The organism is Bradyrhizobium sp. ERR14, assembly GCF_014198235.1.
GTDB lineage: Bacteria > Pseudomonadota > Alphaproteobacteria > Rhizobiales > Xanthobacteraceae > Bradyrhizobium.
In genome coordinates this window covers 228988-274562 of the sequence record NZ_JACIHD010000010.1, presented here as the reverse complement: position 1 = coordinate 274562, position 45575 = coordinate 228988, and the positions used below count along the sequence as shown (strand labels likewise).

Annotated in this window: 37 protein-coding genes, 1 tRNA gene and 3 pseudogenes (1 of these 41 running past the window's edge); 22 read left to right on the top strand and 19 right to left on the bottom strand. The window is 60.8% G+C overall.

Translation table 11 applies throughout. The annotated features are described in order from the left end of the window. Both GGD62_RS26480 and GGD62_RS26475 read left to right on the top strand, forming a co-directional pair. A partial coding sequence (locus GGD62_RS26480; RefSeq protein WP_246800297.1) for a thioesterase domain-containing protein occupies nucleotides 1–1206 on the top strand: 1206 nt, incomplete at its 5' end. 462 nt (nucleotides 1207–1668) lie between these two features. Then, a pseudogene (locus GGD62_RS26475) lies at nucleotides 1669–1935 on the top strand (DUF2493 domain-containing protein); the annotation flags it as partial. A 266-nt stretch (nucleotides 1936–2201) separates the two neighbouring features. Here the strand turns inward: GGD62_RS26475 and GGD62_RS26470 are convergent. Together GGD62_RS26470 and GGD62_RS26465 are read right to left on the bottom strand one after the other, a co-directional pair. Then, nucleotides 2202–3902 carry an outer membrane beta-barrel protein gene (locus tag GGD62_RS26470; RefSeq protein WP_183711055.1) on the bottom strand — a complete coding sequence of 567 codons (1701 nt, stop codon included), beginning with the start codon at nucleotides 3900–3902 and terminating at the stop codon, nucleotides 2202–2204. A gap of 746 nt (nucleotides 3903–4648) precedes the next feature. After that, nucleotides 4649–5974 (bottom strand): DUF3422 family protein, encoded by a 1326-nt coding sequence (locus GGD62_RS26465; protein ID WP_183711053.1) that lies wholly within the window; start codon nucleotides 5972–5974, stop codon nucleotides 4649–4651. A 1739-nt stretch (nucleotides 5975–7713) separates the two neighbouring features. On the opposite strand from GGD62_RS26465, the gene GGD62_RS26460 reads away from it, so the two are divergent. From GGD62_RS26460 to GGD62_RS41890, 3 genes are all read left to right on the top strand, one after another. Further along, nucleotides 7714–8772: a TlpA disulfide reductase family protein gene (locus tag GGD62_RS26460; protein ID WP_183711051.1), complete on the top strand. Its 1059-nt coding sequence runs from the start codon at nucleotides 7714–7716 to the stop codon at nucleotides 8770–8772. A 273-nt stretch (nucleotides 8773–9045) separates the two neighbouring features. Then, nucleotides 9046–10878 (top strand): ABC transporter ATP-binding protein, encoded by a 1833-nt coding sequence (locus tag GGD62_RS26455; RefSeq protein ID WP_183711049.1) that lies wholly within the window; start codon nucleotides 9046–9048, stop codon nucleotides 10876–10878. Further along, nucleotides 10790–11377 carry a LysR substrate-binding domain-containing protein gene (locus GGD62_RS41890; protein WP_183711067.1) on the top strand — a complete coding sequence of 196 codons (588 nt, stop codon included), beginning with the start codon at nucleotides 10790–10792 and terminating at the stop codon, nucleotides 11375–11377. Before GGD62_RS26455 ends, GGD62_RS41890 begins: the two co-directional genes overlap by 89 nt. Before the next feature lie 175 nt (nucleotides 11378–11552). Here GGD62_RS41890 and GGD62_RS26445 read toward each other — a convergent pair whose 3' ends face one another. Next, entirely contained in the window at nucleotides 11553–12743 is a 1191-nt protein-coding gene (locus GGD62_RS26445; RefSeq protein ID WP_409333967.1) for an aminotransferase class V-fold PLP-dependent enzyme, read from the bottom strand. Between the two features lie 64 nt (nucleotides 12744–12807). Here GGD62_RS26445 and GGD62_RS26440 point away from each other — a divergent pair, with 64 nt between their 5' ends. Then, entirely contained in the window at nucleotides 12808–14223 is a 1416-nt protein-coding gene (locus GGD62_RS26440; RefSeq protein WP_183711047.1) for a diaminopropionate ammonia-lyase, read from the top strand. A gap of 21 nt (nucleotides 14224–14244) precedes the next feature. Here GGD62_RS26440 and GGD62_RS26435 read toward each other — a convergent pair whose 3' ends face one another. Beyond that, nucleotides 14245–14727, bottom strand: a complete 483-nt coding sequence (locus GGD62_RS26435; protein ID WP_183259636.1) for an Lrp/AsnC family transcriptional regulator — start codon at nucleotides 14725–14727, stop codon at nucleotides 14245–14247. Between the two features lie 127 nt (nucleotides 14728–14854). Here GGD62_RS26435 and GGD62_RS26430 point away from each other — a divergent pair, with 127 nt between their 5' ends. From GGD62_RS26430 to GGD62_RS40945, 6 genes are all read left to right on the top strand, one after another. Further along, nucleotides 14855–15970 (top strand): ABC transporter substrate-binding protein, encoded by a 1116-nt coding sequence (locus GGD62_RS26430; RefSeq protein ID WP_183711045.1) that lies wholly within the window; start codon nucleotides 14855–14857, stop codon nucleotides 15968–15970. A 27-nt stretch (nucleotides 15971–15997) separates the two neighbouring features. Continuing rightward, the gene (locus tag GGD62_RS26425) at nucleotides 15998–17773 is read left to right on the top strand and encodes an ABC transporter permease subunit (protein ID WP_246800304.1); all 1776 of its coding nucleotides are present in this window, start codon (nucleotides 15998–16000) and stop codon (nucleotides 17771–17773) included. 131 nt (nucleotides 17774–17904) lie between these two features. Then, nucleotides 17905–19047, top strand: coding sequence for a Xaa-Pro peptidase family protein (locus GGD62_RS26420; RefSeq protein WP_183711041.1), 1143 nt, complete (start codon nucleotides 17905–17907; stop codon nucleotides 19045–19047). Then, nucleotides 19044–20171: an ABC transporter ATP-binding protein gene (locus GGD62_RS26415; RefSeq protein ID WP_183711039.1), complete on the top strand. Its 1128-nt coding sequence runs from the start codon at nucleotides 19044–19046 to the stop codon at nucleotides 20169–20171. The genes GGD62_RS26420 and GGD62_RS26415 overlap by 4 nt, the downstream gene beginning before the upstream one ends. Before the next feature lie 29 nt (nucleotides 20172–20200). Next, nucleotides 20201–21595 carry a M20 family metallopeptidase gene (locus tag GGD62_RS26410; protein ID WP_183711037.1) on the top strand — a complete coding sequence of 465 codons (1395 nt, stop codon included), beginning with the start codon at nucleotides 20201–20203 and terminating at the stop codon, nucleotides 21593–21595. A gap of 873 nt (nucleotides 21596–22468) precedes the next feature. Then, nucleotides 22469–22726, top strand: a complete 258-nt coding sequence (locus GGD62_RS40945; protein WP_246800296.1) for a hypothetical protein — start codon at nucleotides 22469–22471, stop codon at nucleotides 22724–22726. Nucleotides 22727–22877: 151 nt separating this feature from the next. On the opposite strand, the gene GGD62_RS26400 is transcribed toward GGD62_RS40945, so the two are convergent. From GGD62_RS26400 to mdcA, 9 genes are all read right to left on the bottom strand, one after another. After that, nucleotides 22878–23210 carry a hypothetical protein gene (locus GGD62_RS26400; RefSeq protein ID WP_183711035.1) on the bottom strand — a complete coding sequence of 111 codons (333 nt, stop codon included), beginning with the start codon at nucleotides 23208–23210 and terminating at the stop codon, nucleotides 22878–22880. 17 nt (nucleotides 23211–23227) lie between these two features. Further along, nucleotides 23228–23917 (bottom strand): MBL fold metallo-hydrolase, encoded by a 690-nt coding sequence (locus tag GGD62_RS26395; RefSeq protein ID WP_183711033.1) that lies wholly within the window; start codon nucleotides 23915–23917, stop codon nucleotides 23228–23230. A gap of 852 nt (nucleotides 23918–24769) precedes the next feature. Then, the gene (locus GGD62_RS26390) at nucleotides 24770–25684 is read right to left on the bottom strand and encodes an ACP S-malonyltransferase (RefSeq protein ID WP_183711031.1); all 915 of its coding nucleotides are present in this window, start codon (nucleotides 25682–25684) and stop codon (nucleotides 24770–24772) included. Continuing rightward, nucleotides 25684–26532 (bottom strand): triphosphoribosyl-dephospho-CoA synthase MdcB, encoded by an 849-nt coding sequence (gene mdcB / locus GGD62_RS26385; protein WP_183711029.1) that lies wholly within the window; start codon nucleotides 26530–26532, stop codon nucleotides 25684–25686. The genes GGD62_RS26390 and mdcB overlap by 1 nt, the downstream gene beginning before the upstream one ends. Beyond that, nucleotides 26529–27176, bottom strand: a complete 648-nt coding sequence (gene mdcG / locus GGD62_RS26380; RefSeq protein WP_183711027.1) for a malonate decarboxylase holo-[acyl-carrier-protein] synthase — start codon at nucleotides 27174–27176, stop codon at nucleotides 26529–26531. Before mdcG ends, mdcB begins: the two co-directional genes overlap by 4 nt. After that, the gene (mdcE, locus tag GGD62_RS26375) at nucleotides 27169–27906 is read right to left on the bottom strand and encodes a biotin-independent malonate decarboxylase subunit gamma (RefSeq protein WP_183711025.1); all 738 of its coding nucleotides are present in this window, start codon (nucleotides 27904–27906) and stop codon (nucleotides 27169–27171) included. Before mdcE ends, mdcG begins: the two co-directional genes overlap by 8 nt. Continuing rightward, entirely contained in the window at nucleotides 27893–28807 is a 915-nt protein-coding gene (locus GGD62_RS26370) for a biotin-independent malonate decarboxylase subunit beta (RefSeq protein ID WP_183711023.1), read from the bottom strand. The genes mdcE and GGD62_RS26370 overlap by 14 nt, the downstream gene beginning before the upstream one ends. After that, complete coding sequence (gene mdcC / locus GGD62_RS26365; protein WP_183711021.1) at nucleotides 28804–29121, bottom strand: malonate decarboxylase acyl carrier protein; 318 nt, start codon at nucleotides 29119–29121, stop codon at nucleotides 28804–28806. The genes GGD62_RS26370 and mdcC overlap by 4 nt, the downstream gene beginning before the upstream one ends. Before the next feature lie 10 nt (nucleotides 29122–29131). Beyond that, a complete protein-coding gene (mdcA, locus tag GGD62_RS26360; RefSeq protein WP_183711019.1) occupies nucleotides 29132–30778 on the bottom strand; it encodes a malonate decarboxylase subunit alpha in 1647 nt (548 codons plus the stop codon). Nucleotides 30779–30972: 194 nt separating this feature from the next. On the opposite strand from mdcA, the gene madL reads away from it, so the two are divergent. From madL to GGD62_RS26335, 5 genes and pseudogenes are all read left to right on the top strand, one after another. Further along, on the top strand, nucleotides 30973–31407 hold the full coding sequence (madL, locus tag GGD62_RS26355; protein ID WP_183711017.1) for a malonate transporter subunit MadL: 435 nt from the start codon (nucleotides 30973–30975) through the stop codon (nucleotides 31405–31407). Continuing rightward, nucleotides 31404–32168 (top strand): malonate transporter subunit MadM, encoded by a 765-nt coding sequence (gene madM, locus GGD62_RS26350; RefSeq protein ID WP_183711015.1) that lies wholly within the window; start codon nucleotides 31404–31406, stop codon nucleotides 32166–32168. The genes madL and madM overlap by 4 nt, the downstream gene beginning before the upstream one ends. Continuing rightward, the gene (locus tag GGD62_RS26345) at nucleotides 32169–32885 is read left to right on the top strand and encodes a GntR family transcriptional regulator (RefSeq protein ID WP_183711013.1); all 717 of its coding nucleotides are present in this window, start codon (nucleotides 32169–32171) and stop codon (nucleotides 32883–32885) included. It begins immediately after the preceding gene. Nucleotides 32886–32977: 92 nt separating this feature from the next. Next, nucleotides 32978–34898, top strand: a pseudogene (acs, locus tag GGD62_RS26340) (acetate--CoA ligase). Between the two features lie 87 nt (nucleotides 34899–34985). Continuing rightward, nucleotides 34986–35274: pseudogene (locus GGD62_RS26335) on the top strand (adenylate kinase family protein); the annotation flags it as partial. 8 nt (nucleotides 35275–35282) lie between these two features. On the opposite strand, the gene GGD62_RS26330 reads toward GGD62_RS26335, so the two are convergent. Then, entirely contained in the window at nucleotides 35283–35627 is a 345-nt protein-coding gene (locus GGD62_RS26330) for a DUF2235 domain-containing protein (protein WP_312014297.1), read from the bottom strand. Between the two features lie 109 nt (nucleotides 35628–35736). On the opposite strand from GGD62_RS26330, the gene GGD62_RS26325 reads away from it, so the two are divergent. The 3 genes from GGD62_RS26325 (at nucleotide 35737) to GGD62_RS26315 (ending at nucleotide 39388) form a co-directional block, all read left to right on the top strand. Continuing rightward, nucleotides 35737–36039, top strand: a complete 303-nt coding sequence (locus GGD62_RS26325) for a hypothetical protein (protein WP_246800295.1) — start codon at nucleotides 35737–35739, stop codon at nucleotides 36037–36039. Between the two features lie 642 nt (nucleotides 36040–36681). After that, a complete protein-coding gene (locus tag GGD62_RS26320) occupies nucleotides 36682–37920 on the top strand; it encodes a site-specific integrase (RefSeq protein WP_183711009.1) in 1239 nt (412 codons plus the stop codon). Nucleotides 37921–38344: 424 nt separating this feature from the next. Continuing rightward, nucleotides 38345–39388: a nucleotidyltransferase domain-containing protein gene (locus GGD62_RS26315; RefSeq protein WP_183711007.1), complete on the top strand. Its 1044-nt coding sequence runs from the start codon at nucleotides 38345–38347 to the stop codon at nucleotides 39386–39388. Nucleotides 39389–39926: 538 nt separating this feature from the next. Here GGD62_RS26315 and GGD62_RS26310 read toward each other — a convergent pair. Both GGD62_RS26310 and GGD62_RS26305 read right to left on the bottom strand, forming a co-directional pair. Then, nucleotides 39927–40002 (bottom strand) — tRNA-Ile (locus GGD62_RS26310). A 360-nt stretch (nucleotides 40003–40362) separates the two neighbouring features. Beyond that, nucleotides 40363–41337 (bottom strand): tripartite tricarboxylate transporter substrate binding protein, encoded by a 975-nt coding sequence (locus GGD62_RS26305; protein ID WP_183711005.1) that lies wholly within the window; start codon nucleotides 41335–41337, stop codon nucleotides 40363–40365. Between the two features lie 106 nt (nucleotides 41338–41443). Between GGD62_RS26305 and GGD62_RS26300 the strand changes: the two genes are divergently transcribed. Further along, complete coding sequence (locus tag GGD62_RS26300) at nucleotides 41444–42409, top strand: TAXI family TRAP transporter solute-binding subunit (protein WP_183711003.1); 966 nt, start codon at nucleotides 41444–41446, stop codon at nucleotides 42407–42409. Nucleotides 42410–42479: 70 nt separating this feature from the next. Here GGD62_RS26300 and GGD62_RS26295 read toward each other — a convergent pair whose 3' ends face one another. The 3 genes from GGD62_RS26295 to GGD62_RS26285 all read right to left on the bottom strand — a co-directional run bounded on the left by GGD62_RS26295 (nucleotide 42480) and on the right by GGD62_RS26285 (nucleotide 44911). Further along, nucleotides 42480–43694, bottom strand: a complete 1215-nt coding sequence (locus tag GGD62_RS26295; RefSeq protein WP_183711000.1) for an ABC transporter substrate-binding protein — start codon at nucleotides 43692–43694, stop codon at nucleotides 42480–42482. Between the two features lie 98 nt (nucleotides 43695–43792). Continuing rightward, nucleotides 43793–44686 carry a helix-turn-helix transcriptional regulator gene (locus GGD62_RS26290; RefSeq protein ID WP_183710998.1) on the bottom strand — a complete coding sequence of 298 codons (894 nt, stop codon included), beginning with the start codon at nucleotides 44684–44686 and terminating at the stop codon, nucleotides 43793–43795. A gap of 9 nt (nucleotides 44687–44695) precedes the next feature. Continuing rightward, the gene (locus GGD62_RS26285; protein WP_157644218.1) at nucleotides 44696–44911 is read right to left on the bottom strand and encodes a hypothetical protein; all 216 of its coding nucleotides are present in this window, start codon (nucleotides 44909–44911) and stop codon (nucleotides 44696–44698) included. 45 nt (nucleotides 44912–44956) lie between these two features. On the opposite strand from GGD62_RS26285, the gene GGD62_RS26280 reads away from it, so the two are divergent. Next, nucleotides 44957–45575 carry the 5' portion of a substrate-binding domain-containing protein gene (locus tag GGD62_RS26280; protein ID WP_026201771.1) on the top strand. Its footprint extends 209 nt past the window's final position, so only the first 619 of its 828 coding nucleotides appear in the window; it begins with the start codon at nucleotides 44957–44959; its stop codon lies off the right edge, out of view.

The window sequence follows — 45575 nt, the reverse complement described above, 5'->3', positions numbered from 1 at the left end:
CACTTAAGTGCGCGGCTGCCGGACTACATGGTGCCGAGTGCGTTCGTGCGACTGGCGGCGCTTCCGCTCACGGTGAACGGCAAGCTCGATCGGAACGCGCTGCCGGCGCCGGCCGATCAGGCCTATGCGCTGGCGGCCTACCAGGCGCCGCAAGGTGCGGTCGAGACGGTGCTGGCACGGATCTGGGCCGAACTCCTGGGTGTCGAGCGCATCGGGCGCAACGACCACTTCTTCGAACTGGGCGGCCACTCGCTCTTGGCCGTGCAGATGCTCAGTCGAGCATTACATCTTGGGCTGAGTTTTAGCGCCACCGACCTCTTCCGAGCCCCTGTTCTGAAAGAGCTTGCATCGAAGATCCGTTTGCAGGTGCAGCCCAGTAACACGGCGGTGATTCCCGTTCGACCGACCGGATCGCAGCCACCTCTCTTCTTTGTCCCCACAGGTTTTGGGGATTGTTCGTATGTCCTCGGTTTGGCAGCGGAAATGGATGCAGATTGCCCGGTCTACGCTCTGCCATGGCCCCCTTTCGATGACGTTCGTCCACCGACACTTGAGGCGATGGCCGCGGAGGTGATCCTTGCGATTAAACAGATCCAGCCACGTGGCCCATACCGCTTTGCTGGATACTCATCAGGTGCAATCCTGGCTTATGCAATTGCCGAGCAATTACTGAGTGTTGATGAAGTTGTGTCATTCATGGCGTTCATTGATGTTAGTCTAGCTGCGGCTTCTTCAAACGGATCACTGAAGAATTTGGCGCGAGAATTTGTCTTGGATCGTTGTGGAATCTTGCGCGATGAATATCACGAGGTTTTGGAACGCGACACCGAACAATGTTCCATCTCTGAGTTGCTTGAAAAGGCGCAGCAAATAGGAGCGTTAGCTCCAGGTCACGATCTTCATAGTGACGTTTCGATGTATCAGAGGGCCGCGACATTTCACCGCTCGCTACAGTCTTATCGCATTCCGTCGCTCCCGATTGAAATCCACCAGTTTTATGCCAGTGAGCCTCTCATCAGTTGGTTAGCACCCGACAAACAACCTGATCGCGCGTTGCCAAAGCAGGGCTGGGACCGGATCATGAAATCTGGTGCTATCCATGCCGTACCGGTTCCAGGCAACCACGCGACAATGGTGAGCCATCCAGAAAATCGCCGAGTTCTGGCTCGAGCCATTTCAACAGCCTTGATCGGGAGTGTTGAATAGATCCAAAGAACTTTCTCAGAAGGGAGCGAAGTCATCGCGTGCTGGACGGCAACAAAATTGGTCGTGCACGACTCCCTGACAACGGGCTGGAGGACGTTCGCATCTTGATCGAGGTCTTCAAGGAGCGTGTCAGTTTCGCTAATCATCCCCATAATCGTTGGCCGGAGCAGGGCGAGCTTCGAATAAGGGCGGCAGCCAAGCGAGCGCGGGGAAATACGAGGCCGCGCGCCAGCTCCTCGAACAAATAGATCGAGCTCGAGATACCGAAGCCGCCAGGATGCACGCACTCAATCTGCATTCCTTGTCCGAGGAAGATCCCGATAATGGCAAGCCGCTCTTGGATGATGCGATCCGAGAATTTACCGAGCTTTTGGACAAAACAGACGGCGCCAAGCGACTGAGCAATCTGATCGCGCTTTGTGAAGCTGAGCTTGATAAAGCGAGTTTGTTGACGGTGAGGAACCCTCGACGGTGCTGCTGCACGGCGGATCGCCCAACGGCGTCGAGCTGATCGCAGCCAAGTGGGCCGACAACCGTAAGGTGCCGCAGATTGCCTTCAGGCCCGACTGGACGAAGCATGCGAAGGCCGCCCCGTTCGAACGCAACGATGCGATGCCGGAGACACTTCCTATCGGCGTTCTGTACTTCCCCGGCACCGGCATTCAGGACGACCTAGCCGACAAGGCCAAGAAGCTCGGCGTCCCGATCTGGACATTCGGCGGCGCGTGAGCGCTGCCGCAAATTCTAATCACCAGGAGCTTTCCGGCTCGCTCGATGCCGCTGATCGTGCGACCAGCCGCGGCCCACGTGTGTTCGCCTCAGCAGTGTGCGGCTCGCGCTGGCTGGCATTCATTCTTTGCAAGCAAGCTGAGCTCTGCTCGATTCCGAGTGCTTCACCATCATTATCCACGACGTCGGCGTCGCTGTTTGGCGCCGACATCGATGCTTACGAGCAGGCCTGGATGGCTCGAGATATAGTCTCGAGCTGGCCAAGATCAAGTCTTTGAATCGAACTTGTAAGAAGCCTGAAAGAATGTACCCCAGCGCTCCATGCTGTACTTCGCAAATGAGGGCGAGTGCTCGATGCAGCCGTTGCCGCAGTGCATGGACTCGGCGTCCCTTTTGGTCCACATGGCCCAATAGCGACCACCAACGCCGACGCTGATGTTATCCGTGATGAAGTAGGACAGCACGCCTTCAAGCTGGACGCCGCCACCACCACTGCCGCGTTGTTCCGTGAAGGTAGTGGCGGGACGCAAGAGGTGATAGTCTCGACCGATGAAATCGGTCCAGGGCAGGTAAGCGACATCAGCGTTCAGGCGCCAGCGCTCGGTCAGCATGGTTTCGGCGCTCAGGCCGATTCGAGGCGCATTCCATTGCGTATCCTCGCTGCCAACAATCCTGTTGTCACCCGGCTTCAGACATCGATGCCGTGGATTGGCGAACTCAATGCAACCGGTCGAGTCCGAGCTCTGCCCGTAATAGGTCCAGCCTAGAAATCCACCGACCTTGTAGTTCGTGCCGCGCAGGACATCGTAACCGACGTCGGCCGTGTAATATGTGAACTTTCCGTTTGACTCATCTGAAATGGTGTTCTGGTAGGACCGTCCCTTGTGGGGCAACCAGTCTTCATCATTTGACTTCCCTTTGTTGAAGCCCCCGATACCAAGGTCGCTCTTCAGGAACACTCCCCAGGGGCTATCAACACGGCCGAATAACTCCCCGGAGAATCCGTCCTGTCGATGATAGGTGAGCCTCGATATCAGCAAGCCGGGATCTTGCTCTCTGCCCGCTGCGCTGTGATCCCACTGGAATCTTCCCCGGCTGAGCCAGAGCCGCGAGCCGCCTTCGAACGACCAACCGCTCGCGTAAGGAATGGGCTGCACGCTCGCGGGTACCTTCGTGTACAGCGTAGCATTAGACCATTGTGCGGCCTTTGGGTCGGCGTCGAAATGGTAGTTAAGGCCAATCTTTCCGATGTGATAGTTGCTGGACAGGCTGGTTGTGTTCGCTGGCAGAATTGCAAGTGGTGGCAGTTGTACTGTCGGAGCCGTTGCCACACTCGGTCCGCCAAAATGCAGATAGTCATACTCGACGTTCACGGACCACGCAGGCGTAATCGCTTGCTCGATGCCCAGCCCGATAACGCTACCGACACGACCATAGTCGAAATGGGTTTTCTCCTGGGGCAGGTGGAGGAATTCATAGTTGTTGACCACATCGCCCCTGTTGTTTTGCCAGGCTACACCTCCCTTGATATACGCCAGCGTGAGGCCGAGTGCGCCAAAGGCGTAACCAATTCGGCCAGTCCCGGTGGCGAAGAGGTTGGGACCTGCGATGCAGTTTGCGCTCACAACCAGGCCCGAATGAGCGAGGCAGGTATTCGTGCCTTCGGAAATAACACCGCTGGCATCCAGTTCGACGCCAAACACCCAGCTGCTGTTCTGCCAATTGTAGCCGATCTGGCCACCCGCGAGAAACGCCGGGCTTTCCACGGCACCGCCATAAATCGAGGGACCGTAGGGATTGCTGAAGGAAGTTCGGCCGTATCCACCGCCGACATGTCCGCCGATATAGACACCCGACCAGTTCCATACGACCAGCGGCAGCTTCGGTTCTGGCTCAAGGCGCGCGTTGGCCGCACCGCTGGCCATGACCGCAATCGTGGCACCCAACAGAAGAACTCTCGACTTCATCAAAGACCCTGCCCTTTCCCGGTCCACACCGGCTTCTTAAGATATCGCCAACGGTGAATCGTCGCGGCGAGAACTGACACTCGCGACAATGCGTGCCAGATCCGCTCCGAAAACAACGCACTGCGATCGGTGATGATGCCCGAATGAAGCAATGCATGTGCCAAACTGATTTCGTCTGCTTTGCAGGTTTTCGGAAGACTTTGTTGCGTCTACTTGCCGACTGTCGTCTCAAATCTGACAATCTGAGCTTCCGACAGTCTCTCCATAGCGCGACATTTGCGAGGGCAGATCCAATACGCAGCGTTTATCATTGCGTGGAATAGTTGCGAAAGCGCCGCCAAACGGAAAACAATCAGGGCTTGGAGTGAGTGGCGATTGTGACCCGGATGCTCAAAAGCAACACATGCGATGGAGTGGCAGCGAAGATCACAAAGGGTCAAATGCCGATTGCACGAGCCTTTTGAGCGTAAGCTCAGCGCAAATGACAAAAATCGCGCAACTGAATTTGTGACGATCCGGACGCTGCGTTTCTTGCGATAGTGTCGCGACGAGGAAGGTGAAGGCTTCAGCCTGATCTGGTCCCGTCCCAGCCGTCGCAACGGCGACTGACCCGATCCGCTTTGCCTCGCCCGGCTGGTCCGGGCGGGGCATTACCTTGCGCAGGAGCCGGCCGCGATCTTGAGGCTGCGTCGCACCCCGACCATGCGAGCTTCGCAGGACGGACGCACCGATTCCCTCAAGGAGCTTTAGTCGCAAGTCACCGAGGGCGCATCGTTGTGCTTGAGGTGTCGCTTTCGGACATTGTAACTCACCAGCCAGATCACGCCGACCGCAATAGGCACGAAGGCTGCGGTCAGGAACGAGGGCTCTACTCGCAGTCCGACATCATGCGCGCCCTTGGCAAGATAGCTAAACAGGCTGACCACATAATATCCTATCGCCGCGACCGACAATCCTTCGACCGTGCACTGCAGCCGAAGTTGGTGTCTCGCGCGCTCGTTGATAGCATGCAATAGGTCACGATTCTGTCGTTCGATTTCGACGTCGACCCGGGTTCGCAACAGATCGGCGGCACGCGCGAGCTTGACCGACAGAGTCGCCTGACGATCCTCAACAGTTGCGCAGGTTCGCATCGCCGGCGCCATGCGGCGTGCCAGAAAAGACGACCAGGTTGGGTAGCCCGAGACATCGTTGCCTTCAATGATGGATAGTCGCGATTGGACCAGCTCGTTATAGGCCCTGCTGGCGCCGAAGCGAAACAGGCTGCCGGTCGCGCCTCTCTCGAAGGATGCGGCCAGCGCCGTCAGCTCGGCAAGCAGATGGTTGTTGAACTGCAGACCCTCACCGCTTTGCATTTTCTCGAGCGCCTCAACAAGACGGCGGTCGATGCGATCAACAGATGGTGCAAGCTCAAGAGCCGCCGACAGGCCAAGGAGCGCCAATGGACGGTAGGTCTCGATTTCCAGGAGCCGTTGCACCAGCGCTCCGAGATCGTGCGACGTCAACCCGAGGTCGCAGACCAGGATTTTCGTGAAACCTTTTTCATCTACGCGGAAGTCTGAGGCGGCAACGCCTGCGCCGCTCTTTGTGGCAACCATGGCCAGGCTGTTCTTGTCAAAAATCTGTTCGGCCCGCATGGTCGGCGAGGCGTCCTGCTCCACTTCTAGCCTGATCGCGACCAGCAGCTGTCCGGTCTGACGCAACGCGCGGATGAGCGATCGGACGGTACCGTCAACTTTGTCAAATTGGTCTGCGGCAGAACAATTTGCGTTAGTCCAGATCCAGGTGAATGTTGTAAATTCCGAATGCTGCTCCCAGCGTAGCGTAGCGGGCCCGATGACAATCTGATGAAGTTTCGCCGATTGCTCAGGCGGCGTAAGATTGCGCTCGAGGCAAAAATCGATAAAACGGCAGCGATCGCTTGTGGCCGCCTCGCCCTGTGCAAGAAAGGCGAAGTGGATCACGCTGAAGGGCGAAACAAGGCGCGTGAAGGGGCGCGCGTGCACTTCGCCGAGCACAGCGTCGCGTTGCGGATGGGGCGTGAAGGTTCGTAGATCCAGTTCATCGATCATGTATTGACGCCTCGCTTCAGGGTGAGCAGGCAACCGTCAGCCTTGACGCGGGGGCAATGGCGGTGCTGGGAAACGGTTGCGCGCGGCTAGGTTGCCGATCGAGTCATGTCGACGATCACTACCGAGGCCGCTTGAACTCGGGAAAGAGGTTTTGCCGGAGGAAGGTCAGGCCAGGCAGATTGAGATGAAGCCGCCTCATCCAACTTTCGAATGACGCCATCAACGTATGGTCCGGTGTCTATGGCGAAATGCCGCATTGTGGCTCAATAGGTGTAGCGGTGCGCCAGCAAGCCGTTCCGCGACCTGGGCGATGGCACGCGGCACCGTTGGACGAAGCCAGATTTACGTGGACATCGTTGTCTGTCTTAGGATCCCACCGACATCGCCCGCCACCGGAGGGGGGCGCGTGCAAGTGGGCAACCGCATTGTCGATTGACGGATCGAGGCCCAAACCCGACTCCCATCTTGTTGCCGGCGCCAAACTCCCTGGCGCCGAGCGCCGGTGCAGGATTTAGGCCAGCAACAGAAGGGGCACTCTCGAGTCTTTTTTACGCAATGTGGCTTCCGTAGACAGTCGGAGGCGGGTTTCAGACATGAGCGCGCTTGTATACTGACAGAATGCCGACGTGGCACAGGCCACAGGGAAGGATCTGTTTTCGGCAAGCTGATCGCTCGCCCGGCCGCTGCCATTGTTTGAGCGGCCACGCTTTGGTTGGATTTGTCGATGCAGAGCCATGCGAGTGACCGCGCCCGGACCCCCGGGCAAGGCTCCGCGATGGTCGGATAACGTCACCTCGAGTAAGGTTGACTAGATCACGCAGCTGGAGCGCTCTCCTCGCCTTTGAAGCGTCACTCAGAGCAGCGCAAGCGTTCCGGCTCGACCGGTTGTCGCAGTGAGGCAGATACGTGCGTTGTGAGCAGGTTACGCAGCCAATCGTGGAATCGTGCTCTCGGTCAATAACAGAATCGGGTGTTGCGAGTCCACGCAACCACCGGTTCTTACGATTTCGGCACAGGCTCAAGCCTGCGCCACTCCCTTGATCGGCGTCACCTTCTTGGAATCTAGCCAGTAGTGGATCCGATCGGCCCAATGCTGCATCAGCTTAGTGCGCGTGCCGATTAGCGCGAGCGGTCCGTGCCTCTTGTACAGACCTGGAGGTGACGCCTGTAGAAGCCTTAGCTCCATCGAGGCGATCGGCGGCATCTGTTTCGATACGAGGGCAACGGTTTTCGAAGTCGATAGGGCGTCGGCGATCCCGGTACACGCGGCTGGACAGCAAACTAATCGAAGTACCAGTTTTTGGTGCAGGAGCCGCTTGGCGCGATGGCGAGCACTGACAGTCTCAAAGCCTTCCGGATCCGCGGTACCGTCTGCAGCCCCCCGCGAATGGGTCCCATCGTCATCGACCAGAATAGGTGTTCCTGGTCCACGGGCTTCGAATCGTTCGAGTCCGATCTAAATCGTCGCTCGCCTCTGTCCTGTCTGCCGGGTTACAGGGATTACCAAGTTTCCGTTCGGCGGCTCACAAGATCACATCAGTTTTCCGGCGGTGCGAAGTGCGCAATTCAAATTCCGACAGCGGCACAAAGCCCGTCGGGTTCAAAGCACTGGCCGCCGTGCCGTTGAGCTATTCATGCGCAATCAGGCACTTAATGCGCGCAGACGATGCTGGCACGGACGTTGCTACTAAGGTGCCGCAGTACTGAAAGTGCTGAGCGCACGATACGCAAGACCGGCGATGCTCCCCTTCCTTGAATCGATGTGGCCCGCTTGGTCCGCACCATGTGTGGCGGCGCTGTCCGATCTGGTACAGCTGCAAGAGAAATACAGAGATAGCGGAGTTGAGGTCCTCGGAATAGCAGCTCGTGAGCGCGCTCAAACAGCGGAAGAGGCCCGAAGCAAGTTGGACGCATCGTTGACCAAAAGGGTGCCGAATCTCAACTATCGGATCGAGTTCAACTACACACGCGAAATGGACAAGCTTTGGATGGATTCCAGCTTTTCTGTCGGAATTCCCACCTCGTTCCTAGTCGGCCGTGATGGCCGCATCGCCTTTATAGGTTCCCCGACGCAACTCAATGACGTTCTGCCGAAGATTCTGATGGGCCGCTGGCGCATCAGCGATGAAGCGAAAGCCGCCGATGCAGAGCGGATCGCCGAGGGCGAACGCACAATGCCGATCTCCGCTAAACTGACAGCGGCGATGGCGCAGGATTGGGCGAAGGCGCTTTCGGTGGTCGAGGAAGCCGTCGCTGTTCTGCCGGATGACGTGAACTTCCGCGTGCTGCATGCGGATCTGTTGCTCCACAAAATGCACGACGTGCAGGCCGGCCTGCCGGTGATGATGCGCCAATTGGTTCGTGAGGCGATCGACAAAAAATCCGCGCTGTGGATGGCCGGGGCGATGCGCCAACTCTTTGATTCGGCGAATGACAGCTCTTATTTGCCGCAGGCCGAGCGCTTCGCGATGGGCAATGAGTTATCCAAACACATTCTGGCAGTGAATCCTCCGCAACACGACGAGGCCCCTAAGTTCCTGTCCTATCCGGCGCTCGCTCAGTACTGTTATGAGAGCGGCGACAGGGATCGCGCGATCGAGGTGACGCTGAGGTCGCTGGACGGCCCCGCACCTATCTCGGACAAACCGAAACAGCAGGTTATGTCGGTATTGGTCCAAACGCTGGCCAACTACAAGGGTCAGAAGGCTTGCCATGGGTCTGTGCGGCTCCGCAACCCGGAGTCCCGCAAAAGTACCAAAGCGCAAGCGCCGGAGGAGAAAAGATGCAAAAGCGAGTGACGCCGATCCCGCCTACCTGGCTCACACAAGCTCGGATCGCGCAAGGCTGGCCGATGTCTCAGATCGATGCTCTCAGCCCGAGGAGCTCGCAAAGCGTGAGGCGCTTCAGCTCAGCGCTTACGCCAAGAGTGGGAGAAATGGCTAGAAGATTTCGGCCGCAGCCCCCAGACTGCGGGCATTTATCGCATCCCTCGGACGACGGGCCAAGCATTGGGCACATCGGGTCTGGATCGAACGGTTTTTACACCGCGTGTGCCACAACCCCCTAGTGCCATGACCAGTCAAGATGACAAACGACCGGCCGCAATCGGCTTGGTTCTCCCGTTTGCGTTGGAGCAGTGGCTGAAGCAGCCGGTCCGTGCCACTATTGTCCTCGTCGGCTTCTTAGGGTCGACGGTCGCCGACCTGTTCATGCCGGTCTATTCCGGCCGTCTAGTGGATGCATTGGCCTCGGTCCCCTCCGACCAAGCGGCGCGGCATGCGGCACTGATTGCGTTCGCTGGTACCCTCGCGCTTGGTCTGCTCTCGATTATATTGCGGTTTACGGGCTTCCAGGCGATCGTGCCGTTCACGCTGAAGACCATGTCAGATGTGGCCCGTGGGGGCTTCATGCGCGTGCAGCGCTTCTCAACCGACTGGCACGCTAACTCGTTCGCCGGCTCGACCGTGCGCAAGATCACCCGCGGCATGTGGGCGCTCGACCTGCTTAACAATACGATCCTGATGGCATTGTTGCCGTCGCTTGCGGTGCTCGTGGGTTCGACGATCCTGCTCGGCCTGCATTGGCCCGAGCTCGGCGCCGTGATCGGCCTCGGCGCAGTGATCTATGTCGCCATCACGACGGCATTCACGATCGGCTACATCGCGCCGGCGGCGCGCGTCTCCAACGCCTGGGACAGCAAGGTCAGCGGCACGCTGGCGGACGCGCTCACCTGCAATACTGTGGCGAAATCCTTCGGTGCTGAGGCGCGTGAGGATGCGCGGCTTGATCGTGTCCTCAGACGCTGGCGGGCAAGGGTGCAGCGCACCTGGCTGCGATCCAACGGCACGGGCACGGTGCAGCTCGTGATGCTCTTGTGCTTTCGTGCTTCGGTGATCGGCGGCGCCATCCTGCTGTGGATGGCGGGGCGGACCTCTCCAGGCGACGTCACTTATGTGTTGACAAGCTATTACATCATCCACGCCTATTTGCGTGACGTCGGGATGCACATCAACAATCTGCAGCGCTCGGTGAACGACATGGAGGAACTGGTTACCATCTATGGCGAGCCGATCGGCATTGTCGATGCTCCCGACGCCAAGCCGATCGACATTCACTGTGGGAGGATCACGTTCGAAGACGTCACCTTCCTCTATGACGGCGATCGCGTGCCGCTCTACGACGGATTGTCGATCAACATCCGCGCCGGCGAGCGGATCGGTCTGGTCGGCCGCTCCGGCTCCGGCAAGACCACGTTCGTCAAGCTGCTTCAGCGGCTCTACGACGTCTCCGGCGGCCGGATCCTGATCGACGGCCAGGACGTTGCGAAAGCCACGCAGCAGTCGCTGCGCAGCCAGATCGCGATCGTGGAGCAAGAGCCGATCCTGTTTCACCGCTCGCTGGCTGAAAACATCGCCTATGGCCGACCCGGCGCCAGCATGGCGGCGATCAAGCAGGCGGCGAGGCTCGCCAATGCACATGACTTCATCATGCGATCGCCGAAGGGCTACGGCACACTTGTGGGTGAGCGCGGCGTAAATCTGTCGGGTGGCGAGCGGCAGCGCGTTGCGCTGGCGCGCGCGTTCCTTGCCGATGCACCAGTGTTGATCCTGGACGAGGCGACGTCGAGCCTGGATTCGGAATCGGAAGCGCTGATCCAAGAGGCGATGGAACGGCTGATGAAGGACCGCACCTCGATCGTAATCGCGCACCGCCTGTCGACGGTGCGCGGCCTCGACCGCATCCTGGTGTTCGATCGCGGCAAGATCGTCGAGCAGGGCGCGCATTCGGCACTGATCGTGCAACCCGGCGGCATCTATCGCAGTCTGTTCGAGCGGCAGGCCGTCGAGTTCGGTCCGCACTCGGCGGAAGGCCAGCCCAAAACATGGCTGGCCGCATCTCCGTAGGCCTAGGTCTCGGCCTCGGACGAGCCAAGAGGCTGATATATCGGGACCATGCGTCCGACGGGCCCGCCATATCGCCCGGCGGATCGCCAGATGCGACGTCTATCTGTATGCGTCCAAAAGTTACATTGACCATCATGGCGAGCCGAAAAGCCTCGGGGAAGCCGATGATCATGTTTTTGTGGACTACATTGGCGATATGATCGAAATCTCCGCATTGAAATGGCTACATGACACCGTCGGCGAGAGACGTGTCGTTTTCCGCAGCACCAGTCCACTTGTCCAATTGGAGGCCGGCAGGCGAGGCTTTGGCATCGGAATGTTTCCTACCTATCTGGCAGACTCTGAGCCCACGCGCAGACGCGTACTTGCGGCTGAGGCCAGGACAAATCGCGAGTTTTGGCTTGCCATTCACGAAGAGTTACGGCATGTCCCAAGGATGGCGGCGATCTTTGATTGCGTAACTGAAATATTCGCAGCAAATAAGGCGTTCTACCGCTAGTGCGACCTTCGTAAAAAGTCTTGGAGCGATGATCGCCGCTTTTGAAATCTTGCGCCAGCCGAAATGAAGGAACGGGTGTCGCGATCGGAATGGGGCGAACTGACGACAAGCCTCCCGCACGCTAGTCTAGGTCTCAAACCAAACGGCTTTGGCAATCAGCGCCGCTTGCAATAGGTTATGCCGCGATCCCCCGGACCGCTGACGCGAGACTGTGAACCTCCTCAATCGTATTGTAGTAATGCGGGGATGCGCGAACGATGTCCGGCAGACCTCTCCGCGCTGCATCTAGCGGTGTACTTGTTGGTGGCGAGACGGATACGTTGATCTTCTGCCTTGCAAGGCTGCACATGACCTCGCGTGCGACTATGCCACGAAGTGTGAACGACACGATTGAAGCGGGACGTTCTCCAAGATCGTGAAGCAACACCCCAGGGACGGCGCCAAGTGCTGCTCGCAATTCATTCGCAAGCTTGCGGCAACGTTGTTCGATCCTCTCGATGCCAATTGAAAGCGCGTAGTCAGCGGCGATCCCAAGTCCAAGCCGCGCCGCATAGTTCGCTTCCCACGTCTCGAATCGTCGTGCGTCGGACCTAAATTCGTAGCGCTCAGGTCCAACCCAAGGTGCACCGAACAGGTCTACCATTGCCGGTTCAATATCCTTCAGGAACTCGTCGCGCATGTAGAGGAAGCCTGTTCCGCGCGGACCACGCAAGAACTTCCGACCTGTTGCCGTTAGCATGTCGCAACCAAGTGCACGGACGTCGATGGGGATCTGCCCAACGGCTTGGCATGCATCCAGCAAATAGGGAACATTATGGGCGCGCGCGATGCGTCCTACGGCTTCAGCTGGGTTCACCAGGCCGCCATTGGTTGGTATCCACGTGATAGCGATCAGCCGGACGCGCTCATCAATCATTCGCTTGAGGGCCTCAGGGTCCAAGGCCTGGTTGGCGTCGTCGGGTATGACCTCGACCCGTGCGCCGGTACGGCGCGCGACCTGCAAAAACGAAATATAGTTTGCCGCAAATTCTGCGGAGGTGGTGAGAATTCGGTCTTCAGGTCCAAAGCGGAGCGAATAAAAGGCGCGCTGCCAGGCCAGAGTGGCACTTTCGGCGAGCGCGATTTCTTCCCGCTTCGAGCCGACCAGTCGAGCTATGCTGTCGTATACGCCTTCGAGGCGCGCTGTGCTCTCGGCGCACGCTTCGTAGCCGCCATTCTCGGCTTCGCGCCGGAGATATGTCACCATGCCGTCCAAGACGGGACGTGGCATCAGCGAGGCGCCCGCATTGTTGAGGTGGATTCGATGCGCAACACCCGACGTATCGCCTCGCAAGCGATCGACCTCGGAATCTGAAAGATCCTCTATCGAGCTTGCGGTTTGCTCTCCGTTATCCTGCACCAGAGATCCTTATTTTCGCGACGCGCCTAGAATGCCAGATTACGAGGCGTTCGCCGCCTTCGATCAGCAAATCTCTTGGAATATGCCTGCCAGCAGAGCCCAAACCCGCCATTTTAGTGTCAACAATGCCCAATTCCGTCATGGATTGCGTCAAAGGTTGCAACAAACGGCTTCGCGGCTCGGCAAAGTACGGTCCGAAAGATCGAACGAACTTGCCAGGAGAATGACCTTGGTACCCCCTTTTGAGGCCGCGGACTCCGCGACAGCGACGCTTGCCACTTCACGGTCTATCCTATTACGCAACCGGTCATCTGGCCTGAAACATGCGGCTTCCTGGTGCGACCGCAACGCGGCAGATGAGCCTCTGCGCCTTCTTCGAGCGTGCCCGCGCTATGCTCCGACCAATTTAATCTCGCTGCCGGGTGCTGCCGAGCGGCTAGGGGTTGGCGGAATATGGATCAAGGACGAGACGCAGCGTCTTGGCATAGGCAGCTTCAAGGGGCTTGGCGGAGCCTATGCCGTGCTGAAGCTCGCTATGCGACACGTCGAAAGGCGGACGGGGCGAGCCATTCTGCCGGCGGAACTGATGGACCCCGGCGTTCGGGCCATGCTGTCCGAACTCACCTTTTCCTGTGCATCTGACGGCAATCACGGTCGTTCGGTATCAGCCGGAGCTCGGCTCATCGGAACGCGGGCTGTAGTGTATCTCCACCACGGCGTGAGCGAAGAGCGTGCCGCACATATAACACGGCTCGGTGCTGAGATCGTGCGTGTGTCAGGAGATTATCACGATTCGGTGGAAGCTGCAGCTAAAGCTGCGCTGCAGGATGGTTGGATTGCGGTCCCGGATACCGTCGGGCCGGGAGAAGATGCCACGGCCTGCACGCTCGTGGTTCAAGGTTACTCGATCCTGACCGATGAAATCATTGCTGCCACCATGGGCCAGCAAAAGCCCTTTACGCATGTTCTGGTTCAAGCGGGCGTCGGAGGTCTTGCTGCAAGTGTCTTCGGCCATGGCTGGGCGCGTGGTCTATTCGGGCCCGATACCCATCTGTGGATCGTGGAGCCGGAACGATCGGCCTGTCTCTACGAAAGCGTGCAAGCAAAGATGCCGGTGCGCCTTCCGCCCGGCCCTGCGACGAACATGTCGATGCTCGAATGCCAAAGCCCATCCTTGTTGGTTTGGCCGATCATCGAAGACCTGACCAGCGGCTACATAACGGTCACCGACGAGGCGGCCGCCGACGCAGTACGTTTGCTCAACGAGGGCATTTTAGGCGATCAGCGTCTTCGCGTCGGCGAGTCGGGAGCGGCGGGATTGGCAGGCCTCTTCAGGGCAGCCGAAGAGAAGGACCGAAAGAGACTTGGGCTGGATCAGTCCGCCAAGGTTCTGCTTTTTGCGACGGAAAGCCCCACCGACCTGTCGGTTTGGAGCGGCAACCAATAGCCAGGAGCAGAACGCTGCCCGTCAGGATACGTCAAGATTGATGCGGGTGGTGAACTTCACCGTCTGCATTGAAACATATGTATTGAACGACTTGACGTTCTTGTCTGGAAAGAATGCTCGCTCGGTGAAAGCCCCATATTCTTCCATCGAGCCCGTGTTGACGACCAGAATGAAATCAGCCGAACCCGTTACATAGTAGCACTGCGTAACCTCAGGATAGGCGCTCATCCGATTCTTGAAGGTGTGGAGAAGATCGAGCTGCTCTTGCTCGAGCGCCACAAGCACGATCGAGGTGACCCGTTTCCCGGTGACCGAAGGCGATATGATCGAGACGTCGGACATGATCGCCCCGTTTTCACGCAATCGCCTAAGCCGACGCAGGCAGGACGTCGGGGAAAGTCCCACGCGCTCTGCCAATTCCTCAGAGGTCTGCAGATTATTCTCCTGCAGCAGCATCAGAAGCTTCAGGTCGAGACGATCGAGGTCAGTGCGCGTGACAGCCATTTAACCTCTCAATTTGCAGTTTTCTGGCATTTTTGGTCGCGAAACGGCGAATTCAGCCACTAGCTTGCCAGATTATATGCACGAAGCCGGGTCGAGCAAGTATTTGCCACTACAAACGGAGCCGCAGATGGTGGATGTAGTCAGACGCAAGCTTCTCCAGGGAACGGCTTTGGCAGGGGGCCTTGCGGCCGCGCGCTCGCTGTTTCCCGCGCCCGCGATTGCGCAAATCCCGAAGGGCACCGGTGAGGTCGTGGTCTACGACGGCGGCGGCTCTTGGGGAGAAGCCAAGCGGATCGCCTATTTCGCGCCCTTCGAGAAGGAGACGGGCATCAAGGTGATAGCTCAACCGCGCACCGACTCGGGAGCGGTGCGAGCGAGCGTGTTGGCTGGCGCTCCCCGATACGACGTGACGATTTTACCTGGCGGCAAGGCCCCGACTTTCGAGCGGGACAATCTTCTACTTCCGATCGACTACGGCTACTTCGACAAGGCAGACCTTGACGCGTTCAGTCCGGTCAAGGTCGGAAAGTTCACCGTGCCCGCGATCATCTATTCGCTGTTCATTGCGTATGATGCGTCGAAGTTTGCATCCAATGCGCCGAACTCGTGGGCGGATGTATGGGACGCCCAAAAATTCGCGGGACGGCGTTCGCTCATGGCCGGAACCTGGGCCTCGGACGGCGGCACGTTCGAAGCAGCTTTGATGGCGGATGGTGTTGATCCGTCGAAGCTCTATCCACTTGATTGGGATCGCGCGTTCAAGAGTCTCAGCCGGGTCAAGCCAAGCATCCTGAAATGGTGGAATACCGGTGCGGAAGCTCCGCAGATGATCATTGATAAGTTGATCACGGCTGGTAGCGCCTGGAACGGTCGGGTTTCGGCAGCCAACGAGCAGGGTGCCAAGATCGGCTACACCTGGAATCAGGGAATGTTGCAGTACGACACCTGGGTGGTCTTGAAGGGCACCAAGAACGCCGACAATGCATTCAAGTTTCTCGCGTTCTCAGCGCGAGCCGAGAACCAGGCGAAGTTCGTCCAACAAATTCTCTACGCGCCACCGAACTCGCGTGCATTCGGCTTCGTGCCGTCTGAAAGGGCAAAGCTCCTGCCGACCTCATCGGAAGCACGGAAGCTGCAATTCGTCCAGGATTACGAATTCTGGAACACCGTGGGCGCCTACGGCAAGGCCAACAATGAAATTGCCGTCGCTCAATGGGAGCGTTGGATTTCCGGCGCACGGTAGGTCAAGATGGTGGATGCGAGTGTGGCCATGCCGCATAGGAGATACACCTTAGGGCGGGCGCGCCTGGTGCCTGCCCTCCTTCTCTTGCCGATCGTAATCCTGTTCTTGATCGGCTACGTCGTGCCGCTTGCGCAACTCGTGCTCAAGAGCCTGCAGCTTGATGGCGCATGGTCGCTCAACAGCTATATCGAGATCGCCAACTCGCCGGCGTTTCTATGGATCGCCCTCAGGACTCTCGCGCTCGCCGCGACAGTGACGACCGTCTGCTTGATCACTGCCTATCCGCTCGCTTATGCCATATCGAAATGCCCGCCGCGCTGGGCGGCGTTTCTCCTACTTATTGTCACGCTTCCATATTTGACAAGCGTCCTGATCCGAACCTACGCATGGATCGTCCTGCTCAGCCCCAACGGGCCTATCAACCAGCTGTTCTTGCGCCTCGGTCTCATCTCCGAGCCGCTGCAAATGGTGTTTAATTCGATCGGCGTCTACATCGGGATGGTGCAGGTCCAGCTGCCTCTCATGGTCTTTCCTCTCTACGCGGTGCTGGCGCGGGTTAATCCAAGCCTTGCAAAAGCGGCACAAAGCCTTGGAAGTCCTCCTACCGACGCCTTCCTGAGAGTCACGCTGCCAGCCTCGATGCCAGGCGTGATCAGCGGCTGCACGCTTGTCTTTCTTTCCAGTCTCGGCTTCTACATCACGCCAGAGCTTCTTGGTGGTCCAGACAGCTATCTGATTGCTCAGGGTATTAGCCTGCGCGTGCTGATCCTCGGTAATTTCGATGAAGCCGCAGCCCAATCATCGATCTTGATGCTGACAGTGATCGCAGTCTTCATCATATTTCGTCAGCGCATCGCGGAAGAGCTCGACGATCGCCCACACAACAACATCTCTCCGATCGGCACCTCGACATCCGGCCTCTCTGCACAGTGGCCGATCCTGGAATGCGTGACTGCGATCCTGCATGGTCCGTCGTTGAGGTTGCACGAGGCGTTCACGATCATCCGCCGGCCATTGCTGTACGTTGTTGCGGCGTCAACGCTGCTCCTCCTGATATTGCCATTCATGGTCGTGATTACTCTTGCATTCAGCGATGCACCATATCTCACCTTTCCGCCTCCTGGTTACTCACTGCGCTGGTTCTCAAGTCTGCTCAAAAATACCCAATGGCTCGATGCACTAAGCTTCAGCCTGAGATGGGCAGGGCTGTCCGCTCTCTTGAGCGTGGCTATTGGTGTTCCTGCTGCCTTCGCTCTCGTGCGGTACCGCTTCTCTGCGCGCGTGCCAGTCTATCTTCTCTTGATCTCCCCGCTGATTGTTCCTCACGTCGTAATTGCGGTTTCGTTGTTCTTTGCTCTCGCCGGATCCTCGTTGATCGGCAATCCGCTGGCGTTCGCCCTCAGTTATACGATCATCGGCGCGCCTTATACGGTCATCGTCATGATCGCGGGACTCAAGCGCTTCAATCGCACACTCGAGTTGGCTGCCGCGAGCCTCGGCTCGAGCCCTCTTGTGACGTTGAGAACAGTGACCCTTCCATTGCTTTTGCCGACGCTAGCTAGCGCAGCAATCTTCGCGTTCATCGTGGGGTTTGATGACGTCGTGTTCGGTCTATTCCTTAGCGGACCTACGGCTACGCCTTTGCCCATGAGAATGTGGGATAACATCCGCCTGGAGATAAGTCCCCAGATCGCAGTCATTGCCGTTCTGTTTCTCGCCGCACTTGCGCTCCTCCTGCTGGTGCGGCTGTTCGTAGGCTTGGTCGTCCAAGGCCGCCGGCCGCAGGAAAATCTCCATCCTTGAGGGGAAAGAGTAAAATAAAGTGTGCTTCTAACAATCTGCATCCTATCGAGAAAGCCAATGACGCCTTTCGTGAAGCTGTGCACTCAACCCAATCTGGGGCAAGCTTTCGTAATTGCAACGGAGCATCGATCATGAGTCGCGATCTCACATTCTCCGTCGAGGAGTACAAGCGTCGATATGACGCTGTTCGAAGGTTGATGGCGGAGCGTCGTCTTGACTGCATCGTCTTCGATGAACCTGAGATGATGTCGTGGCTCTCGGGCTATACGGTCTCTGAGAATCTCTGGCGTGCGTGCATCGTGCCGGCATCGTCCGAGCCGTTCCTGCTCGTGCGCAAGCTAGATATGCCCCCGGCGCGGCAGCGCACGTGGATCGATAAGATTGTGGGCTTTGGCGACTGGGACGACCCGCTGGCGCTATTGGTCAGCACCTTGCGAGAAACGGGCTCGGCGCCTGTCCGGATCGGCGCCGAGTTTCAATCGAACTCGTTTACGATCCAAAGATTCCAATCGCTTCGCAAGCTCTTGCCGGACTCGGAGTTTTGTGACCTTGAGCGTTCGGGATGGGATCTCAGGCGATGCAAGTCGTCGGAAGAGATCGCACATATGTCCCGAGCGGGGTCGCTCCTGGACACGGCCTTCGAGGCAACTGTCAAGGAAGTGGCAAGCGGCAAGAGTCAGCGTGATGTCGCCGCCGCTGCCGCTGCCGCCTACTATCGGCTTGGGTTCGACGATGGCTTTGTTGGGCCTCTTAATGTCGGGTCGGGTTGGGATTCGCTGCATGGGTTCCTCGCAGAGCGGCCGCTGGCCAACGGCGATATCGTTCATATTGAACTGTTGCCGCGCTTGCGTTTCTATACGGTGCGGATCATGCGCTCTGTCATCGTTGGGCAGGCAAACGACGAGCAGCGAGCTGCAGCCCAGGCACTGATCGCGCTACAGGATCGCCAAATCGCCGCGCTACGGCCTGGAGCCATTGCCGCTGACGTTGACCGCATCGTGCGCGAAGGCGTCGTCGAGGCCGGGTTGCGAGAGACCTACGATAACATCACCGGTTACACGCTCGGTACCGCTCCGCTCGTGTCCCAGCACACGAGTGACCTATATCGCTGTTTCACGCCTCATTCAGACTGGGCCATCGAGGAAGGAATGGTCTTTCACATGTACACGTCCGCCGCTGGTCTTGCCTTCAGCGAGTCCGTCGTGGTGACCAGTTCTGGCGGTAAGCGATTGACTTCAATACCGCGCAAAATATTCGAGACGGAGCCGAAATGAGCGTCAGCACAGCGGTGGCGAACGGTAAGGCAATGGCTGGTGTCGCTGCGGCGAACAGCCAACGTGGCTCCGTCTCGGTCAAGTCGTTGACCAAAATGTTCGGTCCGGTCAAGGCGGTCGACGACGTATCATTGTCCGTTCAGCCAGGCGAGTTCGTAGCCTTGCTTGGATCCAGCGGGTCTGGAAAATCGACCTTGCTGATGATGATCGCCGGGTTCGAAGCGTCGTCGTCCGGTGATATCACGCTCGACGGCGTACGCATCAATGACGTTCCGAGCCATCGTCGTGGCTTCGGCATGGTGTTTCAGAGCTACGCCTTATTTCCCCATATGACCATCGCGGAGAACATTGCTTATCCGCTGCGGCGCCGAGGCTTACGTGGCGGAGATATTGAGCGTGAAGTCGCAAAAGCCCTGAAGCTCGTTGCGCTTGACGGATATGGTGCGCGACTTCCCAGCCAGTTGTCGGGAGGACAGCAACAACGTGTCGCTTTGGCCCGGGCTCTCGTCTTCCGTCCGCCACTGTTGCTCATGGATGAGCCGCTCGGGGCCCTTGATCGCAAGCTCAGGCAGCAACTCCAAATGGAGATCAAGCTGATCCATAAGGAGGTTGGTAGCACAATCATCTTCGTTACCCACGACCAGGAGGAAGCGCTGTCGATGGCCGACCGCGTCGCTGTGCTCGAGCAGGGGCGCTTACAGCAATGTGGAACACCGCGTGAGCTATACGAGCAGCCGGCTACTGCATTTGTCGCGGGGTTCATAGGCGAGATGAACTTTCTGCCAGTCGAGTTGCGGCATTCGGGAGGAGAGGTGTGTGCCCGTAGCGCTGATCTCGGACTTGAGATTGTGCAGAAAGACACTCAGGTGCTCACGTCGGGCGATCGAGGGTTGCTGGCCGTTCGCCCGGAGTATGTCGATCTGACACCCGACGAGCGCGCCAGCGCGATGGTTTTGGAATCTGCCTACACGGGCACGAACCAAAGCGTGCTCGTGCAGGTGGGGTCCGTTCGATTGACAGCCCGGACTTCGGTGAGCCCCGGACGGCCGCTGCTCCAATCCGGTCAACTTGTCCGCGTTGAGATCGAGGCTGCGCATACCCGCGTGTTTCCGGCTGCCGGTTGAGCTCCCTTTGGTGCAAGGAGCTACCCGAAATGAGCCGGAACGCTGCAATCTCACGCGCGAGAAACCATCTCGATTCTGGGGGCTTCGAGGCAGTGCTCTCGCGGCTCGTCGCCATTCCTTCCGAGAGCCAGAATCCGGAGCGAAGGCTTCAGATTGCTGAGTATCTCGACGAACTCCGCTGCATGCTTGAAGAGCTCGGCTGTGATTGCCAGCATCTGACTGCCGCAGGCGCGGATTTCCTGTATGCGGAGCGCAAAGAAGATGGAGCATTGCTGACGGTGCTCGGATATGGGCACGGCGATGTGGTTCGAGGAATGGACGAATCCTGGGCCGCCGGAATGTCGCCTTGGCGCCTCGCGAGGCTCGATGATCGCTGGTATGGCCGTGGTGTCGCAGACAACAAGGGACAGCATGCCATCAATCTTGCGAGCCTCCGAGCTGTCCTCGAGACGAGAGGTCGACTGGGGTTCAACCTGAAACACCTCATCGAGATGGGCGAAGAGGTCGATTCGCCCGGCCTTCGCGAACTGTGCACGACGCACCAGAAACTTCTGCGTGCCGATCTTTTCATGGCGTCCGATGGCCCACGGTTGTCCGAGCATCGGCCTACGATATTCCTGGGCTCGCGCGGATGTGTCACATTCGACATTTCAATTAACGCGCGGGAGAGCGCATATCATTCGGGCAATTGGGGCGGTCTGCTTTCCGATCCTGCAATCCAGCTTGCGCATGCACTGGCCACGATGGTCTCGCCGAGCGGTCGCATCCTGATTCCAGAATGGCTTCCAAGTGGGCTGCCTGATTCCATCCGGAGGGCGCTTGCCGATTGCGTTGTTGACGGGGGACTTGGCGAACCTGAGATCGATCCGGCTTGGGGGGAGCCGGGACTGACCCCTTCAGAGCAGGTGTATGGCTGGTGCTCGTTTGATGTCCTCGCCATCAGTTGCGGAAATCCACAGGCGCCGATCAACGCCATTCCGCCGAGTGCATGGGCGCGCTGCCAGCTCCGCTTCGTGGTCGGCGTTGATCAAGAGGACGTCTTGCCGGCGCTTCGGCGACACCTCGTGAGTTCCGGTCTCGACATGGTCCAAGTGACTCCAAGCCCCAGCGATGGTGTTTTTCTTGCCACGCGCCTCGATCCTGAGGATCCCTGGGCTAGGTGGGCCCAAGCCTCGATTGCCCGGACGACGCAGAAATCGCCGGCAATCCTGCCCAATTTCGCAGGATCGCTTCCGAATGACATCTTTGCCAACGTGCTGGATTTGCCCACGTTGTGGGTCCCACATGCCTATCCTGGCTGCCGGCAACATGCAGCCAACGAGCACATGCCGATCGGGCTCGCGCGTGAAGCTCTGGAGGTTATGGCGGGGCTGTATTGGGATCTTGGTGAGCCAGATACCCTACCTTCAGTCCGGCGAGGGTGAAATAATTGGCTACTCTTTGCTGGCACCCGCGGCCCTTTGCCGGGTGATCGCTTTTCTGCGAAGGCCCTTGCGCATTTTCGAAGTACCGCTTCCCGACTGATACGCCAAGCTCCGTCAAGGTGGCCCTGAGCGCCATCTTTGAATTCGGACGCTGAAGGGGCAAAGCACATGGGTGACGCATCGGACCATCATGGCTCCGGCCGCAAGACTTGCAATTGCTCGTACCTGGTCCGGCTCAGCCGGGCCTCGAGGCTGCCGTCTCGAACCGGGTGTTCGGCTCCCATCCCGGGGCGCGAGCGGTTCATGCGAAGGGAATTGCGCTGGAGGGGAGTTTCACGCCGAGTGTCAAAGCGTCTACCGTCAGCAAGGCGCCTCACCTGCAGCGAAAAGGAGTTCCTGTTACGGTGCGGTTTTCGAACTTTGCTGGAATTCCCGACATTCCGCACAATCAGAGGGCTGACCAGCCCCCGCGGACTGGCAATCAAGTTCAGGCTGCCTGACGGCACGGACAGCGATATCGTGGCCCACTCATTCAACGGCTTCCCGTCGCCTACGGCCGATGATTTCCGCGACTTGTTAATCGCGCTGGGAAGCAGCGGACCGAAGGCGAGCAAACCGACGCCGCTCGATAATTATCTGGCTACCCACCCGATCGCGAAGGCATTCCTGACTGCACCAAAGCCAGCGCCCGTGAGTTACGCGACGCTGCCATACTATGGCGTAAACACGTTCAAGTTCACAAACGGAGACGGCCAGGTGTCGCTATCAATTTCTGCCAACGGCCGGCGCTCACTATCTGAGCGACGGCGAAGCGGTCAACAAGGCCGGTAATTATTTGAGTGCGAAATCAGGACTCGCACGGACCAGGGGCCGGTGAACTTCAAGGTGATGCTTCAAGTTGCCGCCGCCGAAGACAAGCTCGACGATCCATCAATCGCCTGGCCCGATACTCGCCAGGTTGTAGAACTTGGCACGATTTCGATAACGAAAGTCGTGCAGAATAACGACGCTGCACAGCAGGAACTGCTGTTCCTGCCAAATGCTCTTCCATCCGGAATTGAAGCGCAGGATCCGATGATCGATGCGAGTTCGGCGGCCTATCCTGTCTCTTACGCCCGGCGGCACAAATAGCGGCCTCCAGTGAAGCCCTCGCTGTTCGGTTCAGGCGATCTGATCGGTGAGGGCTTCGAGATGCCGATTTTCCGCTGACGCTGGAGGGCCCAGACGGCTTGCCTTGGGGAATTGCGCAGTTTCCTCAATATCCGGTCGTCTTGGCTTTCTTTCAGGATCTCCACGATGCAAGTGTCGCTTGTGCGCCCTCATTCATCACGGTCAAAACGCGTTGAACGGTTGGAGCACCGAGTATAAACGGGTTCGGGCCGTTCACGGTTTTCGCCGCAAGCTTGTCAAGGGCGCCGTCATAGCCATTGTGGTTTGAAATGAAGACTTCAACGCCTTGGCGCTTTGCGACCTCCCGAGTGCGCGCGGTCGCGTCGGTATAGGCTTGCAGACGTTCGGGTTTCTTGCCGAAATTGAAGGACGTGCCGCCCCACAGCAATGCGCGATGCTTCTGAGATCCTGACAGGACGTCGAAGATTGGCGAGATCGTGCCCATCGTGTGTCCGGGCGCAATTAGGATGTCGATCGTCGCCTCGCCGAAGTGACCTTGTCTCCATCGACCACCGACACATCGCGCTTCGGTGGCCTGCCCCAGAGTGGGGTGTCGAATTCAAGCTTCGTTTCCATCATTGTCCAATCGATGTCGCTCACAATGCGCGATTTGTATTTTTGTACGAAGTAGTTCGCGCCGCCGTAGTGATCTCCGTGCCCGTGCGTGACGATGATGGTTTTCACCCTGGCCGGATCCAGCCCGAGCGTTTTCAATCCGCCTTCCACGATTCGCTCAGCTTCTTCTTCATTGTCCATAGCATCGATTAGGATAATGCCGTCGGAGGTCGTGATCGCCCAAGTGCTTACCCACTTGCTGCCGACAAAGTAGAAATTGTGGAAGGCTCTCCCCGGAGGTGGCGCCGGGACCTTCATAAGCGCCTCGAGATCAGGCACCGGCTGGTTGAAGTTCGGATCTGCCGATCTGCCGAGAGCGAGATAAGCGCCGAGATCCGAGCCTGCAGCCTCTTTTGCCGCTGCGAGATGCTGCGCTACGTCAGGCGAGGACGTCTGCGCGAGTGCGTAGGGCGACGCGGCGAGCGCAACGCAGCAAGCGCAGCCCATCTTCAGTAGGGCGGGCCGACCTTTCATCAATTCGGCCGAGATCTCTTCGGCACGAAACAACGAGACTGCTGAGCGCTGGAATAGCTTCATATCGTCCTCTTGGTGCCGCGATGATTATCGCGGCCGGCTCTGCCCAGATCATCACTCCTCAATCACTATTGTCAATCCAAGCGAGTGAGAGACTAGCTGGACCTTCCGATTGCATAGTTGGTTTCCAGTAGCGCCTGCTCGCCCGCCCGCGGGCGGATTCTCAAGCTTGACCTGACTCGCAGAGAGACCGTTGCAGCGAGTATTCCCAGGACACCAACTCCACATACGCGCGCAGCTTATCCACCGTGAGTTTCTTACCTGTCCATGATCGTGCGGATTTTGGAGGGCTGTCGTCCTTCGCGCGGTAGCCTAACAGTTATTGGCATCGACCCGCGAAACCGAAGCGGGTGTCAAACATCCATCGTCAGGTCACTCCCGCGACCTTCGGAGAGGTCACTGTCGGAAGCATCAGGATCGCCAGGACCTCTGAGAAACACGAGCACGCCGATCTAGTCGACGCCGAAGTGGGACGGCGAGACGGCCTCACGCCGGACGCGGGCGCATATGCTGAACGCCGCCGCAGCGCTCCAGCGCTACATTGAAGACTGCCTCAAGCCCGTCGAAGGGCCTGAGCCCGACAATCTCTGATAATGGGTGACCTGAACCGCTCTCGTCGCACGGCTCGAGCGCGTTCCTGATCTAACAGAGCTAATTCCCGCGTGACTGGGCATGCGCAGGTAGCAGAGCCGGTGGGCGTAGAGGATAGCGCCGCGGACAGCATATTGTCGCGCTGGACACGATTAAGCAGCGGAGTTCCGGCGCGTGAGTGGGCGAGCAGCCGCTAAGGCAGCGTCAGGTTGAGGCACGCGATCGAACAAATTGCGAAAAGGAGAACGTCAAACGGATCGATGCCTAGCCCGCAGCAATCCACTTGCGCAGGCCATCGATGGTGCGGAATCCGTCGGCGGCGTAGCAGCGGATGGACGGCTGAGAGGCGCGCATCATCTCTGCCAGCGCATGGCCAGGGCCAAGGTCCAGCACCGCGGTGACGCCCAGCTCCGCGAGTGCCTCCAGCGTTGCCGCCCAGTCGATGGGATGCGCGACCTGGTTTGCCAGTTTCGCCGTGGCATCTTCGGCCGAAAAGATCCGTTCGCCGTCGCCGCCGGCAAGCAGGATGCGCTGACTTGCGATGGGCGTATGCCTGCTGGCTTCGAACGCCTGCTGCAGCGGTTTGCGGGCCGATGCGAGCCTTGACGTGTGCGAGGCGATCTTCACGGCGAGAAGGCCCGCGCGCGCGCCTTCCTTGCCGGCGTCGTCGCAGAGCGCGATGAGATCGCGCTCCGCGCCTCCGATCATAACAAGAAGATCGGGGTTCCGGATCGCGATCTCGCAGCGATGTCTTGCAAGCAGAGGTGCGAGCGCAGCCCGGTCGAGCCCGCGAACATAGCCGAGGCGGCCATCGGGCCCAGCGCTTTCCATCAGCCGCGCGCGGATATCCGTGAGCCGCAGGGCTTCGCTGGTGGTCCAGATCCCCGCGATGCTCCAGGCCGCCATCTCGCCGACGCTATAGCCGGCGACGGCAGTTTGCTCGATCAGGAGATCGGCGATGCAAGCGTGGGTCGCGAGCGTCGATGTGACGGTCAGGATCTGGCTGGTGTGATTGACGGCGAGTTCATCCGCGCTGCGCGTCCTGATGAACTGCCGCGGATCTGCGCCGAGAAAAGCGGTTGCCGCGGCGAAGATCGGCTCGGCTGCGGGCTGCTCCGCGACAAGATCAAACATCCTGTCCGAGAGCGTACCTTGTCCGCCGCAGAGCAGGGCCAGCATCAGACTTCCAGCCGATCGACGAACAGCGCCATCGCGAGCAGGTCCGCGGAGCCGCCGGGACTGAGATTGCGGGCGACGAACGCACGATGAATCTCAGCCGCGCGTCTACGCCATCCTAGAGACCCGACGCCGCCGGCGGCAAGGAAGCTGGAGGCGCTCTCTTGCGCGAAGCGCAGTCCCTCGGGCCCGCCACGATGCAGCAGGTTGGTGTCGGTGACTTCGGCGATCAGTCTCATGCAGGTCTGGACGCGCACGGCTTCCTCGTCATGGGGCGCAAGCTCGCGCGCGGCATGCAGCGCGGGCAGGGCGATAGCATACACCGATGGAAAGCCGTCGGCGGCTTCCGCCCTTGCGCCGCCCGCGCCGTAGCGCCGTCCGGCCACGGCGCCATGGCTGCGCAGCGATACCAGGCCGGACAGGATGTCGTCGCCCCAACGCTCCGAAACCAGCCGGCCGAGGGATCTGCGGATGCCGACGGCGTTCCGGTATCCGGCCGCGGCGCAGAGCAGACCCAGCCCGAAGATCGCGCCGCGGTGCGTGTTCACGCCATGTGTTGCGGCCAGCATCGCGCGCTCCGCGGCAACGCCGATCGCGCGCAGCCGGTTCATGCCCGCGCCCTCGGCGCCGGCGGCGGCGAGCTCGCCGAAGAAGGGCATCAGGGTCTCGGCGCTCAGGCACAGCAGAGCGGCATCCATGTCGCGATGCGCGCCGTTGTCGACATGGCTGACGAGGCCGGGCTTCGGATAGGTCTCGACTTCGAGCTTCAGAGCGAGCGATGCGAGATGGCCAAGCCGCTCCGCATCAAGCGCGCGTCCCGGCCGTGATTGCCATCTGAGCGCAACGGTCATGATACGGGACCTGCGAGGAAGGCCGCGCGCGTCGTCGTGGTCACGCCTGTCGACCCCTTTACGAGGACTTCGTCCGCGTCAGTGCCCGTCAGTTCGCGCCATTGAACCCCGCCCGCGGGACCGACGATTTCGCCGTCCAGCCGCATCGGCGCCTGTTTCGCGATTCCCGCGATGTCGGACAACAGGGATGCCGGCTGCCTTACCGACGACAGCGGCCAGAGCAGATCGAGATCCGAACTGTCTGTGAGATAGGGCAGGCCGGTGAGGTGCTGCCAGGCGAGGCTGCCGTAGCTGCGGGTCTCCGGCAGAAGCCGGACGAGCTTCTCGATCGTTGCCTGCCAGGCCTCAGGCGCCACGGCGGCGGCGTCAGCCAGGAGCGGCGGCGGCGCGGAGGCGACGATATCGGCTGCGGCAAGCGAGACCGCGATGCGTCGTTTGCCGTGGCTCGGCGGCAGTGGCAGACCGAGCGGAACGAGGTCCGCGGTATCGCTGCAGGCCGGCCGGCGAACGATGAGGGGACGACCGGCGTCCGCCCAGCCTGCGACGATGGGCTCGCTGGCGAGCTCGGGATAACGGTTCATCACAGCGGTCCAAGCCGATGCGGAAGCCTTCACCATGCTGTGGCGCGCGAGGGCTTCAGCCATGTTGCGCCCCCTGATGCGAGGCCGCGGCGCGTGCAACGCGCTCGGCAAGCTCGGCGGCCTTGCGCCGTCCGCCGCGCTCGGCGCCGAGCCGGCTGCGATCATCCTGTCCCTGTGGCCGCCGCAGCACGGCGGCAAGCTGTGGCGCCAACGGCGCATCCGCGTCCCAGACGATTTGAATGCCGCCGGTCTTCACCATGTTCTCGAGCCCCGGCGCGAACACCGGTGTGGTCTCCGCCTTGGCCTTGAGGACGTCGATCGGAAGCTTGGTGACCCGGGCCATGGACGGCAGGTCCATCACCGCGGGATGCGCGCCGGCCAGCGCCACCAGCGTGCCGGTGGCGAGCGCGGTGGCAATGAACGCGCCGGCGGCGCTGCCGCCATAGAGCAGGCCGACAGTGCGATGTCCCTCGGCTTCCGCCAGCAGCAAGGTCTTGGCGAGATGCGACAGATATTCGCTGAGGCCGAGCAACTCGTCACGCTTGCTCATGCGCTGGCTGGCGGAATCGACCAGCAGCAGGATCGGCGCCCGATCCCCCGACTTGACGATCTCGATCACGCGTCCCGCGAGCACGATGGCTTCGTCCACGCCGAGCGGCTGGCCTTGCGTGACGCCGAGCACGTGGATCGGTCCGCCGTCGGGCTGGACCGCTTGTCCCGCGATCAACACACCCGTGGTTTCGATCTTGGCACCGTTCGGGAACAGGCCGGCCAGGATGTCATCGAGCGTCATCGGCGTTCTCCCTGTGGGCAGCCGCGCGAAGGAACGCGCCGGTCGGAAGTGCGGGAATATCGGTTGGATTGTCGATGCCGAGCGCCTGCCAGATCTCGATGGCGTCCTCGGCCTCGCCAAAACGCTGCAGCCGCCGCTCAAGGCGCGTCTGTTCGGCTGCGAGCGCCGTCACGTCGCATCGTCTGCCGGCCTTGAGCGCGTTGATCGCCGCCTCGCGGAATGCCAGCGCCTCGTCGTCGACGAAAATGTCGGCGCCGCCGATGAGGTAGCGATGCTTGCCGCCCATGCTGCGCCAGACCAGCGCGCGATCGCGCGAGTCGAATTCCTCGATGCCCTTGTTGGTCTCGATCACCTCGGGACCGCTGACGCTGAGCCGCCCCTGTTCGGAGATGATCAGCTTCGAGCAGGTGCCTGCGATCAGGCTGCCGCCGCCATAGCATCCGGCGCGTCCGCCGATCAGGCCGACGACGTTGACGCCCGCGCGCCGCGCCTCGATCACCGCGCGCATGATCTCCGCGATTGCGAGCTCGCCGGCATTGGCCTCCTGAAGCCGCACGCCGCCGGTGTCGAACAGGATCACCAGATCCTGCTTGAGCGCGCGCGCGGCGCGCAGCAGGCCGGTGAGTTTTGCGCCGTGGACTTCGCCGAAGGCGCCGCCCATGAAGCGTCCCTCCTGCGCGGCAACGAGCACGGGCGCGCCGTCCAGCCGGCCGCAGCCGATGATGATGCCGTCGTCGAACTGCTCCGGCAGGTCAAAGATCGAGAGATGCGGGCTGATCTCGCGCAGCTCCGGGCCGATGAATTCGGAGAAGCTGCCGGCATCGACCAGCGCGTCGATGCGCTGCCGGGCGCTCGCCTCGTACCAGCTCAGCGAGACATCATTGGCTGTGACCGCTGTCATCGTTCCGGCTCCTCGATCTTGCGGACGCCCTGGGCAAGTCGCAGCGCGACCGTGTCCGGCGGGGCGCCGCCGTCATTGATGGAGATGCGCAAGCCCCCGGCAGAGCGGCGGGCGACGAAGTCGCGGACCACGGCGTCCCAGACCGCGCCGAAGCCGTGGGCGGCGGTGGCGATGTTGATCGTGCAGGTGTCGGCCGGGACGCTGCGTTCCAGCAGCACTTCGAGATTGCCGGAGGCGACGACGCCGACGATGGCCTGCGCGCGGCTACCGCCGGCGGATTGGGTTGCAGTCAGTCTGAAGCTGAGCTTTTCCATGCAAAACTCCTCACCAGTTGCGGAACCGGCTGGGCGGACGGTAGAGACCGCCGGAGGCCAGCATGAGGTCCTTGATCGAGCGGGCCGCGAGCAGACGGCGATCGGCGTCGAGCGGATCGATGCCGAGATCTTCGGGGCGGCGGATCACGCCGCGTTGCCTCAGTTGCTCGACCAACTTGGCATCGCGCGCGCGTCCGATGTCGGTGTAACCGGCAACGCCGCGGATCGCCTGCTCGCGCTCGTCCTTGCTGCGGCACATCAGGAGGTTGGCGATGCCTTCCTCGGTGACGATGTGGGTGACGTCGTCGGAGTAGACCATCACCGGCGCCAGATCGAGGTCGAGCTTGCGTGCCAGCTCCAGCGCATCCAGTTGCTCGACGAAGAGCGGGACGTTGCTGTCACCGAAGGTCTCGCCGATCTGCACCACGAGCTTGCGGCCTCGGCGCAGCGCCGCGCTGGAATCGGGGTCGGCTTCGGCGCCGGCCTTGAGCCAGGGTTCGCTCGGATGGCGACGTCCGCGCGGATCAGAGCCCATGTTGGGCGCGCCGCCGAAGCCGGCGATGCGGCTGGTCGTCACCGTCGAGCTGTGGCCTTCGAGATCGATCTGCAGCGTCGATCCGATGAACATGTCGCAGGCGTAGAGGCCCGCGGTCTGGCAGAAGGCACGGTTCGAACGCAGCGAGCCATCGGGACCGGTGAAGAAGATGTCGGAGCGCGCCGCGACGTAATCCTCCATGCCGACTTCCGATCCGAAGCAATGGATCTGCTCGACCCAGCCGGACTCGATCGCCGGAATCATCGTCGGATGCGGATTGAGCGCGAAATGGGTGCAGACCTTGCCCTTGAGGCCGAGCTTCTCGCCATAGGTCGGCAGCAGCAGCTCGATCGCGGCGGTGTTGAAGCCGATGCCGTGGTTGAGCCGGCGCACGCCGTAAGGCGCGTAGATGCCCTTGATGGCGAGCATCGCCGTCAGGATCTGCGTTTCGGTGATGGCGGCGGGGTCGCGGGTGAAGAGCGGCTCGACATAGAAGGGCCTGTTAGCCTCGACCACGAAATGCACGAGATCGCCGGGAATGTCGACGCGCGGCACCTTGTCGACGATCTCGGTGACCTGGGCCACGACGAGACCGTTCTTGTAGCTGGTCGCCTCGACGACCGTCGGCGTGTCCTCGGTATTCGGCCCCGTATAGAGGTTGCCGTCCTTGTCGGCGCTGACAGCCGCGATCAGCGCGACGTTCGGCGTGAGGTCGATGAAGTAGCGGGCGAACAGCTCGAGATAGGTATGGACGGCCCCTAACTCGATCTTGCCGCCGAACAGCATGCGCGCGATGCGCGCCGATTGCGGGCCGGAATAGGAGAAGTCGAGCCGCCGCGCGATGCCCTTCTCGAAGATGTCGAGGTGGGAGGGCAGCACCACGCCTGATTGCACCATGTGCAGGTCGTGGACATCCTTCGGCTCGAGGTTCGCGAGCGCCGCGGCGAGGATATCGGCCTGCTTCTGATTGTCGCCCTCCAGGCACACCCGGTCGCCCGACCGGATCACCGCCTTCAGAAATGCGGGGAGGCTGGGGATCGGGACTACCTTCCCCCTGGCGTGCTGTCGGCCGGCCGCGAGGCGCTCGCCCAGGGCGGCCTTTTGCATACCCCAATCGCTCATTTCAGCTCCTTGGCATGCGAAGTTGGTCTTCGATGGGTCGAATGTATGCCGTATTGCCTTCCTCTGTCAATTACTGTATGCATAAACTCATAAGCGAGGAACTTTCGCATACACAGGAGGGAATTTATGATGCGAATGCATACAGAAGCCCCGTATCCTGGGGCTCGCGCCCCGCTCGCAGAGGGGAGGCGCCCGTGACCATTTCCGGCGTAGCTCTGCTCGCGATCTGCACCCTGCTGGGAGGCCTGCTTGGGGACCTTCTTGGCGTTGCCCTCGGTGTGAAGGCCAATGTCGGCGGCGTCGGCATTGCGATGATGTTCCTGATCGCGGCCCGGCTCTGGCTGGTGCGGAACGGCCTGCTCAGCCGCGGGCTCAATACCGGCGTCGAGTTCTGGGGCAGCTTCTACATTCCGATCGTGGTCGCCATGGCCGCGCAGCAGAACGTCGTCGCCGCGGCGAAGGGCGGCCCGATCGTCGTCATTGCGGGCGCCGGTGCGGTCGCGTTGTGTTTTGCGATGGTGGCCTTGATCGGCCGGCTCAGCGGCCGCGTCGAGACCATGGACGAGATCGAGGCGCGCGAGGCCGAGGCGCTCGCCGCGCCTCACTTCAAGTCCGGGAGGATCGCATGACCATGATCTCTCACGTTCTCACCGCCAATTCCCTGATCACGGCGTTCGCCGCTGTCGGGATTCTGATGTGGATCTCCGGCACGATCTCGAAATACCTCATCTTCGGGCGTATTCACGGCTCGGCGATCGCGATCATGCTGGGTCTCGCGCTGGCCTTTTTCGGGGGGCTTGCCACCGGCGGCGAAAAGGGCGTCGCCGACCTGCCGGCGCTGACCGGGATCGGCCTGATGGGCGGCGCGATGCTGCGGGATTTCGCCATCGTCGCCACCGCCTTCGAGGTCGATGTCGTCCATGCGCGCAAGGCCGGGTTGATCGGTGCGGTCGCGCTCGGCCTGGGAACGGTCGTTCCGTTCATTCTGGGCGTGTTCGTCGCCGCGGCGTTTGGCTACACTGATGCCGAATCGCTGACGACGATCGGCGCCGGCGCGGTCACCTACATCGTCGGTCCGGTCACGGGGGCAGCGATCGGCGCGTCATCGCCGGTTATTGCGCTCTCGATCGCGACCGGTGTATTCAAGGCGGTGATCGTGATGATCGGCACGCCCTTCGTGGCGAAGATGATCGGCCTCAACAATCCGCGCAGTGCAATGGTGTTCGGCGGCTTGATGGGAACGGTCAGCGGCGTGTCCGGAGGACTTGCGGCAACCGATCGGCGGTTGGTGCCTTACGGTGCATTGACCGCGACGTTTCATACCGGGCTTGGATGCCTGGCCGCACCGTCCATTCTCTACTTCACGGTGCGCGCAATCATAGGAAGCTGAATGGCAGGTCTGTTCAAAGTCGCAGCCGAAGCAGAAGAAGATGGCGGCCTCCTCTCCGATCGCATCCGCAATGCGCTCACGGACGAGATTGCGTCCGGTGCGCTCGTTGCCGGCTCGGCTTTGGAGGAGCAGCAGCTTGCCGATCGCTTCGGGGCTTCCCGCACGCCGGTGCGGGAAGCTCTCCGGCAGCTCGCCGTCAGCGGACTAGTCGAGGTGCGTGGGCGTCGCGGGGTTGTGGTGGCGCGGATGACACCCGAACGGATTATGGACATGTTCGAGACCAGCGCTGAGGTTGAGGCCCTGTGCGTCAGGCTCGCGACCTATCGCATGACGCCGCTAGAACGCAGCCGCCTAATCGAGCTACACGAAGGCTCGTGGGCAATGGTCGAGGCCAACGACGTCGATGCCTATGATGCCTTCAACCGGGTCTTCCATGAATGCATCTACAGCGCGACGCACAACTCGTTCATGGCCGAGCAGGCGCAGGATGTTCGTGCGCGGCTGAGTGCCTTCCGCCGCACGCAATTGCGGCAGGGCGATCGCATCCGCAAGTCCCGCGACGAGCATGATGCGATCATGCAGGCGATCGCCGAAGGCGACGGCGAAACGGCCTCACGCCGAATGCGTGCGCATATGCTGAACGCCGCCGCAGCGCTGCGGCGCTACATTGATGACCGCCTCCGGCCCGTCGATGGGCCTGAGCCCGACAATCTCTGACAAATAGCGGTCCTGAACCGCTCTTGAAGCCAACCAGGGCAGGTGCGCGATAAGTTGCGTCTGCTTGAAATCACAATTTTAAGGAGAGCAACATGGCCGATGGCAATTCTGGGGTGTCTGTCTACGACGTGCCTGCCGAGTGGTCGAAGCGCGCCTGGATCGACGATGCCAAATATCGCGAGATGTACGCGCGCTCGCTGTCCGATTCCGACGGCTTCTGGGCCGAGCACGGCAAGCGTATCGACTGGATGAAGCCCTTCTCTGAGGTCAGCAACTGCTCGTTCGAGCCCGGCAACATTTCGATCAAATGGTTCGAGGACGGCACGACCAATGTCGCCTGGAACTGCATCGACCGTCATCTTGCGAAGCGCGCCGATCAGGTCGCGATCATCTGGGAGGGCGACGATCCCAACGAATCCAGGAAGATCACCTACGGCGAGTTGGCGCGGGAAGTCGCCACATTCGCAAATGTGCTGAAGGCGCACGGCGTCAAGAAGGGCGATACCGTCACCATCTATTTGCCGATGATCCCCGAGGCGGCTTACGCGATGTTGGCCTGCGCACGGATCGGGGCTGTTCACTCCGTCGTCTTCGGCGGCTTCTCGCCGGATTCGCTTGCGGGTCGTATCGAGGGCTGCGGGTCCAAGGTCGTCATCACGGCAGATGAGGGACTGCGCGGCGGTCGCAAGGTTGCCCTGAAGTCCAACGTGGACGAAGCGATCAGGAAGACCGGCGACACAATCAAGTCGCTGATCGTCGTCAAGCGCACCGGCGGAAACGTCGCCTGGTATGCCGGCCGCGACGTCTGGTACCACGAGGAAACAGCCAAGGTTTCCGAACATTGTCTGCCCGCGGAGATGAAGGCGGAGGATCCGCTGTTCATCCTCTACACGTCGGGCTCGACCGGCGCCCCAAAGGGAGTCGTGCATTCGACGGGCGGCTATCTCGTGTACTGGTGCACCGCCGACGTCGGCTGGGTTACTGGCCACAGCTACATTCTCTACGGACCGTTGGCGAACGGCGCGACCACGCTGATGTTCGAGGGCGTGCCGAACTATCCGGACAATTCGCGCTTCTGGAACGTCATCGACAAGCACAAGGTCAACATCTTCTACACCGCGCCGACCGCAATCCGTGCGCTGATGCAAGGCGGCGACGAGCCCGTGAAGAAGACCTCACGCGCGAGCCTAAGCCTCCTGGGCTCGGTCGGCGAGCCCATCAATCCGGAGGCCTCGGAGTGGTATCACCGCGTCGTCGGCGAGGGACACTGCCCGATCGTCGACACCTGGTGGCAGACCGAGACCGGCGGCATTTTGATCACGCCGCTGCCGGGTGCGACCAAGCTGAAGCCGGGCTCGGCGACGCAACCGTTCTTCGGCGTGGTGCCTGAAATCGTCGACGCCGACGGCAAGGTGCTGGACGGCGGGAAGTCAGGCAATCTTTGTCTCACGCGTTCGTGGCCAGGCCAGATGCGCACGGTCTATGGCGACCACGCGCGCTTCGAGCAGACCTATTTCCCGACCCACAACGGCAAGTATTTCAGGGGCGACGGCTGCCGCCGCGACGCCGACGGCTATTACTGGATCACCGGCCGCGTCGACGATGTCATCAACGTCTCAGGTCATCGTATGGGCACCGCCGAGGTCGAGAGCTCGCTGGTGGCGCACCAGGCGGTATCCGAAGCGGCGGTGGTCGGCTATCTCCACGACATCAAGGGCCAGGGCATCTACGCCTATGTCACCTTGATGCAGGGCCAGGAGCCGAGCGAAGCGCTGCGCAAAGAACTGGTCGCCTGGGTCCGCAAGGACATCGGCCCGATCGCCTCGCCGGACCTCATCCAGTTTGCGCCCGGTCTGCCGAAAACCCGTTCCGGCAAGATCATGCGCCGCATCCTGCGCAAGATCGCCGAGGACGAACCGGGCAGCCTCGGCGACACCCTCGACGCTTGCCGATCCCGCTGTGGTCGATGATCTCGTCAAGAACCGCCAGAACAGGAAGGGCGGGCCGGCTTAATCGTCGACGAACATCGGTGTGATTGTGATCCGGCATGCGCCACCGACCCGCGCAGCCATTCGAAGCCAACTTTGACGGAGGAACGATATGAGGCTTGTTCTCCTAGGACCACCTGGCGCCGGGAAGGGAACGCAGGCGGTCAGGCTATCCCAGACGCTCGGGATCCCGCAGCTCTCGACTGGGTGACATGCTGCGCGCAGCGGTATCTGGGGGAGCCGCGATCGGACGACACGTCGCGGAGATCATGGAGCGCGGCGAGCTCGTCCCGGACGGTCTGGTGATCGGGCTGATTGCCGAGCGCATTGCACAGCCTGACGCGGATCGAGGTTTCATCCTAGACGGATTTCCGCGCACGGTTGCCCAAGCTGAAGCCTTGACCATCTCCTAAAGGGCCATGAATTGAGCCACGTCCTCGAGCAACCACTGCTCTTCCGTCGTAATATTCTGAAGGTTTCCGGAGCTCTCCAGCTCAGCCAGACGCCAGATCTTCTCCTCGTTCCCTCGCTTATAACGGTCATACAACTGAGTGATGCGAATTGGCGAGCCCGTCTTTAAAACTCGGAGCTTTGCGATCAGCCCCGCCAGACTTCGGGCGGTGTAAGCTCCGCGACTAAAGCCAAAGATGAATATCTCATCTCCGTCATTGTAGTTCTCGACGAGCCACTCGTACGCGAGCCGGATGTTCTCATCAAGGCCTTTGCCAAAGACGCCGCCAAGGAAGCCATTCACGCCAACCTCATAATCCAGCGTCGAGCAACGCTGGTTCGTCGGCGCGCACGCCAACGTTGGAGGTGGATACGCGACCGACCTATTGCCTCAGGTGCCGTTGCGCTCGATCATGAAGAAGGCCCAGTCGCAAGGACTCGCATTCCGCAGCGAGGTGGATCTGGACGGTGACGGACTGTCGGCGCCGCTTGCGGATTCCTACAAAGAGTTTGCCTACGGCCTATACTCCAGGGTCACCAAGCCGCTCTATCGGACGATCGACCAGGAGCCGGACGTCCGCGATGACGGGGCCCATGTGAATGTGAACGAGACGATTGACAAGTCGGTATTCGACCGCTGGCGGGCGGATGCGTCGTACCGTCCCAGGAATCTCGTTCAATGGCCAATCGGAAACGCGTGGACCTTGCCAATCTGACGTCTGTTCGCGCGGACGACCCGGCTGTCGGCGCTCCGGATTGAGTTTATCGATTGCCGCAGTCATGCGTGTTGATGCTGAGCCTTTGAGGGTAGAGGCTATAGTGGAACACGGCCGGTAACGGCGGATCCAGCCGATACCAGTTCGCGTTGCTGCCGGCCGCTGTGGCGCCGGCGCCCTGGGGAGCGCCTCATAGAGCTAAGTTAAGCGGGCTGCTAGGTCAGGCCGTCGTGGAGCCCTGAGCGCGCTCTGTCGCAGAAATTTTGGAGAGCACTTGGAGCCTGCACGTCTCGAGCCCATTCTGCTCGCGACGCTAACCTACGCGATTGGTCGAGAACGCACTCAATTGTGCGACTAAGGAGCGTGGTGCCTTTATGCAGAGATTGGCCTTTGCGATGATAGTGGGACTGCTCGTGTAAGCCCCCACAACAGCCGACAAGCGTCGATGTCAAATCGTGCGCAACCTGAAATTACACCCGATACTCCTCTTCGCCTTGCTGATGCCGCGAAGATCGCGTTTCCTTTGGGAGGAATGACGGTCGCGGGCTTACGTCGCGAGCGCGATCGTAACCGATTGGTCATTGAGAAGATTGCCGGCAAGGAATTTACAACGCTGGCTCATATCGAACGGATGCGAGAGCTATGCCGCGAAGAAGCAAGGGCGCCAGACTTCAGTTTAAGGCCGCCCGCCGAAACAAGAGCGGAAAGATCACCCACCAAGCAACCTGGATCATCAGAGACAACGGCCGGGACGTCGGCACAGGCTGCGCTGCAGATGAGATTGCGGCCGCAGAGGAAAAACTGAAGGATTACATAGCGTCTAAACACACTCCGAAGCGACGAATTCGTAACATAGACGATATCGCCGTTGCCGACGTCCTTTCGATCTATCTGGACGCGCAATTGGACAAGCTTCGCGGCCATTTCAATGTCGATAGCGAGAACGAAGATACCATCCCCGATATCCGCAAGTTCAAAAGGCGGATCGAGCGGCTGAACGACTGGTGGGGAGCAAAAATGCTGGGCGAGGTGAACGGGGAGGCGTGTCGCTCGTACGCCAGGGAGCGCGCGCGGAGGGGAGGCGCGCGCCGAGACCTTGAGGACCTCCGCGCAGCAATTGGTCACCATGCGGCCGAAGGATTTCATCGGGAAATCGTCAAGATATCACTGCCAGAGAAGGGCCAACCTCGAGACAAGTGGTTGACGCGCAGCGATGCTGCGAAACTGATTTGGACATGCTGGCGCCATCGCGAAATGCAGAAGGGCTCGCGTCGGCCGACCGACGACCTGAAGGTCCCGACATGCAAGCGTCCGCTGCGCCATCTTGCACGGTTTATTTTATTGGGCATCTATAGCGGAACCCGGGCGGGCGCTATTGCAGCCGCATCTCCCATTCCTGCAATCGGTCGAGCTTATGTCGACCTGGAGCGCGGCCGCTATTACCGTCTAAAACAGGGCAGTGCCCAAACCAACAAGCGGCAGCCGACCGTCCCGATACCGTTGCGCTTGCTTGCTCACCTACGGCGCTGGCACCGGATTAATCCAGAGGCGAAGCATTTCGTCGAGTACAACGGAAGGCCCGTTACCTCGGTCAAAACGGCGTTCAAGAGTGCCGTGAGACTGGCAGGCCTTGGTCCGGGAATCTCCCCTCACACCCTACGACACACCGCAGCGACTTGGCTTATGCAGCGAGGCGCAGATCCTTGGCAGGCAGCGGGCTATCTTGGAATGTCGCTTGAGGTGCTGCTCAACACTTACGGCCATCACCATCCCGACTATTTGTCCGATGCCGTCGACAAAATCGCCAAGCGCGATCCAGCCGGCGAACGAAAAGCGCACGTATCTGGTGCGGTGATTCCGATCAGGCGAAATGGCGCCTGATAAGTTACTCGCTATTTCGTGCGGAGCCGTTCCGTCCGCGGAAGGTACGACGGTGATCTTCGGGTCGACCTCGCCAATTACGGACGGTGGCTGCCGCAGCATCTGAGAGAGATTCCCAAGCACTACGAAGAAGGCGTTCCGCTGCGCGTTATCGAAAGCGAAGCAGTCGATCTGGGGCCTCTTTGGGCGACCCGGAGTTGGCGGATCTGATCTGCCATTGGATCGTGATGTTGCCTTCGCTGAGGAGGAAACAGGATTACCTCCGCTTGATCGGCGATTCGATGAGGGCGGTAGCGAGGTAAGTGCGAGTTCCCGGTTTCAACAGTTTGGCTCTATTTCTGGTGGAACTGTTGAAACTATTGATTTTAGATGATAAACAGCGTTTCAACAGCTGGGTTAAAAATCGAGCCAAACTGCTGAAACCATGGATTTTCAAGAGCTTAACAATGACCAACGCCGCGAGGTGGTCAATAGTCAACAGCGCTTCCAGGCCCTGAGGGATGCCAAGGAGGCCTACGATACCCATCGGGGGTCCCTGACCTGGGTGGAGTCGAAAGGCCGCGAATATCTCGTCCGGAGCTACTACGACAAGGCCGGCCTCAGGAAGCAAACCTCGCTCGGCTCGCGTTCGCCCGAAACTGAAAAAATGAAGGCGGACTTCGAAGCTAAACGTGCTGTTGCAGAAGACCGGGTGAAGAACTTGCGCGATACAATGGATCGTCAAGCCGCGGTCAATCGTGCGCTCGGCTTGGGCCGCGTACCGTTGCTTGGAGCCCGGATCATGCGCGCTCTCGACGGATTCGGAATCTTGGGTTCTGGGATCCGGATTCTCGGGACCAACGCGATCTACGGTTATGAGGCCTCTTCCGGCGTCAGACTCGATCCGGGCCTGGCCACGACGGAAGACATCGATCTGCTGTTCGATGCGCGCGGCGGACTAACGTTCATCGCAGACGACCACGTCTCTGAGTCATCGCTCATGAAGATACTCAAGCGAGTGGACACCAGCTTCGAACGCGCCAAGCAGACGTTCCGCGCTATAAACCGGGACGGCTATCTCGTCGATTTGATTAAGCCAATGCAGAGCCCACCTTGGCGGAAGGGTCCAGATAAGATCGGCTCGGACCCGGAAGATTTGTCCGCTGTGCAAATCGAAGGACTCGATTGGCTGCAGAATGCTCCCGCGTTCGAGGCGGTCGCGATCGACGAAAAGGGCGAACCGGTACGCATCGTGGCTCCGGATCCGCGGGTTTGGGCCGCCCATAAGCTATGGCTGTCCCGTCGTGCGGACAGAGAGGCGCTCAAACGCCAACGAGATGCAGCGCAGGCTGAAGCCGTAGGCGCTCTGGTGGCGAACTATCTTACTCACCTTCCGTTCGACGCAGAGCAATTAAGGATGCTTCCGAAAGAGGTGGTGGACAGCGCGGCGCCTCTTTTCGCCAAGAAAAATAGCGCTGCTCGAGCCTAGCGGGCAGGGTCGGCATAAACGGCTCAGGCATATCCGGCGCCGCCGATCATCAGCGGCACCATGATATAATCAGCATGCTGCTGCTCATCGACATGCCGACGGTCATGATGCCGGCATCATCCCCAGCAGCACCAGCAGCACGACCAGCAGCAGCTTGAGCATCGGCGCCGCTGGCAGCCCAGCGGCTGCCGGCCTCTCATTGGACGAGCGCTCCTCGAGACAAGGGCGCGATGCCGCGGCGTCCCGTTACGAGCATCCTCGGTGCTGGTGCTTGAAGCGCACACGCTACGACACACCGCAGACTTGGCTTATACAGAAAGGGCGCGGATCCTTGGCAGGCAGTGGGCTATCTCGGAATGTAGCTTGAGGTGCCGCTCAACACGTATAGCCATCAGAATCCCGACTATTTGTCCGATACCGTCGACAAAATTGCCAAGTGCGACCCAGCCAGTGAACGAAAAGCGCACGTATCTGGTGCGGTTTCTGGTGCGGTGATTCCGATCCGGCGAACTGGTGCCTGATAAGTCATTGATTTCTTTGGTGGGCCCGGCAGGACTCGAACCTGCAACCAGACCGTTATGAGCGGCCGGCTCTAACCATTGAGCTACAGGCCCCGCCGCGAGACGGCTCGCGGGAACGCGCGGCCGGCAACGGTGCGCGGTTCGTTTACAGGGATGGGGACGGGGGTGCAATGCCGGCCTGATCGAGACGGAACGCGCGCCTACGCGGCAAGTGCTTGCGTCGGAAGATCGTTGAATTCGGAATAGTCGCATTCTGCCGGTGTGTTGCCCGACGAGTCAAATCGTCTTGCGATGATCCGGCCAGAGGCTCTTTTTGTGCTCCCCTAACCTATTGTAATTCCTGACTTCTTCTACTGTGCATGGGGTTGTTTTCGCGATTCTTATGTTGAGGGGGCATGCCGGCCCCCTCAAACGTCTTGCCGGCGAGTGATGGTCCGGCGGCGTCCCTTATTGCTAGTCCACCGACACCCCCGCGAACTCCACCACCTTGCGCCACTTCTCCGTCTCGTCCGCGACCAGCTTGCCGAACTCGGCCGGCGTCATCGGCTTGGGGAGGCCGCCGACTTCAGTGAGGCGCGCCACCAGCTTCGGGTCCTTCAGCGCTTCGCCGACGGCCTTGTTGAGGATCTCGATCACTTCGGGCGGCGTGCCCTTCGGCGCGGAGATGCCGTAGAAGCCGACCGATTCGAAGCCCGGCACGGTCTCGGCGATCGCGGGTACGTCGGGCACGCTCGGCCAGCGCTGCGGCGAGGTCACGCCCAGCGCGCGGACATTGCCGCCTTTCACCTGCTCCATGGCCGAAGGCAGATTGTCGAAGATCAGCTGCACCTTGTTGGAGATGATGTCGGGGAAGGCGATGGCGGAGCCGCGATAGGGCACGTGCACCATGTCGCACTTGGTCAGCACCTTGAACAGCTCGGCCGACATGTGCACCGAGGTGCCGTTGCCGGACGAGGCAAAGGAGATCTTGCCGGGATTGGCCTTGCAGTAGTCGACGAACTCCTGAACCGTCTTGGCCGGAAACGCGTTGGAGACGACCAGCATGTTGGTGAGCTGCATGATGCTCGCCACCGGCACGGTGTCGCGCAAGAAGTCGAACGGCAGCTTCTTGTACAGCGAGGTCGAGATCGCGTTGTTGGGCGCGACGAACAGCAGCGTGTAGCCGTCGGGCGGCGAGTTGATCGCGGCGGCGGCAGCGATGTTGCCGCCGGACCCCGTGCGGTTCTCGACGATGAATTGCTGGCCGAGACGGTCCGACAGCCACTGCGCCATGATCCGCGCCACGATGTCGACCGGGCCGCCGGCGGCAAATCCAATCAGCCAGTGCACGGGGCGGTCGGGATAGGCGGCGGAGGCGGGAGGCGTTGCGCTGAAAAGACCTAAAAGGACTGTTAGCCCGAAAAAACCGCACCGCAAAATTCGCAACATGACGCCTCCCATTGTTCTATTGTCGTTGGCGACATGCTTTCACAAAATCCGCTCCCTGCCTACATCGCCGCAAGTCGGTGTTGACGCAGGTCCGTCAGGGACGCCCATGAGATTCGCGATCCTCACCCTTCTCGGCGCGGCGCTGCTCGCAAGCCCCGTTGCTGCTCTAACCGGAGGCACGGCCATTCCGACCACGACGATCAGTTTGGGCACCGCGACGCCCGGCGGCGGCTTTCCGCTCTATGGCAACGCCTTTGCCGAGGTGATGAACGCAGCCGATCCGCAAATCTCCATCGCGCCCCGCAACACCAAGGGCAGCAACGAGAACATTCCGCTGCTGGAGAAAGGCGAGCTCGATCTCGCGCTGGTTGCGGGCGAGCCGGCCTATGAGGCCTTCGCCGGCATCGGCCGCGCGCCGGTGCGGCTGAAGATTCTCACGGCGATCTATTCCAATCCCGGCATGTTCGTGGTTCGCGCGGACAGTCCCTACAAGACGATCCGCGATCTCGTCGGCCAGCCCGTTGCGTTCGGCGCCAAGGGCTCGGGCCTGCCGATCCTGGCGCGCTATGTGCTGGATGGGCTCGGCCTGAAGCAGGACGAGGACTTCAAGGCCATCTATCTCGACCGCGCCGGCGACGGCCCCGCGATGGTCGAGGATGGCCGCGTCGCCGCGCTGTGGGGCGCCGGCATCGGCTGGCCCGGCTTTGCCGCGGTCGCATCGAGCGCGTCAGGCGCGCGCTTCATCGCGCCCAGCGTTGAAGAGATGACGCGCATTCGTGCCAAGCATGCCTTCCTGAAGCCGCTGCTGGTGCCGGCTAATAGCTATCCGAAGCAGGACGCGCCGATTGCCTCGCTGGGGTCCTGGAGTTTTGTCCTCACGCGCGAGGACCTGCCGGATGACGTCGCCTATCGCCTGGCAAAGACGCTGCACGGCGTCGAAGCAGAATTCTGCAAGAAGCTCGCGCAGGCCTGCGAGACCACGGCGTCGAACACGGTCGCAGCGGCGCCGAGGCCGGAGCTGATCCATCCCGGCGTGATGAAGTATTTTCGCGAAATCGGCGTGGTGAAGTAGCGAATGGCGAGTTGCGAATAGCGAATGGAAGCATCCCCATTCGCCACTCCCTATTCGCCACTCGCCGATCTCACTTCTTCACCATCGCACACGCCTGGTCCGGCGGACCGAACGCCTTGTCGCCTGAGATGGTCGTGAGGATCTTGTAATAGTCCCACGGATATTTGCTCTCCTCCGGCGTCTTGACCTGCACCAGCCAGAGGTCGTGGACCATCAGATTGTCCTCCCGCAGCTTGCCGTTGCGGGAGAAGAAATCCTCGATCGGCTTCTCCCGCATCTTGGCGGCGACCTTGAGCGGATCGTCGGTGCCGGCTTCCTTGATGGCGTTGAGATAGTGCATCACGGATGAATAGACGCCGGCCTGCCACATCGACGGCATCTTGTTCATCTTGGCGAAATAGCGCTTCGACCATTCGCGGGTCTTGTCATCCATGTCCCAATAGAACGACGTGGTCAGCAGCAGGCCTTGCGCCGCCTGCAGGCCGAGGCCGTGGATGTCGGTGATCAGCGCCAGCAGCGCCGCCATCTGCTGGCCGCCCTTGAACACGCCGAACTCCGAGCCGGTCTTGATCTCGTTCATGTTGTTCGGGGGACCTGCCGCAATGCCGATGATCTTGGCCTTGGAGGCCTGCGCCTGCAGCACGAAGGAGGAGAGATCAGGCGTTGCCAGCGGCGGCCGCACCGAGCCCAGCACCTTGCCGCCATTGGCGGTGACGACCGCGGACGCGTCGCGCTCGAGCGAATGGCCGAAGGCGTAATCGTCGGTGATGAAGAACCAGCTGTCGCCGCCGCGCTTGACCACGGCGTCCGCGGTGCCGACCGCGAGCGCGCGGGTGTCGAACACCCACTGGATCGCGTAAGGCGAGCAGAACTTGCCGTGGAAGTCCGCGGTGCCGGTGGAATGGGTGATGAACAGCCGCTTCTTCTCGTTGGCGACGTTCTGCACCGCGAGCCCGACCGCGGAGACCGGCACGTCGACGATCAGGTCGACCTGGTCGACGTCGTACCAGCGCCGCGCGATCGTGCCGCCGATGTCGGCCTTGAGCTGGTGGTCGCCGATCACGATGCTGATCGGCTTGCCGAGCACGGTGCCGCCGAAATCGTCGATCGCCATCTGCGCCGCGGTCACGGAGCCCTGGCCGGTCGGCGCGGAGGCCGGGCCGTTCATGTCGGTGAGCACGCCGATCTTGACGATGTCGTCGGAAACCTGCGCCGACGCCGCACCGGACAGCAGCGCCGCCGTCAAGGCGGCCGCGACCGGCAGTCCAAATCTGATTGGATTCACGCTTGTCCTCCCCTGATCCGGCACGTTGGCCGGTGTTGCCCCGGGTATGCCCGGCTGAATTGGTTTCTTTTGCAACTATTTTGGGGCGGGCGTCAATGTCAGGCTGCGAAGCGGATCCGCCCCGCGGGTGAGGGATCGTAGCCGGTCAGCTCATCGGCGCGCTGGCGCAGCCGCCGTTCGTTCAGGAATCCGATCAAGGCCTGCATGGCGGGGCGGAAATAGCTGCGCTGCCGCATCGCGAGGTCGAAATTCTCCCAGACCAGCGGCACGAAATCGAGACCGGCCGAACGCGCGGCGGCGCGCGTCGCGATGCCGCAATCGGCCTGGCCGGCGCGGACCAGTTCCGCAAGATCCGGTCCGGTCAGGGCCGGCGTCTCGACCCTGCGCAAATCCCGCGTCGTGGCGCCCACGCGCTTCAGGAGCACGTCGAGCAGCATCTGCGCGCCCGTGCCCTGTTGCCGCATCGCCATCCGGGCGCCGAGCGCGAGCACGTCGGTCAGGCCGTGCAGGTGCTTGGGATTGCCCTGCGGCAGCACGAGACCCTGTTCGCGGCGTACGAACGCGACCAGCACCGCATCATGCAAATCCGGAGCGGCCCGCAGCGCCTCGACACTGGCATCCCCAGCGAGATCATCGGAAGCATCCAGGCCGTGGAAATGTATCGCCGCCGCCATCACCTCGTTGCGCTGCAAGCGCTCGAGCCCGCGCACACTACCCTCGCTCATCGATCCCAGGCCCGAGCCGGATTCGCGCAAGGCCCAATCCAGCAGCTCGTCCTGGCTGCCGCCGACGACCGGCGGCGGCTCCGCGATCAGCATGCCGGCCGGACGCGCGAGGCCTGAGAGCACCCAGAGATCGAGTTCGTGGCGTGGGAAGAGCCACTTCCCGGTCACCTTGGTGCAGGGGATCGCGCCTGTGGTGACGAGTTCGTAGAGCTTGCGTTCGCCGAGCCGAAGATAGTCGGCGGCTTCGCTGGTCGTCAGGAATTCCATCCTGCATTCCTATGCAAATTCTTGCTTCTTTTTGACGTTCGACGCAGGTGGAATTCTGCATTTCAATTCGTGTCCGCCGGAACCATGCCCGATCATCTCGCTGCTTTGCAACACATCCGCGCGCGCGTCTTTTGCTTTGGTGAATGATCCCGAATCGTTCGGCGCGTTGCCGAAATTTCCCGGGTGACGTGCGCAAAAGGCAAACGCGTCACGAGTGCGGCGCAATCGATCATCATCATGATCGGGTCGTAGCCAAAGGAACCCCTGATCATGGGCCGCCTGTCCGTTGCATTCGCGCTGTTCTGCGGCCTCACCGCCGCCGTTGCGGCGTCATCCGCCGAGGACCGCGGCTTCGTCCTTGCCACGACGACCGCGACGCAGGATTCCGGCCTGCTCGACTATCTGCTGCCGATCTTTCGCGACAAGACCGGTGTCGACGTGACGGTGATCGCGCGGCGCGCCGACGAGGTGCTCGACGGGCCGCGCAGGGGCGAGGCCGACGTCGTGCTGATGCATGCCCGGCCGCAGGAGGAGAAATTCGTCGCGGACGGGTTTGGCGTGAAGCGCTTTGACGTGATGTACAACGACTATGTGCTGATCGGGCCGAAGAACGATCCCGCCGGCGTCAAGGGCAAGGACATCGCGACGGCGCTGAAGGCGATCGAGGCCAAGGGTGCGCCGTTCGTGACGCGCGGCGACCGGTCGGGCACCCATGCTGCGGAGCTTGCGCTCTGGATCGTCGCCGGCATCGACATCGCCGGAGCCAAGGGCGCCTGGTATCGCGAGGCGGCACAGGGCATGGCCTCGGCTCTCGACGCCGCGCGCGCCGCCAATGCCTATGTGCTGTCGGATCGCGGCAGCTGGATCGCCTTCAGGGATCGCGGCGATC

What these genes read in the sequence shown, in the direction of transcription:
- GGD62_RS26325 (WP_246800295.1), top strand. Translation starts at nt 35,737, where the DNA reads ATGAAGAAGGCCCAGTCGCAAGGACTCGCATTCCGCAGCGAGGTGGAT.
- GGD62_RS26420 (WP_183711041.1), top strand. Translation starts at nt 17,905, where the DNA reads ATGAGTCGCGATCTCACATTCTCCGTCGAGGAGTACAAGCGTCGATAT.
- GGD62_RS26430 (WP_183711045.1), top strand. Translation starts at nt 14,855, where the DNA reads ATGGTGGATGTAGTCAGACGCAAGCTTCTCCAGGGAACGGCTTTGGCA.
- mdcC (WP_183711021.1), bottom strand. Translation starts at nt 29,121, where the DNA reads ATGGAAAAGCTCAGCTTCAGACTGACTGCAACCCAATCCGCCGGCGGT.
- GGD62_RS26400 (WP_183711035.1), bottom strand. Translation starts at nt 23,210, where the DNA reads ATGGGCACGATCTCGCCAATCTTCGACGTCCTGTCAGGATCTCAGAAG.
- GGD62_RS26320 (WP_183711009.1), top strand. Translation starts at nt 36,682, where the DNA reads ATGCCGCGAAGAAGCAAGGGCGCCAGACTTCAGTTTAAGGCCGCCCGC.
- GGD62_RS26305 (WP_183711005.1), bottom strand. Translation starts at nt 41,337, where the DNA reads ATGTTGCGAATTTTGCGGTGCGGTTTTTTCGGGCTAACAGTCCTTTTA.
- GGD62_RS26470 (WP_183711055.1), bottom strand. Translation starts at nt 3,902, where the DNA reads ATGAAGTCGAGAGTTCTTCTGTTGGGTGCCACGATTGCGGTCATGGCC.
- GGD62_RS26465 (WP_183711053.1), bottom strand. Translation starts at nt 5,974, where the DNA reads ATGATCGATGAACTGGATCTACGAACCTTCACGCCCCATCCGCAACGC.
- GGD62_RS26300 (WP_183711003.1), top strand. Translation starts at nt 41,444, where the DNA reads ATGAGATTCGCGATCCTCACCCTTCTCGGCGCGGCGCTGCTCGCAAGC.
- GGD62_RS26440 (WP_183711047.1), top strand. Translation starts at nt 12,808, where the DNA reads ATGCCAGATTACGAGGCGTTCGCCGCCTTCGATCAGCAAATCTCTTGG.
- mdcE (WP_183711025.1), bottom strand. Translation starts at nt 27,906, where the DNA reads ATGACGCTCGATGACATCCTGGCCGGCCTGTTCCCGAACGGTGCCAAG.
- GGD62_RS26315 (WP_183711007.1), top strand. Translation starts at nt 38,345, where the DNA reads ATGGATTTTCAAGAGCTTAACAATGACCAACGCCGCGAGGTGGTCAAT.
- mdcG (WP_183711027.1), bottom strand. Translation starts at nt 27,176, where the DNA reads ATGGCTGAAGCCCTCGCGCGCCACAGCATGGTGAAGGCTTCCGCATCG.
- mdcB (WP_183711029.1), bottom strand. Translation starts at nt 26,532, where the DNA reads ATGACCGTTGCGCTCAGATGGCAATCACGGCCGGGACGCGCGCTTGAT.
- GGD62_RS26370 (WP_183711023.1), bottom strand. Translation starts at nt 28,807, where the DNA reads ATGACAGCGGTCACAGCCAATGATGTCTCGCTGAGCTGGTACGAGGCG.
- GGD62_RS26395 (WP_183711033.1), bottom strand. Translation starts at nt 23,917, where the DNA reads ATGAAGCTATTCCAGCGCTCAGCAGTCTCGTTGTTTCGTGCCGAAGAG.
- GGD62_RS26410 (WP_183711037.1), top strand. Translation starts at nt 20,201, where the DNA reads ATGAGCCGGAACGCTGCAATCTCACGCGCGAGAAACCATCTCGATTCT.
- GGD62_RS26455 (WP_183711049.1), top strand. Translation starts at nt 9,046, where the DNA reads ATGACCAGTCAAGATGACAAACGACCGGCCGCAATCGGCTTGGTTCTC.
- GGD62_RS26415 (WP_183711039.1), top strand. Translation starts at nt 19,044, where the DNA reads ATGAGCGTCAGCACAGCGGTGGCGAACGGTAAGGCAATGGCTGGTGTC.
- GGD62_RS26390 (WP_183711031.1), bottom strand. Translation starts at nt 25,684, where the DNA reads ATGCTGGCCCTGCTCTGCGGCGGACAAGGTACGCTCTCGGACAGGATG.
- GGD62_RS26460 (WP_183711051.1), top strand. Translation starts at nt 7,714, where the DNA reads ATGCTCCCCTTCCTTGAATCGATGTGGCCCGCTTGGTCCGCACCATGT.
- GGD62_RS26290 (WP_183710998.1), bottom strand. Translation starts at nt 44,686, where the DNA reads ATGGAATTCCTGACGACCAGCGAAGCCGCCGACTATCTTCGGCTCGGC.
- GGD62_RS26435 (WP_183259636.1), bottom strand. Translation starts at nt 14,727, where the DNA reads ATGGCTGTCACGCGCACTGACCTCGATCGTCTCGACCTGAAGCTTCTG.
- GGD62_RS26345 (WP_183711013.1), top strand. Translation starts at nt 32,169, where the DNA reads ATGGCAGGTCTGTTCAAAGTCGCAGCCGAAGCAGAAGAAGATGGCGGC.
- mdcA (WP_183711019.1), bottom strand. Translation starts at nt 30,778, where the DNA reads ATGAGCGATTGGGGTATGCAAAAGGCCGCCCTGGGCGAGCGCCTCGCG.
- GGD62_RS26425 (WP_246800304.1), top strand. Translation starts at nt 15,998, where the DNA reads ATGCCGCATAGGAGATACACCTTAGGGCGGGCGCGCCTGGTGCCTGCC.
- madM (WP_183711015.1), top strand. Translation starts at nt 31,404, where the DNA reads ATGACCATGATCTCTCACGTTCTCACCGCCAATTCCCTGATCACGGCG.